General features: G+C 56.0%; 52 protein-coding genes, 1 tRNA gene and 1 pseudogene. 30 read left to right on the top strand and 24 right to left on the bottom strand.

The window, feature by feature from the left end; all coding sequences use genetic code 11:
- Positions 1 to 210 precede the first annotated feature (210 nt).
- The 3 genes from H6G62_RS00810 to H6G62_RS00800 form a co-directional block, all read right to left on the bottom strand.
- Positions 211 to 2,439, bottom strand: coding sequence for a PhoX family phosphatase (locus H6G62_RS00810; RefSeq protein ID WP_190492197.1), 2,229 nt, complete (start codon positions 2,437 to 2,439; stop codon positions 211 to 213).
- A 168-nt stretch (positions 2,440 to 2,607) separates the two neighbouring features.
- Complete coding sequence (locus tag H6G62_RS00805) at positions 2,608 to 3,756, bottom strand: GTP-binding protein (protein WP_190492196.1); 1,149 nt, start codon at positions 3,754 to 3,756, stop codon at positions 2,608 to 2,610.
- 39 nt (positions 3,757 to 3,795) lie between these two features.
- The gene (locus H6G62_RS00800) at positions 3,796 to 4,353 is read right to left on the bottom strand and encodes a GNAT family N-acetyltransferase (protein WP_190492195.1); all 558 of its coding nucleotides are present in this window, start codon (positions 4,351 to 4,353) and stop codon (positions 3,796 to 3,798) included.
- 99 nt (positions 4,354 to 4,452) lie between these two features.
- On the opposite strand from H6G62_RS00800, the gene H6G62_RS00795 reads away from it, so the two are divergent.
- The 12 genes and pseudogenes from H6G62_RS00795 (at position 4,453) to H6G62_RS00735 (ending at position 14,988) form a co-directional block, all read left to right on the top strand.
- Positions 4,453 to 5,040: a DUF4129 domain-containing protein gene (locus H6G62_RS00795; protein ID WP_190492194.1), complete on the top strand. Its 588-nt coding sequence runs from the start codon at positions 4,453 to 4,455 to the stop codon at positions 5,038 to 5,040.
- Positions 5,037 to 6,476: a DUF4350 domain-containing protein gene (locus tag H6G62_RS00790; protein ID WP_190492193.1), complete on the top strand. Its 1,440-nt coding sequence runs from the start codon at positions 5,037 to 5,039 to the stop codon at positions 6,474 to 6,476. The genes H6G62_RS00795 and H6G62_RS00790 overlap by 4 nt, the downstream gene beginning before the upstream one ends.
- Positions 6,473 to 7,423 (top strand): MoxR family ATPase, encoded by a 951-nt coding sequence (locus H6G62_RS00785; RefSeq protein WP_190492192.1) that lies wholly within the window; start codon positions 6,473 to 6,475, stop codon positions 7,421 to 7,423. The genes H6G62_RS00790 and H6G62_RS00785 overlap by 4 nt, the downstream gene beginning before the upstream one ends.
- On the top strand, positions 7,423 to 8,745 hold the full coding sequence (locus tag H6G62_RS00780) for a DUF58 domain-containing protein (RefSeq protein WP_190492191.1): 1,323 nt from the start codon (positions 7,423 to 7,425) through the stop codon (positions 8,743 to 8,745). Before H6G62_RS00785 ends, H6G62_RS00780 begins: the two co-directional genes overlap by 1 nt.
- A 287-nt stretch (positions 8,746 to 9,032) precedes the next feature.
- Positions 9,033 to 10,223, top strand: a complete 1,191-nt coding sequence (locus H6G62_RS00775; protein WP_190492190.1) for a glucosaminidase domain-containing protein — start codon at positions 9,033 to 9,035, stop codon at positions 10,221 to 10,223.
- A gap of 167 nt (positions 10,224 to 10,390) precedes the next feature.
- Positions 10,391 to 11,149 (top strand): N-acetylmuramoyl-L-alanine amidase, encoded by a 759-nt coding sequence (locus tag H6G62_RS00770; RefSeq protein WP_190492189.1) that lies wholly within the window; start codon positions 10,391 to 10,393, stop codon positions 11,147 to 11,149.
- Positions 11,150 to 11,393: 244 nt separating this feature from the next.
- The gene (locus tag H6G62_RS00765; protein WP_190492188.1) at positions 11,394 to 11,591 is read left to right on the top strand and encodes a hypothetical protein; all 198 of its coding nucleotides are present in this window, start codon (positions 11,394 to 11,396) and stop codon (positions 11,589 to 11,591) included.
- Between the two features lie 116 nt (positions 11,592 to 11,707).
- On the top strand, positions 11,708 to 11,941 hold the full coding sequence (locus H6G62_RS00760; protein WP_190492187.1) for a DUF433 domain-containing protein: 234 nt from the start codon (positions 11,708 to 11,710) through the stop codon (positions 11,939 to 11,941).
- Positions 11,938 to 12,321, top strand: a complete 384-nt coding sequence (locus tag H6G62_RS28210) for a DUF5615 family PIN-like protein (protein WP_190492186.1) — start codon at positions 11,938 to 11,940, stop codon at positions 12,319 to 12,321. The genes H6G62_RS00760 and H6G62_RS28210 overlap by 4 nt, the downstream gene beginning before the upstream one ends.
- Before the next feature lie 458 nt (positions 12,322 to 12,779).
- A pseudogene (locus H6G62_RS00750) lies at positions 12,780 to 12,920 on the top strand (addiction module protein); the annotation flags it as partial.
- A gap of 156 nt (positions 12,921 to 13,076) precedes the next feature.
- Positions 13,077 to 13,358: a hypothetical protein gene (locus H6G62_RS00740; RefSeq protein WP_190492184.1), complete on the top strand. Its 282-nt coding sequence runs from the start codon at positions 13,077 to 13,079 to the stop codon at positions 13,356 to 13,358.
- 304 nt (positions 13,359 to 13,662) lie between these two features.
- Positions 13,663 to 14,988 (top strand): four-carbon acid sugar kinase family protein, encoded by a 1,326-nt coding sequence (locus tag H6G62_RS00735; RefSeq protein ID WP_199324643.1) that lies wholly within the window; start codon positions 13,663 to 13,665, stop codon positions 14,986 to 14,988.
- Between the two features lie 6 nt (positions 14,989 to 14,994).
- On the opposite strand, the gene H6G62_RS00730 is transcribed toward H6G62_RS00735, so the two are convergent.
- The gene (locus H6G62_RS00730) at positions 14,995 to 16,170 is read right to left on the bottom strand and encodes a site-specific integrase (RefSeq protein ID WP_190492182.1); all 1,176 of its coding nucleotides are present in this window, start codon (positions 16,168 to 16,170) and stop codon (positions 14,995 to 14,997) included.
- A 323-nt stretch (positions 16,171 to 16,493) separates the two neighbouring features.
- On the opposite strand from H6G62_RS00730, the gene hemH reads away from it, so the two are divergent.
- Positions 16,494 to 17,657, top strand: a complete 1,164-nt coding sequence (hemH, locus tag H6G62_RS00725) for a ferrochelatase (RefSeq protein ID WP_190492181.1) — start codon at positions 16,494 to 16,496, stop codon at positions 17,655 to 17,657.
- A gap of 130 nt (positions 17,658 to 17,787) precedes the next feature.
- On the opposite strand, the gene H6G62_RS00720 is transcribed toward hemH, so the two are convergent.
- From H6G62_RS00720 to H6G62_RS00705, 4 genes are all read right to left on the bottom strand, one after another.
- Positions 17,788 to 18,351: a DUF4126 domain-containing protein gene (locus H6G62_RS00720; protein ID WP_199324642.1), complete on the bottom strand. Its 564-nt coding sequence runs from the start codon at positions 18,349 to 18,351 to the stop codon at positions 17,788 to 17,790.
- A 51-nt stretch (positions 18,352 to 18,402) separates the two neighbouring features.
- A complete protein-coding gene (gene hrcA, locus H6G62_RS00715; RefSeq protein ID WP_190492180.1) occupies positions 18,403 to 19,485 on the bottom strand; it encodes a heat-inducible transcriptional repressor HrcA in 1,083 nt (360 codons plus the stop codon).
- Between the two features lie 126 nt (positions 19,486 to 19,611).
- On the bottom strand, positions 19,612 to 20,097 hold the full coding sequence (locus H6G62_RS00710) for a 2Fe-2S iron-sulfur cluster-binding protein (RefSeq protein WP_190492179.1): 486 nt from the start codon (positions 20,095 to 20,097) through the stop codon (positions 19,612 to 19,614).
- A 109-nt stretch (positions 20,098 to 20,206) separates the two neighbouring features.
- Entirely contained in the window at positions 20,207 to 21,046 is an 840-nt protein-coding gene (locus H6G62_RS00705) for a hypothetical protein (protein ID WP_190492178.1), read from the bottom strand.
- Between the two features lie 201 nt (positions 21,047 to 21,247).
- On the opposite strand from H6G62_RS00705, the gene H6G62_RS00700 reads away from it, so the two are divergent.
- Positions 21,248 to 22,276, top strand: coding sequence for a LysR family transcriptional regulator (locus tag H6G62_RS00700; RefSeq protein ID WP_199324641.1), 1,029 nt, complete (start codon positions 21,248 to 21,250; stop codon positions 22,274 to 22,276).
- A 132-nt stretch (positions 22,277 to 22,408) separates the two neighbouring features.
- Here the strand turns inward: H6G62_RS00700 and H6G62_RS00695 are convergent, their stop codons facing one another.
- From H6G62_RS00695 to H6G62_RS00670, 6 genes are all read right to left on the bottom strand, one after another.
- Positions 22,409 to 23,134 (bottom strand): Crp/Fnr family transcriptional regulator, encoded by a 726-nt coding sequence (locus H6G62_RS00695; RefSeq protein WP_190492242.1) that lies wholly within the window; start codon positions 23,132 to 23,134, stop codon positions 22,409 to 22,411.
- A 387-nt stretch (positions 23,135 to 23,521) separates the two neighbouring features.
- Positions 23,522 to 25,027 carry a glycosyl hydrolase family 57 gene (locus tag H6G62_RS00690; RefSeq protein ID WP_190492177.1) on the bottom strand — a complete coding sequence of 502 codons (1,506 nt, stop codon included), beginning with the start codon at positions 25,025 to 25,027 and terminating at the stop codon, positions 23,522 to 23,524.
- Positions 25,028 to 25,204: 177 nt separating this feature from the next.
- Positions 25,205 to 25,756 (bottom strand): hypothetical protein, encoded by a 552-nt coding sequence (locus H6G62_RS00685; RefSeq protein ID WP_190492176.1) that lies wholly within the window; start codon positions 25,754 to 25,756, stop codon positions 25,205 to 25,207.
- A gap of 138 nt (positions 25,757 to 25,894) precedes the next feature.
- Positions 25,895 to 26,533, bottom strand: a complete 639-nt coding sequence (locus H6G62_RS00680; protein ID WP_190492175.1) for a Uma2 family endonuclease — start codon at positions 26,531 to 26,533, stop codon at positions 25,895 to 25,897.
- Positions 26,534 to 26,752: 219 nt separating this feature from the next.
- A complete protein-coding gene (gene glgB, locus H6G62_RS00675) occupies positions 26,753 to 29,053 on the bottom strand; it encodes a 1,4-alpha-glucan branching enzyme (RefSeq protein WP_190492174.1) in 2,301 nt (766 codons plus the stop codon).
- 276 nt (positions 29,054 to 29,329) lie between these two features.
- On the bottom strand, positions 29,330 to 29,623 hold the full coding sequence (locus H6G62_RS00670) for a hypothetical protein (RefSeq protein ID WP_347239261.1): 294 nt from the start codon (positions 29,621 to 29,623) through the stop codon (positions 29,330 to 29,332).
- Positions 29,624 to 29,774: 151 nt separating this feature from the next.
- Here H6G62_RS00670 and H6G62_RS00665 point away from each other — a divergent pair, with 151 nt between their 5' ends.
- Complete coding sequence (locus H6G62_RS00665) at positions 29,775 to 30,500, top strand: tetratricopeptide repeat protein (RefSeq protein ID WP_190492173.1); 726 nt, start codon at positions 29,775 to 29,777, stop codon at positions 30,498 to 30,500.
- Positions 30,501 to 30,768: 268 nt separating this feature from the next.
- Here the strand turns inward: H6G62_RS00665 and H6G62_RS00660 are convergent, their stop codons facing one another.
- A complete protein-coding gene (locus H6G62_RS00660) occupies positions 30,769 to 31,530 on the bottom strand; it encodes a phycobilisome rod-core linker polypeptide (RefSeq protein WP_190492172.1) in 762 nt (253 codons plus the stop codon).
- Between the two features lie 638 nt (positions 31,531 to 32,168).
- Here H6G62_RS00660 and H6G62_RS00655 point away from each other — a divergent pair.
- The 3 genes from H6G62_RS00655 (at position 32,169) to H6G62_RS00645 (ending at position 34,668) form a co-directional block, all read left to right on the top strand.
- Entirely contained in the window at positions 32,169 to 33,599 is a 1,431-nt protein-coding gene (locus tag H6G62_RS00655) for a form I ribulose bisphosphate carboxylase large subunit (RefSeq protein ID WP_190492171.1), read from the top strand.
- Between the two features lie 195 nt (positions 33,600 to 33,794).
- Positions 33,795 to 34,223, top strand: coding sequence for a chaperonin family protein RbcX (locus tag H6G62_RS00650; RefSeq protein ID WP_190492170.1), 429 nt, complete (start codon positions 33,795 to 33,797; stop codon positions 34,221 to 34,223).
- A gap of 103 nt (positions 34,224 to 34,326) precedes the next feature.
- Positions 34,327 to 34,668: a ribulose bisphosphate carboxylase small subunit gene (locus H6G62_RS00645; RefSeq protein ID WP_190492169.1), complete on the top strand. Its 342-nt coding sequence runs from the start codon at positions 34,327 to 34,329 to the stop codon at positions 34,666 to 34,668.
- A 345-nt stretch (positions 34,669 to 35,013) separates the two neighbouring features.
- Here the strand turns inward: H6G62_RS00645 and H6G62_RS00640 are convergent, their stop codons facing one another.
- A complete protein-coding gene (locus tag H6G62_RS00640) occupies positions 35,014 to 35,952 on the bottom strand; it encodes a hypothetical protein (protein ID WP_190492168.1) in 939 nt (312 codons plus the stop codon).
- 307 nt (positions 35,953 to 36,259) lie between these two features.
- On the bottom strand, positions 36,260 to 38,866 hold the full coding sequence (locus H6G62_RS00635) for a chloride channel protein (RefSeq protein ID WP_190492167.1): 2,607 nt from the start codon (positions 38,864 to 38,866) through the stop codon (positions 36,260 to 36,262).
- 228 nt (positions 38,867 to 39,094) lie between these two features.
- Between H6G62_RS00635 and H6G62_RS00630 the strand changes: the two genes are divergently transcribed.
- The 9 genes from H6G62_RS00630 (at position 39,095) to H6G62_RS00590 (ending at position 48,283) form a co-directional block, all read left to right on the top strand.
- Positions 39,095 to 39,490, top strand: coding sequence for a resolvase (locus H6G62_RS00630; RefSeq protein ID WP_242051767.1), 396 nt, complete (start codon positions 39,095 to 39,097; stop codon positions 39,488 to 39,490).
- A gap of 153 nt (positions 39,491 to 39,643) precedes the next feature.
- A complete protein-coding gene (locus H6G62_RS00625) occupies positions 39,644 to 41,347 on the top strand; it encodes a SulP family inorganic anion transporter (RefSeq protein ID WP_190492166.1) in 1,704 nt (567 codons plus the stop codon).
- A 211-nt stretch (positions 41,348 to 41,558) separates the two neighbouring features.
- Positions 41,559 to 42,974, top strand: a complete 1,416-nt coding sequence (locus H6G62_RS00620) for a cation:proton antiporter (RefSeq protein ID WP_190492165.1) — start codon at positions 41,559 to 41,561, stop codon at positions 42,972 to 42,974.
- A 219-nt stretch (positions 42,975 to 43,193) separates the two neighbouring features.
- On the top strand, positions 43,194 to 44,267 hold the full coding sequence (locus tag H6G62_RS00615) for a hypothetical protein (protein ID WP_190492164.1): 1,074 nt from the start codon (positions 43,194 to 43,196) through the stop codon (positions 44,265 to 44,267).
- A gap of 79 nt (positions 44,268 to 44,346) precedes the next feature.
- On the top strand, positions 44,347 to 44,682 hold the full coding sequence (locus H6G62_RS00610; protein ID WP_190492239.1) for an NADH-quinone oxidoreductase subunit K: 336 nt from the start codon (positions 44,347 to 44,349) through the stop codon (positions 44,680 to 44,682).
- On the top strand, positions 44,679 to 46,130 hold the full coding sequence (locus H6G62_RS00605; protein ID WP_190492163.1) for a cation:proton antiporter: 1,452 nt from the start codon (positions 44,679 to 44,681) through the stop codon (positions 46,128 to 46,130). The genes H6G62_RS00610 and H6G62_RS00605 overlap by 4 nt, the downstream gene beginning before the upstream one ends.
- A 58-nt stretch (positions 46,131 to 46,188) precedes the next feature.
- The gene (locus H6G62_RS00600; protein ID WP_190492162.1) at positions 46,189 to 47,622 is read left to right on the top strand and encodes a cation:proton antiporter; all 1,434 of its coding nucleotides are present in this window, start codon (positions 46,189 to 46,191) and stop codon (positions 47,620 to 47,622) included.
- A complete protein-coding gene (locus tag H6G62_RS00595; RefSeq protein ID WP_190492161.1) occupies positions 47,619 to 48,008 on the top strand; it encodes a Na+/H+ antiporter subunit E in 390 nt (129 codons plus the stop codon). Before H6G62_RS00600 ends, H6G62_RS00595 begins: the two co-directional genes overlap by 4 nt.
- Positions 48,009 to 48,019: 11 nt before the next feature.
- Positions 48,020 to 48,283, top strand: a complete 264-nt coding sequence (locus H6G62_RS00590) for a hypothetical protein (RefSeq protein WP_190492238.1) — start codon at positions 48,020 to 48,022, stop codon at positions 48,281 to 48,283.
- 28 nt (positions 48,284 to 48,311) lie between these two features.
- On the opposite strand, the gene H6G62_RS00585 is transcribed toward H6G62_RS00590, so the two are convergent.
- Both H6G62_RS00585 and H6G62_RS00580 read right to left on the bottom strand, forming a co-directional pair.
- Positions 48,312 to 48,899: a DUF3611 family protein gene (locus H6G62_RS00585; RefSeq protein WP_190492160.1), complete on the bottom strand. Its 588-nt coding sequence runs from the start codon at positions 48,897 to 48,899 to the stop codon at positions 48,312 to 48,314.
- A 149-nt stretch (positions 48,900 to 49,048) separates the two neighbouring features.
- A tRNA-Ser gene (locus H6G62_RS00580) sits at positions 49,049 to 49,133 on the bottom strand.
- A gap of 361 nt (positions 49,134 to 49,494) precedes the next feature.
- On the opposite strand from H6G62_RS00580, the gene H6G62_RS27600 reads away from it, so the two are divergent.
- From H6G62_RS27600 to H6G62_RS00565, 3 genes are read left to right on the top strand one after another with little or no spacing between them, the layout of a single operon-like run.
- Complete coding sequence (locus tag H6G62_RS27600; protein ID WP_190492159.1) at positions 49,495 to 50,289, top strand: transporter substrate-binding domain-containing protein; 795 nt, start codon at positions 49,495 to 49,497, stop codon at positions 50,287 to 50,289.
- A 9-nt stretch (positions 50,290 to 50,298) separates the two neighbouring features.
- Positions 50,299 to 50,958, top strand: coding sequence for an amino acid ABC transporter permease (locus H6G62_RS27595; RefSeq protein ID WP_190492158.1), 660 nt, complete (start codon positions 50,299 to 50,301; stop codon positions 50,956 to 50,958).
- A complete protein-coding gene (locus H6G62_RS00565; protein ID WP_190492157.1) occupies positions 50,951 to 51,673 on the top strand; it encodes an ATP-binding cassette domain-containing protein in 723 nt (240 codons plus the stop codon). The genes H6G62_RS27595 and H6G62_RS00565 overlap by 8 nt, the downstream gene beginning before the upstream one ends.
- A 56-nt stretch (positions 51,674 to 51,729) precedes the next feature.
- Here the strand turns inward: H6G62_RS00565 and H6G62_RS00560 are convergent, their stop codons facing one another.
- The 5 genes from H6G62_RS00560 to H6G62_RS00540 form a co-directional block, all read right to left on the bottom strand.
- Complete coding sequence (locus tag H6G62_RS00560; RefSeq protein WP_190492156.1) at positions 51,730 to 52,440, bottom strand: class I SAM-dependent methyltransferase; 711 nt, start codon at positions 52,438 to 52,440, stop codon at positions 51,730 to 51,732.
- An 89-nt stretch (positions 52,441 to 52,529) separates the two neighbouring features.
- Positions 52,530 to 53,303, bottom strand: coding sequence for a hydroxyacylglutathione hydrolase (gene gloB, locus H6G62_RS00555; RefSeq protein WP_190492155.1), 774 nt, complete (start codon positions 53,301 to 53,303; stop codon positions 52,530 to 52,532).
- A gap of 83 nt (positions 53,304 to 53,386) precedes the next feature.
- Complete coding sequence (locus H6G62_RS00550) at positions 53,387 to 53,764, bottom strand: MGMT family protein (protein ID WP_190492154.1); 378 nt, start codon at positions 53,762 to 53,764, stop codon at positions 53,387 to 53,389.
- Between the two features lie 153 nt (positions 53,765 to 53,917).
- Positions 53,918 to 56,059 (bottom strand): glycogen debranching protein GlgX, encoded by a 2,142-nt coding sequence (gene glgX / locus H6G62_RS00545; protein WP_347239259.1) that lies wholly within the window; start codon positions 56,057 to 56,059, stop codon positions 53,918 to 53,920.
- 85 nt (positions 56,060 to 56,144) lie between these two features.
- On the bottom strand, positions 56,145 to 56,963 hold the full coding sequence (locus H6G62_RS00540) for a YdcF family protein (protein WP_190492152.1): 819 nt from the start codon (positions 56,961 to 56,963) through the stop codon (positions 56,145 to 56,147).
- Positions 56,964 to 57,086: the final 123 nt, after the last annotated feature.

Below are 57,086 nucleotides of genomic sequence, written 5' to 3'. Positions count from 1 at the left end.
CTTCGACGCTTTGATTCTTACAGATCAAGCGCTTGAAGCCTTTTTTGCCCTCTTATGTCAGTGCCATTCTACTAAAGTTAGGCTTTCAGTTTATAGCTTGTCTCATTCTGATGAGGAACCAATATCACAAGAACCCAGGGTTCTCAAAGAACCCTGGGTTCTGATCTATCTAGATTCTGATAACCCAGAAATTGCGTTGATCGGATGACCCTACACCGCAATGGTGCCGCCGTCGTTGCGGGTGATGATCACCGTGGCCGAACGGGGGCGGGCATTGCCACCATCGGGCCAGTGGCTCGTGAACTGGGTGGGGTCGTAGGCGGAGGTGCTATTTTCGCCGGGATGCTGGATGTTGACGAAAATAGCCTTGCCGTCGGGGCTTTCGGTGATTCCGGTGATTTCGCAATCCCGTGGCCCCACGAGGAAGCGCCGCAGCACCGTGGGACTAGCCTCTTGGCCCACGTAGGTTTGCACCGCTTGGTCGGCGTTGTTGTTGATGGGCACCGACTTGTTCAGCACCGTCTTGGGGCCACCATCGCCCACCCGACCGGGCAGCGCTGCTAGCATCATGCAGTTGCTGGTGTTGGTCATGTAGCCGTCATCGGTTTGCAGCCACAGCAGACCGGGCACCGCTTCGCTAAACCACAGGCCATCGGGGCTGGAGAAGGCGTTTTCTTCGGTGAGGCCAGACAGGTTGACGTTGGCATCCGCCGTGGAACGGGCACCGAATAGGTACACATCCCAGGTGAAACGGGTGGCGGTGTGGTTGTCGCCCGCTTCCCGCCAGCGGATGATGTGGCCGTTGACGTTGCCGGAACTCACCTTGCCGTCTTTGTCGTCGGCGAAGTAGCGGGGGTTGGCGGCATCCAGGGCGGTACGTACACCGCGCCCGCTGCTGCTGGAGACGTTGTTGGTGAGGGTGAAGTAGACTTCCCCATTCACCGGACTGACACCACCCCACTCAGGCCGATCCATCTTGGTGGCCCCAGCGGCATCGGCGGCGATACGGGCATTGATTAGCACGTCGGCTTCGTCGGCAAAATCGTAGTCGGCGTAGTTGGCGATGGCCGGATTGCTGAGGGTGAGGGGCAACCACTCGCCGCTGCCGTCGTCGTTGAATTTGGCGGCGTAGAGGGTGCCTTCGTTCAGGTACTTATCCCCAGCGGCCATACCCCGGTTGGCATCGCGGGGATCCCACTTGGCGGCGGAGACAAACTTGAAGATGTACTCGTTGCGGGCATCGTCGCCGGAGTAGAAGGTCAGGGATTGCCCTGCCACCGCCGGAGCCGCCCAGCAGCCCTCGTGGGCAAACCGCCCGATGGCGGTACGCTTTTGGGGCATGGCATTGGGGTTGAAGGGGTCGATTTCCACCACCCAGCCAAAGGTATTGGCCACGTTGCGGAAGTCCTGCTGAGGGCGGGCTCCGGTCTTGCTGGTATCCCAGCGACGGTACATATCCGTGCGGTCGTTGGCCCCAGGGCGCGACCAGTTGTAGCGACCAGAGGTGGCGTTGCCAATGCCATAGCGCTTAAAGGAAGCCACTTCATTGGCGGTACGGGCACTGTCCTCCTCGCGGCGGTGGAAGTATCCGGCCCAGTTTTCCTCACAGGTGAGGTAGGTGCCCCAGGGGGTGTAGCCGTTGGCGCAGTTGTTGAGGGTGCCGCGAGTTTGTTCGCCACTGGGGGAAAAGGCCGTCACCATCATGGCGCTGCGGCGGGCGGGGCCAGTGATTTGGCAGCGGGTGGCAGCGGTGACGCGGGTGTTAAAGCGGGAGTTGCGATTGATTTCGTAGGTGTTGCCCTGCTTCACAATTTCCACGATGGTGACGCCGTGGGCCGCTACTTCCTTGTCAATTTCCACCGTGGGGCGGGCATTGGTGTTCTCCGGGCCGTAGTCCGTGGGGCCATTGGGGTGGACAAAACCCACGTCTTCGCAAACTTCGTGGTTAATGGCCAGCAGCGCCCGGTCGGTGCCGTTGGGGTCCCAGCCGTTGCCTGCCCGATTCAGGCCAAAGTAGTGCATGGCGTCGTGGTGGTCGCCCGCCCGCACGTCAAAGTCGTTATCCGTACCGTCGTTTTTATAGGGAGTGACGTTGGCCTTGAGGGGATCGCCCGTGGCCAGCAGCACCTGTGCCGTATAGCCGGGAGGTACGGTCAGGGTGTCAGCGATATTTTTAGCTACCGGGGAAAAGCTCAGACTCCGCGTCGAGGCAACCGCCTGGGATCCCCCTTTTTTTAGGCTATCGGTGCCCAGGGCCAAGCCCATACCGAGCACCGAAGCCGCCGCCAGGGAAGAACCGCCCTTCAGGAACCCGCGACGGCTGACCCTAGCCCGCTCCAGGACTTGATCAAAGGAGTCGTTATTCGAGGTGTTGTAGACCGCGTCTTCGGAGTGGATCGCGTTCTTGATGCTGGAAAAGAAAGAATTGTTTTTCGCCATGGCTCAGCCAGATGGAAACCCGCGTAGTGTGACGGAGCTTATCCTACAGAGCCTAGGTAAGGATGCCTTTAACCCTCGATTAGCGAGAACTTAAGCCTTGGTAAAGATGGCATAGAGATCACCCAAACCAGGAAGTGTGTGAAGAACCCTGGTTTGGGTTGGTAGTACCTACCGCCCGAAACCCTTGCCTCGGTTGGCAGTGGGCATACAGAGGCAGTGGTTGAGTTGTTCTCGCAGGGTGTCGTGGTCGAGGTTTTGGCCAATCAGCACCAGTTGGTTTTTGGGTGCGCCTTTCCAATCGTCATCATCTAGGGAAAAGCGCTTACCACTGAGGTGGAAAATGTGGCGTTTGGGACTTTCATCGAACCAGAGAATGCCCTTGGCCCGAAAGACGGCTTCGGGCAGTTGGTTGTCTAAAAAGTGCTGAAACTTGCGAATGGCAAAGGGGCGATCACTGGCAAAGGAAAGGGAGGTAAAGCCATCAATGGCCAGGTGGTCGGAAGCGTAGTGCCCGTGGTCGTGCCCGTGGTCGTGGTCATGCTCACAGTGGCCATGGTCGTGGTCGCAATGGCTGTGATCGTCGTGGTCATGCCCGTGGTGATCATGGTGATCGTGATCGTGGTCGTGGTCGTGATCATCGCTGGGGGCGAAGTATTTGTCGGTTTCAAACAGACCCACACTCAGGATCAGCGGCAGGGGCACCTGGGATTTCACAGTGCGTAGAATTCGCGCCCCTTCTTTCACGTCGCGAATTTTCACCTCCAGCAGATCGAGGTCGGCATCGTCCACTAGGTCAGCTTTATTCAGCAGAATGATATCGCCGTAGGCAATTTGGTTGTGGGCCGCTTGGCTGTTGAACAAATCCAGGCTGTAGTTCTCAGCATCCACCACCGTCACGATGGAATCTAAGCGGGTGAGATCCCGTAATTCTGTGCCTAAAAATGTCAGGGCAATAGGCAGTGGATCGGCCAAGCCCGTGGTTTCTACGACTAGATAATCGATTTTGTCCTGACGTTCTAATACCTTGTAGACGGCTTCCATTAGGTCGTTGTTGATGGTGCAGCAAATACAGCCGTTGCTAAGTTCTACCATGGTATCATCGCCCGTGTCGGCGGTGATAAGCAGGTCGTTATCAATACCAATTTCCCCAAATTCGTTCACCAAAACGGCGGTTTTTAGACCCTCTTGGTTGGTCAGAATATGGTTTAGCAGGGTGGTTTTTCCACTGCCGAGGAAACCCGTGATGATGGTGACGGGCAATCCATGTTTGGTGTCATCCAGCGTGGCGGATGACAGGGGCGGAGCAACGGTAGACATGGCGAGTCGCACAAGGGAGAACATTCTCCATACTAGCGATCAATCCCGACGACTGCTTAGCGACTCTGGTGTCGCCGCCGAGGGCTGAGTCAGTTTCTCCACTAGATAGCGTTCAAACTCGACCCCACCCCGTTCTACTCGGTCGGTAGCGTAGTGGCGAAAGCCAAACTTTTGGAATAGGCCCAGACTAAAGGCACTGGCTTCGGCGTAGAGGCGGGGCATATTTTCCTGATGGGCTTTTTTCAGCAGGGTGGTCAGCAGGTGCGACCCAATGCCTTGACCGAGACAATTGTGGCGCACGTAAAGCGCGGTGATGTGCCCATCTGTCGCCAGTCCGCCAAAGCCGAGGATTAGCGGTGAATCTGGATTAATGCCCATCTCGGCAGTGGTGTCGGCTCCCTTGATTTCTGCAACGTAGGTGGTCGCTTCTAGGATAAAACGACGAAACGCAGGGGTATTTGCCCCAAAAGCCGCCCAGGCTTGGGTTTGGACAGGGCTGTAGTGTTGGGGCGCGTGGGTAAGGACGGTTTCGCGGTAAAGGCTGGCGAGGGCCGGAACATCTGCGGCGGTGGCAAGGCGAAGGGCAAGGTCTGTCATGGATCTGCGTGGGGAAGGGATTTGCCCTAGGGGCTGGCCTGGGTATTCGCTAGGGAGTGGGGCATAATGGGGCCAGTTTGCGCTGGGTGTTTTGTTGCCATGCCCCCGGATTTCTCCCACCGTACCAATTCCTTGTCCTGGCAAATTCGCCAAACCGTTCAGCGCACGGGGGAATGGTTTGATTACCAATTTTCGCGCATTAATATCGATGGCCCAGAAATCCAAAGCTGGGCTTGGCTAGAACCCTTGGCCCGTGGGCTGTTTTGGCTGATGGTGGCGGGGCTGGCCCTGTGGCTGGCGTGGTTGCTGTATCAGGGGGTGATGGCGTATCTGAACCGTCCTAAAGCACCGGGGATTCGGCAAAGTCAGGCCATTCGCGAAGAAGCCCTGAGGCAAGCGGCCTACTGGTGGAAGGAAGCCCAGCGGTTGGCTCAGCAGGGCGATTATGCGGCGGCTTGTAAGGCGCTTTATATGGCGGGTTTGGCGCGGCTCAACGATACCGAAACCGTCATTTACCGCCCCAGCCGCACCGATGGCGAATACCTAGCCCAACTGGTGGATGCGTCGAACCGCCCCTACGAACTGCTGATTCGCACCCACGAACGCCTCACCTTTGGCGACGGCCAAGCCACGGAGGAAACCTACCAGCGCTGCCGCCGCGCCTACCAGGAGATTGCCCAATCGTGAAAACGGCCTTGACCTGGAATCGACGGACGATAATTTTGGGGTCTGTGGCCCTAGTGTTCCTGCTGGGGTTGCTGCTGCTCGGTGCTCCGGCCACCAGTCGGCTCGATAGCGGCTCCACCTGGCACCGGGGGCCAGCGGGCTATAGCGCTTGGTACAAGTCCCTAGAACAGCAGGGCATACCCGTGCAGCGGTGGCAGCGCCCAGTGGAGGATTTGCTGGAGCAGGTGGGCAGGGCAGAAAAGAAACCCCAGCCCAAGCCGATCCCCCCTAGCTCCGAAGGCACCACAACGACATTGAATCTGGATCGCCCCCCTTACCCTGATTCCTTTGCAAATTCATACCCATTCCGGCCCCCCTCTCCCTTGGGGAGAGGGGCTGGGGGTGAGGGCCAAAACGGAGCCAATGGTGAGCCAAACCTCCCCAATACCGAGATTTCCCCTCACCCTAAATCCCTCTCCCAGGGGGAGAGGGACTTTGAAGAGGTCGCTGTCCGGCCCCCCTCTCCCTTGGGGAGAGGGGCTGGGGGTGAGGGCCTTGGCCCAGAAACCCTAGTGGCTATACTGCCCGGATTTATCGACCAGCAGAATGTGTACGGCCTCATTCCATGGATGCCGGACTGGCTGGATGCGGGGCATCGGTTGGTGGTGCTGGGCTGGAAAGCTCCGGCAACGGCAGCGCCTTTTTCGCAAGTGCTGACCAGTGACCAGGGCGCTGTGCAGATCGATACCCGCCGCCGCTACGATGTGGCCTATTCGGAGCGGGTGCTTTTGCAAGATGAGTACGGTGCCGTGGCCTGGGAGCAGGAGTATTTAGAGGGTCAATCCTTTATGGCCATCACGACCCCGCACCTAGGGGCCAATGCCTACCTGAATCAGCCGGGAAATCTGGCGTTTTTGACGGAGTTGGTGACTGGCGAGGGCGGGCGGGTGTGGGTTGACGAGTACCTGCACGGCTATCGTGATGCCGACGCTGTGACCTCTGAGGCGGGGGGCGACAACTGGCTGGCCTACCTGGGTCAAACGCCCTTGCTGATTTTGGCCTTGCAAGCCCTGGCGGTGACGCTGCTGGCGTTGCTGGCCTTTAACCGTCGGCTGGGGCAGCGGCGCAGGCTGCAAACGCCCCAAATCGACAACAGTAAAGCCTACATCCAAGCACTGGCGGGGGTGTTGCACAAGGCGAATAGCCACGATTTTGTGGTGCAAACCCTCAGTCAGGCGGAGCGCATTACCCTACAAAAGGCGCTGGGATTGGGGGAAATCCCCGTCCCCACCGAGCAACTGCAAGCGGCCTGGGTGCAGCAGTACCGCCGTAGCTCTGGGGAACTGGCCGACCTACTCAATCCGCCCACCCCACACACCGAAACCCAACTGCGAGACTGGCTCCAGCGGGTACAATCCCTACAGCCCCTTTCCTCCGGAGACTCCCAACGACCATGAGCGACCTTCAGGCGGCGATCACACGCATCGGCAAAACCCTCGGTAGCGTGGTGGTGGGGCAAGAAGCCCTGGTGCAGCAGCTTTTGGTGGCGTTGCTGGCGGGGGGGCACGTCATTTTAGAGGGGGTGCCGGGGACAGGGAAAACCCTGCTGGTACGGGTGCTGTCGCGGCTAATTCAGTCGGATTTCGCCCGTATTCAGCTCACGCCGGATATCCTGCCCTCCGACATTTCCGGCACCAACGTCTTTGACCTCACGAACCGCACCTTCACCCTCAAGCGCGGCCCGGTGTTTACCCAGGTTTTGCTAGCGGACGAAATCAACCGCACCCCGCCCAAAACCCAATCGGCCCTGCTGGAGGCGATGGAGGAACAGCAAGTCACCCTGGACGGCACTAGCCATCCCCTGCCCGACCTGTTTTGGGTGGTGGCGACTCAGAACCCCCTGGAGTTTGAGGGCACCTATCCCCTGCCAGAGGCCCAGCTCGACCGATTTCTCTTTAAGCTGGTGGTCGATTATCCCGCCCCCGCCGCCGAAAAGCAGATGCTCCTCAACGCCCAGGCCGGATTTGAGGCCAAGCGGCTCGACATCGGCCAACTGAAGCCCATCGTTAGCGCCAATCACGTTTTGGCGGCGCGGAAGGAGGCCAAGGCGGTTCCCGTGCAGGAGTCGATTTTGGATTACCTGCTGGCCCTGGCCCACAAAACCCGCCAGCACCCCGACTTAGAACTGGGCACCTCCCCCCGATCCACGGTGCAGTGGCTGGCCGCCAGCAAGGCCCACGCCTGGATCAACGGCCAGGAGTACGTCACGCCGGATAACGTCAAAGCCGTCGCCCCGGCCCTGCTGCGCCATCGCCTGGTGCTGGGGGCCGAAGCCCAACTGGATGGCCTCACCACAGATCGGGTAATCCAGGGCGTGCTGGATGCCGTGGCGGTGCCCCGCTGATGGCCATCGTTCCCACGGGCAAAACCTACGGCCTGCTGCTGGGGGGCGGGTTGGTGGCAACGCTGTTGGCCAACTTTTTTGAGGGGCCAAATCGTCTAGGGCTGGCCCTGCTCGCGCTAGGACTCTTCGATGGCCTTGTCCTGTTCGCGATGCTGTGGGACGGCTGGCGGGTGAAGTCGCGGCGGGCCACCATCACGCGGGATCGCCTCCATCGCCTCTCCATTGGCCGAGACAACCCCATCACCCTTCAGGCCGAAGCGCCCCACCGCACCCGCCTACGCCTGTTCGACAACTACCCCACCGACTTCGACGGCACCCCCATGCCGCTCACCGTCACCCTCCAGGCCCGCGAGCCAGAAACCCTCACCTTCACCGTCCACCCCAAACGGCGCGGCGAATACCCCTGGGGCGATGTACAAGTCCAGCAGCTTGGCCCCCTGGGTTTGGCCTGGGCCGATTGGACGATCCCCGCCGCCGACACCGTGGCCGTCTACCCCGATCTGATCGGCCTGCACCAGCTTTCGGTGAAGCTCGCCCTCCAGGCCACGGGCACCCTGAAGCAAAAGCGACGGCTGGGGGTGGGCACCGAATTTGCCGAACTGCGGGAATACGGCATCGGCGACGACCTACGCTTCATCGACTGGAAGGCCACCGCCCGCCTTAGCCAGCCCCTGGTGCGGGTGCTAGAGCCAGAGCGGGAACAAACCCTGCTGATTCTGCTCGATCGCGGTCGGCTGATGACCGCCCAGGTGCAGGGCCTCACCCGGTTTGATTGGGGCATGAATGCGGCTCTCTCCCTGGCGCTGGCGGGGGTGAGCCGGGGGGATCGGGTGGGCCTGGGCGTGTTTGACCGCACCCTCCACACCTGGCTTCCCCCCAAGGGCGGACGGGCCAATTTTCAGCAGATGATCGAACGGCTCACCCCCATCGAACCCGTGCTGGAGGAATCCGACTACCTGGCCGCCGCCACCCACGCCGCCCAACAGCAGCACCGCCGCTCGCTGGTGGTCATCATTACCGACCTGGTGGACGAAACCGCCAGCGCAGAATTGCTCTCGGCCCTGGCCCGCCTACGCCCCCGCCACCTGCCCTTCTGCATCACCCTGCGCGACCCCGCCATCGACCGCCAAGCCCACCAACCCACGACAGAAGTGGATGCCGCCTACCAACGCGCCGTGGCCCTAGATTTGCTGAGCCAACGCGAAACGGCCTTTGCCCGCCTAAAAAAACGAGGGGTTTTGGTGCTAGATGCCCCCGCCCACCAAATTGTGGAACCGTTGGTGGAAAGTTATTTGAGGATTAAGAGTCAGAGTAGGTTGTGAGGGGGCCTGGGGCTATGGGCGGAGATAGCAATTCATTCATGAATAATTCCGTACTAAACATGAAGTATTTTTACATTGCAAGGCACCTTACCCACCGAGTATCTATACTTGGCATGGTCACCTACAATCTCACCTTCATCTGACCAAGTCTTTTTAGTTCAAGGCATTTCTATAAAAGCTTTATTTAGCTTAAAGCTTAGGGTTCTTCTCACGCTCTGAGAATGAGGCTGAAGATGAAGAAATAAGTTATTTTTCAACATTGGCTTCGTTTTATTAGGAGGAAAGCTATGATCTTCTCATGGGAAAATTATGTCCAGGCTGTTGCAACAATTGATAAGATACCCGATCCTTCTCGTAGCTTACGGGTTGTTCAACTAGCACAGGGAATTGTTGAGTCAGCAAGAGGTACAAGTCATCTGTTTCAAGAGGCTGGAAATCCTGGTGGACTCAAATGGAGAGATAATATTGACGATAAATATACAGATAAAATTACCCATAAAATTTGGTTAAAAACTCCAACTGAACCTAACGGAGAACATTGGTGCAAATGGAAAACAGCAGAACATGCTGCAATTGGATATTGGCGATTTGTTGATCGACCTAATTCTCCCTATAAAGGATGGGAAGGATATAGTGATAACCCTGAAGGGTATTTGCAGCATATTTGGGATAAAGGTTATGCTGCCGATCCAAGTTATGTCAGCAAGATTAAAAGCGTATTTCCTGAAGCGAAGGATTTACTAGCTCAATATAGCAAAGAGGCAGTACTCTCAAGCCCTAAAAAAATTATAGCTCTGAATGATACTTGGCTAAAAAAAGAGTGGAATAAGCAGTCTAGCGAACTAGATGAGACTGAAAAGGCTTTTGTTTCCAAAGGGAAATACTATTTCATTGAAGATTTCAGTGAATATAGCTTGGAGACAGAATTAGGAGGGCATGCCTTAGTTAACTTGAGTCATGATGCAGGAAGTTGGTATATCTTTCTTGAACATTGGCAGCTACCCTGGACAGAAGCACCAGAACCGACTTCACAACCGCAAGCTCTATTAGAAACGCTGCCTCAATGGGATCAAGTTCAATGGGACAAATGGTCATCTCCTGTTAGTCGTTACTTTACTGTAGGCGAAGTCAGTGCACACAGTAGAGAACGTATCGTTACAGATCCTACGCACAAAAAAAATGTGATCAAGCTGGCCCGTAGGCTAGATGAAGTGCGCGAATGGTGGGGATCTGCGCTACTAGTTAATTCTTGGTATCGCCCAAAAGATGTAGAAAGACGAGTGGGAGGAAGTGGAGCTAATCACCCGTTTGGTTATGCAGTAGATTTACGTCCAGCCCAAGGTTCTATCTCGGATTTGGAATCTCGGTTTGAACAAGAATGGTACAACGCAGGGAAATGGGAAGGTGGATTTGGTCGTGGTGCTCGTAAGGGTTTTATCCATCTTGACTTAAGAACACAACGAATTTGGGATTATTAATCATTTTTCCCTTGAATGTGTACCAAAGTTCCAATACTTTCTGGGCACCTCGAAAAATACAAATCTTATTGAGAATGGGCACGAGACTCCAATGGTTCCAGGCTCTTCAGATTCGCAATAAGGCAATTGATCGAGGTGCCCTTCTGTAATACATAAGGATTCTGGCCATGAAATTTGGAATTGATATTGGGCATAATTGTCCTCCTGATACTGGCGCAGTCGGCATAAAGAAGGAAGATGACCTAACCAAAGCAGTGGGATCTCGACTATCACAAAAGCTTTCTTCAGCAGGTCATAGCATAATAAACTGTACGCCCAGTCAAGCTTCCAGCGTTAGTGATTCTCTTCGTCAAAGAGTTAAAAAAGCCAACAACAATCAGGTTGATGTCTTTGTCTCTATTCACTTTAACGCTTTTTCTCCGACACCTAACCCCAGAGGCGCAGAAGTCTACGTAGCTAGTAATACTGGAAGAGCAATTGCTCAATCAGTTCTTTCCGAGATAGTCAAATTAGGATTTAAAGATAAAGGAGTCAAAAATGGAAATTTTTTCGTTCTCAAAAATACCTCAATGCCTGCTATTTTGATAGAGTGCTGTTTTGTAGACTCCCAAGCTGATATGAATCTCTTTGATGCCGAAAAAATGGCAGAGGCAATCAAGGTTGGTTTGATTGGAGAACCTGAAGATACCTCTACGCCACAACCTGGCATCCTTAAGATTACACAGACAACCATCCTAAAACCGTCAACCCTGCAATCGTCAGAGCTACCCAAGGAAGAACTGGCAAGTATAGAGATTGGTGACTATCCTGTTTTAGACATTCGTCGTGAAGAAAGGCACTATTGGGTAAAATGGCCAGATAGTAGTAAGGCAAACCGAAATGAACATTTCATATTTGAGGAACACGCTAAAGTGACAGAAAGCTAGTGTTGATTTTGTTGTGAAGTGCATATCCTATGAGTCTCTTGTATAGGAGTTCATAGGATATTTTATTAATTGCTAAAATAAAAAGGCATCCTATCATTCAATAGGATTTTGTGGGTTGTTGTGCGTTTAAATTGTGCCACGCTTTATGGCTTTCCCTCAGCTACTCTAGAAAAAGATAGGTGGCCCTTTGAAAACCCTGTGAATTGGCTAACGTCCATCCTTTAAAGCGAAGGAGAGCCCAACCATGACATCCCTTGAAATCCGAGAAAAAGGCTACCAAGTATTATTCGACCACCTAGGCGAAGTAACAACCATCCGCTTCCTGCAAGACATGGGCTGGGGAATCGGCAACTACACCCAAGAACGAGAATCTAGACTTCAGAATGTTACCCGCCAAGACCTCTGGCGCGACGTAGAAAAAATCCGCCAAGAACAACACTAAACTTGATCCCATCTGAGTTAGCAGGATGCGTTAGACTATGCTATGGCGCATCGAAGGCTTAAGGGTCATTTTCTACCTAAAAAAGATAACTTTAATCCTAATTCAGGAGTTCTAAAATGAGTGGAGAGCTAGACCGTATCACCATTAATCCACAAGTCTGTCTTGGGCAACCCACCATTCGAGGAATGCGAATCACCGTGGGGTTTGTCCTCAAACTATTGGCCAGTCAGCTATCCATTCAGGAAATTCTAGACGCTTATCCAGAGCTGGAAGAAGAAGATATTCGTCAGGCCCTAAATTACGCCGCCTGGGCTGTCTCAGATCGCATCGTTAGCTCCAGCCCAGCATGACTAAACTACACCTGCTAGCCGATGTTCACATCTCGCCGTTAACCATCGCAGCCTTGAAGTCAAAGGGCTACAGTATAACCCGCACCACAGACCTATTACCCGCAACAGCTGCTGACGCAGAGATTCTAGAACTCGCCAGAATAGAAGGCAAAGTCGTCTTAACACAAGACTTAGATTTTTCCATGCTGGTAGCCCTCGGCAATTACGGACAGCCCAGCCTGATTACACTACGCCTATCTTCCGCCAAACCTGACGTAGTTGCCCAAAGACTTCTAGACGTTTTGCCTACAATCGAAATAGATCTGACAGAAGGCTCAGCCGTTAGCATTAACGACGACTCTGTGCGTGTCCGCAAACTCCCCATTCGACGAGGCCAGTAGAATAAGTTAAAACCTTCAGCACTACAGCAGTCCAGGAAAGCAAGGTAATGTCTAGACGAGACGATTTACATTTTCCCTACGCCGCACCCTAGCTAGTGGGCACGTTAGTGCTGTAGGACAGCAGACGAGACTTCGGCGGCTGAAACAACGCGATTAGCTCTGCCTAATAGCTGGACAATCAGTCCCCTATTGCTAGAAATCCCTGATTCCCCGCTGTTACCGCTAGGGTAAAGAGGCATGGTCATTTTATTTGGCAAATACACCACTCCAGGCAACCTCTGCGGCAACAACACCCCCACCCAAGGCAAACTGTTTTAAGCTAGACCTATCTCTGCCGAGATCCCCACCATGCTCAGCACCGCCCACCTCGAACAAGCCCTCCTCGATCACCTACGCCAACTCCCCACCGAAAAGCAGCAAGAAGTCCTCGTTTGATATGAATAACTTAGGAGGGACTGATGCGTTCAATTGAGCAACTGACCGAAGAAATATTGTCCCTCCCCAGCGAGTCGAGAGCACTGCTCGCAGACAAACTCGTAGAAAGCTTAGAGTTCGACACTGACTCAGCTATTCAGTCCATTTGGGTAACTGAAGCCAAACTTGGAGCAGGAGTGTGGTCTGAGCCTGCACTACGAGACGGTGCGGCAGTTGGTGCGAAATAAGCTTCAAGCCAAACTCAAGGTGCCCCGTCCCCGGAGCGTAAGGCCGTCTCCAGAGGCGATAGCGACGTTTAAAAAAACCTCAGTCTCGCCCTGATGGCCCTGCCATCGCTGCTGAACCTGCCCACGATTCGGTATCTGGTACAGGACGAAAGCCGGATTGGGCGCAAAACCGAGACGGGTCGAGGGATCACCGCCAAGGGTGTCAAACCCATCGCCAAAGTGGATTGGCCTCGGGAAGCCTTCTGGCTCTATGGGGTGGTTGACCCGGTGAGTGGATGGCATTGGAGCCAAACCCACCCCCATCTGAATCAGACCCATTTCCAGCAATTCCTCGATGACCTCTCCCGTGCCCTAGGCGACTTGTATTGGTATTAGGTGGAAAGCTTCAGTATAAACACCCGAAACCCTGGGAGCACTGTAACTTAAGATTTCCCTGGAAATAGTACAGGCTTACCCATGAATGCATCGACTCCCCGCCCAAACGACTGTTTTACCAAGTGCGTGATGCCATTCGGCTGAAGCACTACTCTTACCGCACGGAGCAGACCTACGTGTAGCAGTGAGCGACTTCCCCATAATTTCCTAAATTGATCCAGGTGTGTCGGGCTTGGCGGTGGATACCCCAATGCGAGATAGTGGTGTTTGATGCACTTTTGCCCATCTGTCGAGGCCAGCGGTGATGGCTCAGCCCAAAATTATTGTTCTAGACGACGACCCCACCGGATCCCAGACGGTGCATAGCTGCCTGTTGCTGATGCGGTGGGATGTGGACACCCTACGCCAGGGATTGCGGGACGAGTCCCCCATTTTCTTTGTGCTGACCAACACCCGTGCCCTCAGCCCCGCCGCCGCCGAGGCCGTCACCCGTGAGGTGTGCCAAAACCTGAAGCAGGCCATCGCCCTAGAGGGAGTGCAGGAATTTTTGGTGGTCAGCCGATCCGATTCCACCCTGCGCGGCCACTACCCCATCGAAACCGATGTGATGGCGGCAGAGCTTGGCCCCTTCGATGCTCACTTTTTGGTGCCCGCCTTTTTTGAAGGGGGCCGCATCACCCGCGACAGCCGCCACTATTTAATGGTGGATGGCGACCCCGTGCCCGTCCACGAAACCGAGTTTGCCAAGGATTCCGTCTTTGGCTACAGCACCAGCTACCTGCCCGACTATGTGGCCGAAAAGACCGATGGCGGCATTGTGGCCCAGGATGTGGAGCGCTTCACCCTCAGCGATATTCGCGGCGGTTGTCTGGATCGGCTGATGGCTCTGAAAGGCAACGTCTGCGGCGTGGTGGATGGCGAAGGGCAGGCCGACCTGGATTGCTTTGCCCAGGATGTGCTTGCCGCCGCCGCCCAAGGAAAACGGTTTTTGTTCCGCAGTGCCGCCAGCATCCTCACCGCCCTCGCCGCCCTGCCCCCCCAGCCCATCGACGCCGACCACATGCGATCCTACGTGCGGGACGGTAAGCCAGGGGCGATCATCGTTGGCTCCCACGTCAAAAAAACCACCGAGCAACTGGAACACCTGCTACAAGCCCCCGGTGTAATGGGCCTAGAGGTTAACGTGGCCGAACTGCGCGATGGCGACGAGGATGGCCGTGAGATCCTGCTGTTCAATCTGATTAAGCAGGTGAATGCTGCCCACCGCGATGGCCTAGTGCCCGTGGTCTACACCAGTCGCCAAGAACTCAGCTTCGACACTGTCCAGGCCCGCCTAGACTTTGGCCTAGAGGTGTCCCGACTGCTGATGGATGTCATCCAAAAACTGCCCCTGGATATCGGTTTTTTAATCAGCAAGGGCGGCATCACCTCCAACGACACCCTCAGCACGGGCCTCGCCCTCACCACGGCGCGACTATTGGGGCAAATTCTGCCGGGGGTTTCCGTGGTGCGCACCCCGGCGGATCATCCCCAATTCCCTGGCCTACCCGTGGTGCTATTCCCCGGCAACGTGGGCGATGCCACGGCCCTGACCACCGCCTACCGCCGCCTATCTGGGAAAACCATCTAGCCTCGATTACTCAGGGGCCGACCAGGTGCGACCACCTAGGGCCGTTTGGACGGCTTGGCGTTGGTCGCGCAGGGTAATCCAGCGGTGGTAGGTGCGGGTGTGAATGGCGACGGAATGACCCATCATCCGGGCGGCCACAGTGTCGGGCAGGCCAAAGTGGATGGTGCGGACGGCCCAGGCATGGCGCAGATCGTAGGGCGAGAAGGGTACCCCGTAGCGTTTGAACTGGAGGGCCACCTGTTGCCCCACCCGTTGCAGGGTGGTCGTCGCCAGATCGGTGTTGATCGGCGGCAAGTCACCCTGGCGCAGTTCAAAGCGTTCCACCCATTCGGGGTAGAAGGGCCACACGTCATGGAGTCCGGTTTTGGTGGTTTCGAGGACAGTGAGGCGGGCTTCGGGGTCGCCTGTGGCGAGGAGACTGCGATCACAGAAAAACACCTCATGGTTCCGCAACCCGTAGGCCGCCATCAGCCCGTAGACCGTGCGCCAAGCCGGATTGGGGATCAGGTCGTGCCAAGTGAGAATGTCCTCATCGGTGGGCAGATGGCGGCGTTGGGCCTTGCTGCTGCCGTAGGTGCCCCACAGGGTCTCTAGGTCAACGGGTAGGGGGATTTTGTGAAAATCCGCAAAGGCTTTTAATGCCGTGCATCCCACCTGGCGACTGCGGGCCTGTCGGGGTAGGGCTTCCAGCGTCGCCACAATGGCCTGACCGAGGGACTGACGAGGATGGTCGTTCACCTGGGCCAGTAGCTTATTTAGGTAGGGAGCGTAGGCTTTCGTCCAGGTACTTTTCAATGCCGCCTGGGCCGCGATATCTTCCCCCGGACGATGGAACCAGTGGGCCTGAAACTGATCCATTAAGTCGGCGATGGGTTGATGGTCGGGATCGGCGGAGGTTTCGGTGGGCAGATAATCAGCCCAGGCAAAGGTGCGCTCAATTAACCGAGCGGCGATCACCTTAGCGTCCTGCTCAATCTGCTTTAACCCCGCTTTGGTGGCGGGCAACCCCAGGGGAATGCGCTGCTGGTGGGATTTGGTACGGCCACTGTCAGGACGAGGGGGGAGTGTCCCTCGCAGGGCAAGGCGATCTCCCCGTCGCTCCACCACTAGGCCCAGCCGAGCGGCCTTGAGGCGCTCGTTCAGCTTCGCAATGGCCGTATCTAGACTATCTGTGGATCCCATATCCGGTGCGCTTTAAGGTAAGTATCGCGTTGCCCCTTCAATCCATAACAGCCTGGGAGAGAGGCTGGGGGTGTAGCGGGCTTCCCATCAGGGTGGGCTAGCAGGGACGCGGCCATTTCCTGAGACTCAGCGGATTCGTGATTGGATGATCAACTGACCCTGTAAAATGGGTAGTATTAGGAACAGTTAGCATTAAGGCTGGGCCAAGGCTAACGATTCCACCAAAACCCTCCCCGCCAGCCTGGGGAATCCGCCGCAGCTATCGGCGGCAAATTGTTACGATAATAAAAGATTATTCGCCGTTTAGAAAACAGCACAGTGCCATGGGTCGCGTAGGGGTCTTACTGCTAAATTTGGGCGGGCCAGAACAGCTAGAGGATGTTCGTCCCTTTTTATTCAACCTCTTTGCCGATCCAGAAATCATTCGGCTGCCCTTCCCCTGGTTGCAGCGTCCCCTGGCCTGGTTGATTTCCAGCTCCCGCGCCCAAAAATCCCAGGAAAACTACCAGCAGATTGGCGGTGGCTCGCCCCTGCGCCGCATCACCGAACAGCAGGCCGAGGCCCTCAAATCCGCCCTAGCCGCCAAGGGTGAAGAGGCCAACATCTACATCGGGATGCGCTACTGGTATCCCTTCACCGAGGAAGCGGTGGCCCAAATCAAGCGTGACGGCATCGAGCGGTTGGTCGTCCTGCCCCTGTATCCGCAGTTTTCCATCAGCACCAGCGGCTCCAGCTTCCGGCTGCTAGAGAAAATTTGGCTGGAAGACCCCTCCCTCAATCGGATTAATTACACGGTGATTCCCTCCTGGTATGCTCGTCCGGGCTATACCGGAGCCATGGCCGACCTGATCGCTCAGGAACTCGACAAGCTGGAAAACCCCGATCAAGCCCACATTTTCTTTAGCGCCCACGGTGTCCCGGTCAGCTATGTAGAAGAAGCGGGCGACCCCTACCAACGGGAAATTGAGCACTGCACCGAGCTAATCATGCGCTCCCTCAATCGCCCCAACCCCCACACCCTGGCCTACCAAAGCCGCGTTGGCCCGGTGGAATGGCTGCAACCCTACACCGAAGACGCCATCGAAAACCTGGCCCAGCAGGGCGTCAAAGACCTGGTGGTGGTGCCGATTAGCTTTGTCTCCGAGCACATCGAAACCCTGCAAGAGATCGACATCGAGTACCGCGAAATTGCCGAAGAAGCAGGCATCCACGGCTTCCATCGGGTGCCTGCCCTCAACACCCATCCCCAGTTCGTCAACGACATGGCGGAGATGGTGGTGGAGGCGCTGGATTCCCCTCGCAAACTGTTCTCGGATGTGGTGCAGCCCGAAAAGCGGGTGAAGATCTATCCCCCCGAACGCTCTGCCTGGGGGCTGACGCCCTTCGCCGAAGTGTGGAATGGGCGTCTGGCGATGGTGGGCTTTTTGGCCCTACTGCTGGAACTGGTGAGCGGCCATGGCCCCCTGCATTTTGTCGGCATTTTGTAGTTCCTGTCAGGTCGGCCTGATCACGGCAACCCTCTGATTTGTACCCCTCTGATACTCCTCTGATCATGGGATGTAGACCACGTCCGTCTCTCTAAGGTTAGTTCTGGCGGCTGGTGGTGAAGGCGCTTATCTACCGTCCCTTTGACCAGTTTTTCCAGACGTAGGAGGTGCGAATCACCAGCCACAGCAGCAGCAGGGCAATGATGCCGCCCTGGCGGGGGGCATCGAAGGTGAGGAAGGCCAGCATCACACATAGCCCGTCAATCACAAAAAACAACCATCCTGGAGGCCGCTTGGGGCGATAGAACCAGCCCACCTGCAACAGTTGAATCGCTAGGGCGAGTAGGGCACTCACCACCGTCCCAATCACGCTAATCCAGGGGGCCAGGTTAAGGGTGCGTGCTACGGCGATGGCGGCTAGGGCGGCGACCCCAGGGCTGAGGATAAGTTCAGCAATTTGGAAGACACGCTGCTTGTAGGTGTCCTTCGACAGCATCAGCTCCGCCGTTGACCAACTCATCAGCAACCCAATGCAGAGGGCCGGGGGCAGTTTTGATAGCAAGGGCACATTGGCCCACAGTTGCTCCCCAGACATCAGCCCAATCACCAGTAGCGGCAGGGCCACCCGTAGCCCCGTGGCCGCCGCAATGGATAAAATTGCCAAAATCTCAGTGATGATCACAGTAATTTCCATCCTTAGCACCCACGTTTACTATGACCCGAAAACGCGGAGAATGGCCAGAGCCTATTGCCCCAAAGCATTGGAGAGATAGTCAGCGGTAGCCTGCACGACAGCCACGGCATTTTCGTAGACCATGCGGGTTGGCCCCAACACGCCCACGGTGCCGAGGGAGGTTTCCTGTTTGGCGTAGTTCGAGACCACTAGGGCACAACCCTGCATCGGCTCGATGGGGTTTTCCGATCCAATCCAAACGCGCACGTTGGAGGCGAGGGGAGCGGCAGTGGCAGGTGGTTGGGCGAAGAACAGGGGCCACAGTTGAGCTTGTTCTTCTTCGAGCAGGCGCACAATGGCTTGGATGCGCTGGGCATCGGCAAATTCGGGCTGGCGCAGTACTTCTGCCAAGCCACTGACGACCAGTTGGGTAGTACCCGTTCCCTGGGAACGGCGAGCCAGATTGCGTAAGGCTTGTTCTAAGGTAGCTCCGTAGCGCTGAAAGTCGTGGTCGAGGTGGCTCCAATCTAGGCCCGCCACCTCCGCCAGGGGACGCCCCCGCAGGTGTTGGGTGAGAAAGTTAGAGAGAATATCCAGTTCGCGACGACTGGCATCTTCCCCCAGGGCCGAGGTAATGGCCTCCGGCAGTTGCAGCACCACGGACTGGGTGGTGAGGGAATCGAGCAAGACCAACAGTAGCACCTTGCCCACATCCACCTGCACCAGTTGGATGTGGCGAATCAGGGCCGTACTGGCCTGGGGGACGGTAATCAAGGCCAGGTAGCCGCTGACCTGGGCCAGAATTTGGGTGGCCTCCTTGAGCAGTGCCTCTAGGCTCCAACCTATCCCCAGTTCCTCAGACAGCAGGGCATCCACCCGCTGTCCCAGAGAGCCCGAAGGCTGCATGAGGCGATCCACATAGAGCCGATAGCCAAAGTCGGAGGGCACCCGCCCCGCCGAGGTGTGGGGTTGGTAGAGCAGGCCGTATTTTTCGAGCCGACCCATGGTGTTGCGCACCGTGGCTGCACTCACCTTAAGGTTATATTCCTGCACAATGGCGCGGGATCCCACGGGCTCCGCCGTGGCGATGTAGTGGCGCACCGTGGCCTGAAGCACCTGCTCATGGCGACTGGTTAACGGAAGAGCGGCGTCCATAGGGGGCGGTCGTTAGAACTACTCAACGGGGCGGCTCAACGGGGCGGCTCAACAGAGCCTTTGCCTTACCATAGCAGATGCGTCTAGGAAGCTGGTATCTAATGCAACCTGATGCCAGGGCAATGCCTAGGAGTCTGAGCTTTGGGTGAAGAACTCGCCTACCTTGAAGCTGGCGGTTTCCTCTAGTTGCTTGAGGACAGATCGGGTAATCAGCTTGCCCGTTTCCACCAGCACTTCCCCGGTAATGGGGTGCAGCAGGTCTTGCTCGGCCCGACGGCCAATTAGCGCTTCAATGTCCTGGAGGGAGTTGACGTACATACCAGGAGGAAGTTCCACCACCACCCCATTGCCAACCACGCGGGATTGACAGGCCAGCCGCGAGTTGGGCTTGCAGGAGGTAATCACCTCCAGGGTGCGTTGCTCACGGCGGTTGATGGGGGTCAGCGCCTCCATGCCTGACTGCACGTAGATGTGACAGGTGGCGCACATGCCTCGGCCACCGCATTCCTTTAAGACATCCAAATCCTTATTGAGTAGCACCGAGAGTAGGTTGCTGTTGGTTTCAATGGAAGTCTCTTGGGCGATGGGCTCTAGGCGAACGGTTTTAACCATGGGAACTGCTTCACTCCAGCAACGGGGAACGATAGAACCTACAGAGGCGGCTCCTTTACAATACTGCAAGGATTCAGAATCGTTCTAGTTTGAGGTGAGAAGTGGCGCATTATTGGGAGGCCTTGTCTCCCACCAGCAGGGCCACCTCATGGGGGGAGAGTAGACCATCGGCCAGTAAATCCTGAAAATTGCGAAAGGTACGGCTCCCTCGCACCATGAAGGCTCTCACCCAGTCGCGCACCCACTGATGTTGTTCAGGCGTCACGGGCGTGGCGGGGTTCGTCTGGCTAGGCAGGGCGAAATGTCCATCCTTTTGGAGTTCAAACTGTTCCAGCCAGGGATGATCAGGGCGAGCCTGTTTCCAGGTGTTGGTCACAATAATTTTGCCGAGGTACTGCGTCGCCCCCTCGCTGAGGTGGTTCATGGCCGCCACTAAATCCGCCATGCTAACCGTGGCTGGGGCTGGGGCTGGGGCTGGGGCTGGGGCTGGGGCTGGGGTTTCCCAAGCCAGCGTGGGGATGGCCTGCCCTGGGACGCCACTGGGGGCAGCGGGCATCATGGAACTGCTGCTGAGGGTGACGCAGCCCGCTAACATGCGAAAGGTGGGCACCACATTGTGGGGATCCTCCATTAGGGTGGCGGTGAGTTGGTGGATGGCGGAACGGTAGGTTTTGAGGGGCATTTGGTCGGCCATTAGCACCAGCAAAATTAGCCCTTGGTCGAGCTTATAGATATGAACGACCTGGTGGGTAAAGCGAAAGGAGAAGGTGTCAAACCCAGCGGGGATCGTCTCAATCACCTGTTGAATGCCCTGGGCGAGGGCATCCTGTTGACCCGTATTGAGCTGGATATCGGGGCCAAAGAAAAAGGGACGATTGCGCCCGTCGATCAGGCCAATGCCCGATAGACCGGGTAAGTTCAGGAAGTTCTGAATAACCTGCCGTTTCATAAATCCTGGGGGTATCCTGCCAATTTTTTTCTGGGAGTGTCCCGAAACAAGTAATCTAAGGATGGCAACCTGATCGCCCCAGCCATCCCCTGGGGACACCCTGGGGTATCGATAAAGTCATCGATACATCTCTGTCTCCCGTCTGCTCGACCATTTCTGTTCCTTGGCTTTCCAGCACTACTGACGTTAGGGTTAATGCCCATGTCTGACCTTCCTTTTACCCTCGACCAACTGCGCATCCTCAAAGCCATTGCGGCGGAGGGCAGTTTTAAGCGAGCGGCAGATAGTCTCTACGTGTCCCAGCCTGCGGTCAGCCTTCAGGTGCAAAACCTAGAGCGCCAGTTGGATGTTCCCCTGTTTGATCGCGGCGGACGACGGGCTCAGCTCACTGAGGCGGGACATTTGCTGCTCAGCTACGGTGATCGTATTCTTAGCCTATGCCAAGAAACCTGTCGGGCGATTGAAGATTTACAAAACCTACAGGGGGGCACTCTGATTATCGGGGCTAGCCAAACCACAGGCACCTACCTGCTGCCCCGGATGATCGGGCTGTTTCGCCAAAAGTATGCCGATGTGGCGGTGCAACTCCATGTCCACTCCACCCGCCGTACCTCCTGGAGTGTGGCCAATGGGCAGATTGATCTGGCGATTATTGGTGGCGAAGTTCCTCCCGAATTACAAGACTCGTTAGAACGAGTGCCCTACGCCGAGGACGAGCTTTCGCTCATTATGCCGATGCATCATCCCCTGGCCAGCCAAGAGGTGATCCAGCGGGAGGATCTTTACAAACTTCACTTTATTGCCCTCGATTCCCAATCCACCATCCGCAAGGTGATCGATCAGGTGCTAACCCGCTGCGGCATCGAAACCCGCCGACTCAAGGTGGAGATGGAGCTCAATTCCATTGAGGCAATTAAAACCGCCGTACAGTCGGGGCTGGGGGTGGCCTTTGTGTCCAATTCCGCCATCGAAAAAGAGTTGCAAATGGGCGTTCTGCATCGGGCTAAGATCGACTCGGTGGTGGTCAATCGTACCCTGTCGGTGATTTTCAACCCCAACCGTTACCGCTCTAAGGCCGCCGCCGCGTTCACCGAGGAAATTTTGCCCCAGTTCACCAACCTGCCCCTCAACTTTAAAGCCATCAACAGCGACAAGAACGGCAGCAAATCCCCGGCCCTAGGGGAACTTTACAGCAATGGCGTTGCCGCTAGCTCCCCGCCCTCGCCCTAAACGGCCCGATGCCTTTGTTCGATGTCCTCGCCGCCCACCAATATGCCAGCCCTCATCACCTGGAGTTGTAGGCTAGCGAATCCTGTGGCTGCTTTTACTGCCTACAGAGGCCGGGGCTTTCTAGCCGTTGCCCTAGGCTTCTTGGCGGAAGGTCATTTGGTTAGCCGGGATGGCGATTAAACCGTCTTTGTAGATATGGATGAGTTTGCGCTGGCGCAGTTTGCCCATCAGTCGGGTGACGGTGACGCGGGTGGAGCCGATGGCGCTGCCGATCTGAGCGTGGGTGAGCGCCCAGGGCAGGTAATAGCCCGATTCGCAGGGTTCGCCAAATTCTTCAATCAGCAGGGTGACAAACCCCAGCAGTCGATCAATGGTGCGGCGTTGGCCCAGGGTGCTGAGCCAGAGCAGTTTGCGCTGGTGCTGATAGCGAAAGGCATCGAGCACTTCGCGGCGGAAGTGGGGCCAGTTGTCGAGGTCGCTCCAGTAGAGCCAGATGACGGTGGTGTTGTCCACATGGGCAAAGCTCTGGAGGCTAAAGGGCGACTGGGCCACAATTTCAAAGGGCTGACCAGCCCCCACAAAGCCGAGGAAGGCTTCTTCATTACCTGCCAGAGCCATGTTCCCTAGGCTTTCATCGTCACCATCGTTTTTTAGGTCGGTCTCCGCTTCGCTCAGCAGTTGACTGGTGCCCACGAGGCGCACGGATCCCCGTTCCACCAAATACAGCAATCCGGCGCGGGTCGGAATCCGCTCATCCTTGTTGAAGGATCTGGATCGATAGTGCTCCTGAGCCCAGTCAGTAATCCGCTGCCAGGTGAGAAAGGGACGGGCGTTATCAGTATGGGTGGATAGCAGCATAGGGGGACAGTACAGGTGGGGACTGAAGACATCGGTAAAGGGACGTAGCCAGAACCCCCGCAACTGAGCTGCTAGGGGAACCACGACCACCAACTATCGCTTGGATCGGACTATCACTTAGAACTGACTGCGGCCTCCATGGGATTATCTGCCCAGGAGCAGTAGCCCATCGGAAAACAATCGTCGATCAACCTGAAGCCCAATCTGACATTCTAGGATGCGGAGGGATGGCCGCTGTCTAGGACAAGATCTAAAGAAAAATCTTGGGTAACTGCATTGTAAACTATCCCTTGGCGATACCGGGGTATTCTGACCGTAATTTTACGGAAGACTGAAGCGTTGATGAATGATGTCAACCTAGATCCTCTTAGTCCTACGACGAGTAATCTACAAGGAAAAGTTGTGGGTTAGGATGGCCTGTCCACGCTGATAAATTTCCTCGGCGTATTGGGTCCAGGCCCCTTGGCCCCAGTAGCGGAAGCAGCTCGTTTGCAGCAATAGGTGGTGTAGTAAGGCGTTGCGGTAGCGATACTGACGTTCCAGGGGGTCGTTGCCGTCGGGGGCCGAGGCTTGACGGGCCATGGTGCGGTGAAACTGGGCGCTGAGGCGTTCCATTGGCCCCATGACGTTTTCGTAGCCCTGTACCCAACTACGGTCGTTCGTCCAGGAACCGCCCTCCATGGAAAAACGGTTATCTTCAGCATGAAGCGCCTGAATCGCCGCTGCCATGGCTTCGGTTCCAGTTTGATCGCCCATTTTCTGCCAGAGGCGATGCTGCCCCACCGCCTGACAAACCGGGAATTGTTCGGGGCCAAGGCCCGATGCCGCCAAGAGTTCCAGATATTCCGTGCCGTTGAAGGCCACCACGCCGCGTCGTCCGCCGCCCTGGTCTCGCATTTCGTGCCAGGAGCGCATGAAGGCGCTGGGGAATTCGTTCATCATCACGCCGCCGTTTTCGCCGTCGCTAATTTGCGTTACCAAGGGGGGCACGGTGGCGGCACCAAGGGGCTGGGGCCGCAGGGTTTTGGCTTCCCAATAGGGCTGCATTTGGGCGACGAGTTTGGTGTCGGATCCCTGGGTTTTGATCAGAACCGTGATTTCCGCCGTTTCTCCCTGGGCATTGCGGGCCACCAGGCGGTGAGGCAAGTGGGGCTGGGCGATGCCGTGGCCCTCTGGGGTTTCGATGGTGTGTTCCTGCACCAACAGCCAGCGATAGCCGCAGTCTTTCAGGGTTTTAACAAAGGCGTAGAGTACGTCGGGATGGTTGGGCAGGTGCATCTCCGGCGGCGAAAAGCCCCGCACTCGGCTGAGGGCTTCTAGGCCAAAAATCGCCGCGAAATGGTGTTGCCATGCCCGAATGTGCAGCTTTAGATCGGGAATGGGCGTGGAAGGTACCACCGCATGGCCCCAGCAGGTGCCCAGCCATTCCACGTAGGGCTGGTAGGCGGGATCGCAGGCGAGGCGGCGCAGTTTTTCCAAAATATCCTGACGGCCCATGTGCTGCAAGCCCCACAGCAGCGTACCGGAATAGTCGAGCATCACCCTGGGGTTGCAGCCCTGGTTCACCAACTCAGGAATAAAATCCCCCAGGCGGGCATAGCAATAGGCAAAGGGGCCAGCGTTGTGGTTGTCGCCCTCGTAGGGGTGCTCAAACATGTATTGCAGGTGGTTGATCAACTCCCCCTTAGCCCCGGCAGGGATGGTGGGCTGGTGCATATGCAGGGCAATGGCAAACCCAGCAGACACCTGATCCAACGCCAGGTTGGTGCGGGGCAGAAAAATGGGCGCATCCGAGGCGAGGGCGGCGTCAAGGTCGGCATCCCAGCCGGAAAGAATGGGCAGTCCATCCTGAAGGGGCGGGATGGGCGTTGAGGGTAGCGTGGCGCTGGTCATAGGCAAATCGTGAGGACAGTGGTGGGTATGCGCCTGCCTGAAGGCTGCTTTTAGTGTTGCACCCGTTGGGCCTTCTTTACTAGGGCGAACCGATCTACCCCCACGAATTGTAATGGTGGCTACTGGTCAGGGTGGTGACGGGTAATGTGGTGACTGGCTCAGGGATTCGCTAGGGTGCTAGGGGCCATTGAGGGGAACGTGGCTGTATTCCCAGGGTTGGGGGGTTACTATGGCCCACAAGCCGGGACAGGAGGAGGCTAGGTGAGGAAACACCAAATCTTCCCCTTGCCGATAGACCTCCCCGCAACTGGGGTAGATCCTATCCGGGGCGGGGCCGGGTTCACTGAGGTTAACCACCCGGTGCTCGTAGGTGCCAGGGTTCCCCGCCGCCGGAGAGCGCGTCACCACGTAGGTGTCTTCTCCCTCTTGCAGCAAGGCCACGCATTGATCGCAGATAAACTCGCCAGGGCTTTCCCGAAAAACAAAGTTGCCAGGGAGTTGATAGGCTTGGCCCTGATCGTTGGTGAGAAAGACCGCCGAACTTTTTTCGAGGGTGCCGTCGGGGTACATCACCTCTTTGAGTTGGAAGGTATACCGATAAGCGGTTCCAGGGAGGGGTTCCCCCGGTTTGATGCTGCGAAAGGCCAGGGAGCGGTCGCCTACGCGATATCCTCCGACGACCAGCGCCACCACCGTTAGGACTGCCGCACCCAATGCTGTTCCATTCACCGCTGAGACCCCATGATTGCTATCCCTAGCATTCCCAGGTTAGAGAATTTCTAGCTCTTGCCACCAGAATTGCAGACAGTCTCTCCATTGGTCTTCCCATTGCAAGACTCCAACCTACTGACGGACTCCATCAACTCACTAACCCTGGGCCACGAGCCACTGTTTGAGATCGCGGATGGCGGCACTGGAGTTGCGGTCGTAGGCGATTTGCACACAGCGGGTGAGGATCCCAGGCAGATCAAAGTCTGGGAAAAACTGGCTGTGGCTAACCCGTTGATAGCCCTCTGGCTGAAACTGATACATCAAAAGCTGCTGCTGCTTGTAGAGCCAGATTTCCGGCACCCGAAAGGGCAGGTAATCCTGCACATCCGAAAAGCTGGTCACGTCAACTTCAATCACTAAATCCGGGGGTGGATCTTGCTGCCAATCAATGCGGGTTTTGCCCGATATGGCCTGCCAATTCTGAATGTAAAAGCAGTAGTCTGGCTCTAGGCCGCTGATTTCGGGTAGCGTCATCGTGACCGGGGTGAAGGCGTCGTAGTCTTGTTCCTGATGGTCGAGCAGGGCTTTCACAATATCGGCGATCAGGTTGGCATCGCGCCCGTGCACAGGCAAGGGAGCCATCAGCAGCACTTCTCCAGGACGGTATTTTAATCGCGGCAGGGTGCCATCGCCTCTCTGTTCACACAGGCGCTGATACTCTGACCAGGTGGCTGGCAACCGCACCACCGCCCCCGCTGGCAACTGGATGCTTTCGGGCGAAACCAACGCAAACATAGTGGGCGCATCCCCAACGAATCTACCGCCATCATAACTAGCGCCATCCGATGCTGGCCCACCCTTACGGGAAGCAAGCTACACCCTAAATCCCTCTCCCTTGGGGAGAGGGACTTTGAAAGTCTAGCTCCCCCTCTCCCCGTGGGAGAGGGGGCTGGGGGGTGAGGGCTTCCGGGGCATCGGGCCACTGAGCTTACCCCGAATTGAGGTTGGCCTAGGCTACTCTTGAGTGCCAGCCAGGGCCTTTTGGGTTTCTTCCTGGTCGAGCTTCAGCACAATCACACCTAGGGGGGGTAGGGTGAGATCTAGCGAGAAGGGGCGGTTGTGGAAGGCCCAGTCATCCGACCATTTGCCGCCGAGGTTGCCCATGTTGCTGCCGCCAAAGTCGCGGGCATCGCTGTTGAAGAGTTCCTTGTAGTAGCCCTTTTCGGGAACGCCGATGCGGTAGTGGCTGTGGGGCTGGGGGGTAAAGTTACACACCACCACCACAAAGTCCCCGGTGCCCTTGTCGCGGCGCAGGAAGGACACCACGCTGTGGCGGTTGTCGCTGCAATCGATCCACTCAAATCCGGCCTGGTCGAAGTCTTGGGTGAATAGGGCGGGTTCGCTGCGGTAGAACTCGTTGAGCTTGGTCATAAACTGCTTCAGGCTTTGGTGCGGCTCGTATTGCAGCAGGTGCCATTCCAGGTCGCCCCACACGTTCCACTCGCTCCACTGGCCAAATTCCATGCTCATAAAGAGCGTCTTTTTGCCGGGGTGGGTGAACATGTAGGTGTAGAGGCAGCGCAGGTTGGCGAACTTCTGCCATTCATCACCGGGCATTTTGCCCAGCATGTTGCTCTTGCCGTGGACAACCTCATCGTGGGAGAGGGCCAGCATGAAGTTCTCGGTGAAGGCGTACCAAATGCTGAAGGTGACGTTGTTTTGGTGGAACTGGCGGAACCAGGGATCCATGTTGAAGTAGTCCAACATGTCGTGCATCCAGCCCATGTTCCACTTCAGATTAAAGCCCAGACCACCGACGTAGGTGGGCCAAGACACCATCGGCCAAGCGGTGGATTCCTCGGCAATGGAAAGCACACCGGGGAAGTAGGTGAACAGCAGATGGTTCACCTGGCGCAGGAAGTCTGCGGCTTCGATGTGCTCGCAGCCGCCATACTCGTTGGCGACCCATTCTCCATCCTTGCGGAAGTAGTTGAGGTAGAGCATGGAGGCCACCGCATCCACCCGAATTCCGTCGATGTGGTACTTCTCGAACCAGAAAATGGCGTTGGCCACCAGGAAGTTACGCACCTCGTTGCGGCCATAGTTGAAGACCAGGGTGCCCCATTCCTTGTGTTCGCCCTTGCGGGGGTCGGCGTGCTCATAGAGGTGGGTGCCGTCGAAGAAAGCCAGCCCGTGGCCATCCTTGGGGAAGTGGCCAGGAACCCAGTCCACAATCACCCCAATGCCGTTAGCGTGGCACTGATCGACAAAGTACATGAAGTCTTCGGGGGTGCCGTAGCGGGAGGTAACGGCGTAGTAACCCGTGACCTGGTAGCCCCAGGAGCCATCGAAGGGGTGCTCGGCCACCGGGAGTAATTCAATGTGGGTGAAGCCCAGTTCCTTCACGTAGGGGATCAGCCGCGCCGCCAGTTCTCGGTAGGTCAAAAACCGCGCACCGGGCTTGAGTTCGGCCACGGTGACCACGGGTTCCGGGGTGCCATCGGGCAGCAGGGCCGGGGTCGCAGAAGACTCGTGCAGCCAAGAGCCGAGGTGAACCTCATAAATTGAAACGGGCTGGGTTAGCGGATCGGTTTGACGCCGCTTCTCCATCCAGTCGTCATCCTGCCAAGCATAGCTGTCGAGGTCGGTGACGATGGAGGCCGTTTTGGGCCGAGTCTCCTGCTGGAAGCCGTAGGGGTCAGACTTCTCGTAGATGTGGCCATCGTAGTTTTTGATTTCGTATTTATAGTGGGCACCCACCTCCAGTTCGGGGATGAACAAATCCCAAATACCGTTGGAGAGGCGGCGCATCTGGTGTTTGCGGCCATCCCAATAGTTAAAGTCGCCTAGGACAGAAACGTTGCGGGCGTTGGGTGCCCATACGGCAAAGTACACCCCGGTCACGCCTTCAACTTCCGTGTAGTGGGCACCGAGTTTTTCGTAAATGCGGTGGTGGTTGCCCTCGCCAAAGAGGTGAATGTCGAAGTCGGTAATGGCGCGGGTTTTGAAGGCGTAGGGATCGTAGGTGACTTGGACATGGCCACCGCTGACGTATTTGAGCTGGTAGTTGGCCAAATCCTTCACTTCCAAAATGCATTCAAAGAAGTGGGGATTGTGGAAGCTCTCCATGGGCACTTCCTTGTGCTCCTCCGGCAGCACCACCCAAGCTTGCTCGGCCTGGGGCAGATAGGCACGGACAGCCCAGACGGTTTTGCCGTCCTGCTGCACCATGTGCGGGCCTAACACCTCAAAGGGATCGTGGTGCTGGTTCCAGACGATGCGGTCAATTTGCCCAGGATCAACGGTTACAGCCATGTTTTAAAGTCCACAGGTGATGATGACGCAGCCTGAGGTGCCCGATGCCCTAACCTTGTGCCCGTGCTGTCAGTACCGTGCGCTGTTAGGAGTTTACCCCGCAACCCGACGTTCTGGGATCAGCCTTGAACCCCGACGACCGTTTTCAGGGGGCGTTTCAACCCTCAGATTGGCGTAAGTTTACTATCTGCGGAATAGATTAACAAAACTTAGCGATTTCCTGCGGGAAATTTTTGATACCGCTGTCGAGTTTTCGTTCTTGTATTTTTTCTGCCCTCAGCGAATAAATGGGAGGATGGGCTTAACCACCCGTCGAAACTGCAAGAGTCCGATTAGTTGGGCGACCTCCGGGCTGACCTGGGGATTGCGGTTGGGATCCTGGAGTTGCTCCATTAAGATGGCATATTCGGTGGCGGACAGGGGTTCCCCGGTGAGAGGAGAGCGTGCCTCGGTAATGATTTCGGTACGCAGAATTTCCTCTGGGGTGTCCTCCGGCTGCGGCAACGCTAGGGCTGGAGCCACCATCGCAAGGCTAAAAATCAGCGTAAGGCTAGGGGATAGCATGGGCATCCATGGAAAGTCACGGCAAAGGAAACTTGACTAGCTGACGGTGCGTTATTTTTAGCATAGCTGAGGCCACCTTACGCTTTGTCCCAATGGGGCGATGCCCCCTAATCGCCTGTGTTAAGGTGCAGGGACACGACTTACCCCCGGAGGCACCATGGCTTCGCTGCGACCCATTGGCTCATTCATGACCCTCATGGCCTTAACCACAGGTCTGGGGATAGGGGTGGCCTCGTTGCCAGCACGGGCACAACAAGCCATCATCGAAACCGGGGGCACCATTGTTCCAGCGGAATCTGTCCATACCTTTGCAGGCCAAGCTGGGCAGGCGGTGACGATCATCCTGGAAAGTGAAGACTTTGATACGGTGCTGTCCCTGCAAACCGCCACCGGGGAAGAAATCGCCTTCAACGATGACTTTGGCGGTAGCCTCAACTCCCGCATTGTGGCCGAACTCCCTGCCAACGGCACCTACCGGGTTGTGGCCCGTTCCTATTCCGGCAACGGCGGCGATTTTAACCTGGTGGTACGGCCCGCCACCGAGTATGAAATGGCCCTAGCCAAGGCCGACGCCCTCACCAGTGAAGGACGCTACAGCGACGCCATCGCCGCCTACACCGCTGCCATTGCTATTGATCCAAACCAGGCCCTAGCCTACCTAGGTCGTGCCCAAGCCACCCTCAGCCAGGTCTATACCGAGCAAGGCGAGACGATGGAAGGCCCAGAGGACATTCCTGAATCCGCTCGACAGTCTGTGGTGGCCGACTTCGAGAGAGCCGCCGATTTGGTTGAAGCGGAAGGCGATACGAATTGGGCCGACTCCCTGCGAGAACAAGCCGCCTTCCTCCAAGGACTGAATGGCGGCGAACCCCTGCCTAACTAACGTCCACGCAATTCTTAGGCTTAGGAAACGTGCCCCACCAAGGCAACCTTTTTGATTGCAAGCCGTCTAGGCCATCAGGTGAATGGTAGATACACCAAAGCTTATCCCTCGGAAAACCGGGGGATTTTTTTAGCCTTAGATCGCCCGACTCCCAAGGGTGAGAATACAGGGCGAGAATACCTCGCCCCTACCGGACTCCCCTCTTACCCAAACAAAAAGAGAGCCGCCCATCGACGACTCTCTCCATGAAACCGATGGCCGTTAGCGCCTAGCTAGACAGCTTGCGGTAGGGCACCGCAGTAGCAATGTTGATATCGCCGATGGAGACACGGGCCGGAGCCGCACCGGTTGCGCCGATGTTGCGGGCCATAGACAGGAAGAGGCTGGGGTTGCCAGCGGTGGCCTGCTTGTCTTGGGGTACAAACCGCTTGACCTGGGACTGCCAAATGATTTGGGGGAAGCCCAGTTGGTTGCGGTGGTAAGCATCGTAGCGGGGGTTGCTGATGTGGATAGGCAGATCGCCTTCACCCTTACCGGGCAGCACCCGACGACGCTGATAGGGCACGGTGTTGTAACCGAAATTGGTCAGGTACTCTTCGCTGTCGAGCAGCGCATCGACGATGCCCTGAATGCCCTTGTTGGCGACCACAATAGACCAAGCGATCTTTTCGCGCTCGTTGTACACTTCGCGGCCCAGGATTTTCTGGACGCAGTGCTCAACAAACTTGTAGTTGCTGTTTTTGGCAAAGAAGCTGTTGTAGAAGGTGGGGGAGAGGGCCAGACCCCGGATGAAGTCGCGCACGGTGATTTGTCCGTTCCGCAGTTGAGACTCCAGGAAGATCTGACGATCACACTTGAAGGCATGGAAGAACATCTGCCGATAGGCCGCCTCGATCAGGGCATCCATTCCGGTGCCGCTGTAGACATCGTCGGTGGAGAAAATCCGGGGCTGACGGTCGCCGCCCACGTCGATGTCAGCAACCCGCTGGTTTTGGCTGGACGGAGAATAGTTTAGTAACGGAAGAGACACGTTTGAATCTCCAGAATCTTAGGAAAATTTACAAACTTTGGAAACGATCATACGGGAACGTCTGTCGCCTACTGGGCCAACCTGAGAAAATCAACACAGTCCTTAACATTCGCCAGAGTGGTTATTCCCTAAGGGCTTGAGTCCTATGAGCCTGGGGGAACCCAGGGGCGACAGTGCCAGACCCTAGACCCTAGATCGCCGCCTCACCCTCCAAATCCCCAACCCTGATCAACGACACCCCGTCGAGATCAGCGTTTAGCGCCGCGAAGATGCCTTAGCGTCTATATCACACTTTGGAGACGCCATTCACCCCGCATCGAAAACCGTAAAACAGACGTTCAGGAATGTCTAAACCGACCATAACCTAAAGTTATGAATATATACAGATCTTCCAAAATTAAACTTATCCAATCGCTGGTAATATGCTAGAGCATGAGGTAATGAAAAATACCTAAAGCGCTTGGCAGGCAACTGTTTTGGTAGTTGCCTTCTGTTTGCTGCCATCTCATTGTTTTGGACGTCGGGCTGGTTCTTGGGCTGGGCATAGGTTCCCTCCGTATCTTGCGGGGATTACCGTGTCTGCGACTGGGCCGCCGGGGTTCGCGTGAGAGATTTCTTAGATTCACAGGAAGGGAGATATGTCTTACTCTCAGACAACGACTCAGTCAAAAGCGGGCTATAGCGCCGGGGTCAAGGACTATAAGCTGACCTATTACACCCCCGACTACACCCCCAAAGATACCGATATTTTGGCGGCATTCCGGATGACCCCTCAGCCCGGTGTACCTCCCGAAGAGTGCGCTGCTGCGGTCGCCGCTGAATCCTCTACGGGTACCTGGACCACGGTGTGGACCGACCTCCTGACCGACATGGATCGGTACAAGGGTCGTTGCTACGACATCGAGCCAGTACCGGGCGAAGATAACCAATACATTTGCTATGTGGCCTACCCCCTCGACCTGTTCGAGGAAGGTTCCGTCACCAACCTGCTGACCTCCCTGGTGGGGAACGTGTTCGGCTTCAAGGCCCTACGCGCCCTGCGTCTGGAAGACCTGCGGATTCCCGTCGCCTACCTGAAGACCTTCCAAGGCCCTCCCCACGGTATCCAAGTGGAGCGCGACCGCCTGAACAAGTACGGTCGTCCTCTGCTGGGTTGTACCATCAAGCCCAAGCTGGGTCTGTCCGCCAAGAACTATGGCCGTGCTGTCTATGAAGCCCTACGCGGTGGTCTAGACTTCACCAAAGATGACGAAAACATCAACTCCCAGCCCTTCCAGCGCTGGCGCGACCGCTTCCTGTTTGTGGCCGATGCCATCCACAAGTCCCAGGCTGAAACCGGGGAAATCAAAGGTCACTACCTGAACGTGACCGCCTCCACCTGCGAAGAAATGCTGAAGCGGGCTGAGTACGCCAAAGAACTCAACATGCCCATCGTCATGCATGACTTCCTCACCGCTGGCTTCACCGCCAACACCACCCTGTCCCACTGGTGCCGCGACAACGGCGTTCTGCTGCACATTCACCGCGCCATGCACGCTGTGATCGACCGTCAGAAGAACCACGGGATCCACTTCCGCGTTCTGGCCAAGTGTCTGCGGATGTCCGGTGGTGACCACATCCATACCGGAACCGTGGTGGGCAAGCTGGAAGGTGACCGCGCTGGCACCCTCGGTTTCGTAGACCTGCTGCGCGAAAACTACGTCGAGCGCGACCCCTCTCGCGGTGTGTACTTCACCCAAGATTGGGCCTCCATGGGCGGCGTCATGGCTGTGGCCTCCGGCGGTATCCACGTGTGGCACATGCCCGCGCTGGTGGAAATCTTCGGCGACGACTCCGTGCTTCAGTTCGGTGGTGGTACCCTCGGTCACCCCTGGGGTAACGCGCCCGGTGCCACCGCCAACCGCGTCGCTCTGGAAGCTTGTGTTCAGGCCCGTAACGAAGGCCGTGACCTGGCTCGTGAAGGTGGCGACATCATCCGCGAAGCTTGCAAGTGGTCTCCCGAACTGGCTGCCGCCTGCGAACTGTGGAAGGAAATCAAGTTCGAGTTCGACACCGTTGACACCCTCTAATCGTGCTTTGGCGGCGGTGGGGATAGGTTTCGGCTTATCTCTACCGACGGCGGGGCGTGGGAAGTTCCAAGGGTCAGCATCTTAAAAAAACTTAAGATTGCGGCTTAAGTTACCGAATCTATCTGGATTTCGGGCTTCAATCAGGGCTACCCACCCACCGGGCGGGGTCTAGGTCAACCCTTCGAGGAGACGCCGATGGACCTTAAGCAAGCGGCCAAGGACACCGCCAAGGTGCTGACCAGCTATCTGACCTTCCAGGCCGTGAAAACGGTGCTGAGTCAGCTTAAGGAAACCAACCCCGCCCAAGCCTATTGGCTGAATACGTTTTCGACCAAGGAAGCCCTCCAGGATGGGGAAACCTACCTGACGGCCCTAATGGCGGAAAAGCCCGACCTGGCCATGCGCATCATGACGGTTCGGCAGCACATTGCAGAGGAAATCTGCGAGTTTTTGCCGGAAATGGTGATCGCCAACCTTCAGCAAGCCAATATGGAACACCGCCGCCAGCATTTAGAGCGCCTGACTCAATTGGGTGATGCCGACCATCTCGATCAGTCCGAAACCCTCAGCACCCTTGAGGTGTCCCAGGAATCGGCCAGCGATGGAGAGCGTTCCCTAGAGTAGGTTCCAGGTTTTACAACGGATGGATCGAACCATCGCCGTTCACTCTTTTGTTCACTCGCGGTCAGCCTTGTCTGATCGCAGATTAGTAACCCAGCGAGGAACTATGAAAACTCTGCCTAAAGAGCGTCGTTACGAAACGATGTCCTACCTGCCCCCTCTGACCGATGCTCAGATCGAGCGGCAAATCGCCTACATTCTGAAAATGGGCTACTTCCCGGCTGTGGAGTTCAACGAAGACTCCAACCCCGAAGCCTACTACTGGACGATGTGGAAGCTGCCCATGTTCAACGCCACCTCTACCCAGGAAGTGCTGAGCGAAGTACAGGCTTGCCGCTCCGAGTACTCCAACTGCTTTATCCGCGTGGTTGGTTTCGACAACGTCAAGCAGTGTCAGATCGCTAGCTTCATCGTGCACAAGCCCGGTGCTAGCACCTACCGCTACTAGGATCTGTTTCTGAATTAGGAGGACAATTCCTGATTCAAAATAGAGACAACAAAAGGTCGGGGGAGAACTCCTCCGGCCTTTTGTTGGTTTCAGGAGATCCCAACCCCAATGGAAAATAGCCATCCGGGCTGTTTCTGCGACAGGCCGGAGACCACCTACCCGGTCATGTCTTCACAGAGGAAAGGGGGACATTACTGGAGGTCTAGGGCGTGAATATCTGGGGCATAGAGGCTCTGGAGTCGTAGAAGCTGCGCCCCTTTGAGGTAGAGCAAATCGCCTTTGCCCAGCAGGTTGGCGGCGTCCCCCTATTCATCTTTTAATTATGTAACGCCCGTGAAGGAAAGATTAAGGTTCGGGATAGGCTGTCAACACTGCCATGTAGTAGCGATAGGGACTGCCGGGTACGCAGGCAAAGCCAACGCCAATATCGGTATGACGTTGGAAGAAATCGCTCATTGCTAACAGGTGAATGCGGTGCCCCGGTGGGTTGATCCCGGCATCAATGATCAGCGCATCCATGGCGGCTTGGCCCGTAGCCCGCCCCGCGACTAAGGATTCAATAAAGTTACTGCTAGGTCTTTGAAGCCAATGTCTGGGCAGAGGATAACCCGCTTCAACAACCTTGATATTAGGGCCACGGCCATCGGGATCAACATGGCCAAAGTAGCGACGTTCGCCCAGATCTACGGCCCGCTCACGGGCCACTTGGGTGAGGATAGGATGCACCCTCAGCGGTGGCTGTGGTCTGACATGACTGAGGTTTAGGCCCAGTTGTCGCCCTGCGGCGGCTGGGTTTTGGCGCATCCAGTTGAGATGTGCCACAGCGGCCTGTTCCTGCTCCTGGGCGTTGCAGGTGGTTGGGGGTGTCGCTTGCCCAGGGGAATTCGAGGTAGATCCCGGTGTCGTGGTGATTGCGGTAGGAGTTTGGCCGCGAGAGGATATGGTTGTCGTTGCGGTGGTTGTGCTGCTATTTGGGGTGGTTCCCCCACCGGATTGGTAGGGACAACCCGTTAGGTTGGCAATCTGTTCCCAAAAGGTGAGGGCGTCGCTCCTGGATGCAAAGCTATAGGTGCAGTTGGGAGAGGCAGGGGCGCGGCGGTTGCCACGCCATACCCGCAGTTGAAAATGTTGATTGGAACGATCCATGCGCCACACTTCGTAGGCCGACCCATTGCTAAGGGCACCACTGGCGGTGCGACTAGGGTTAGCCTCCGCGACTTGGGGGGGCACAGTCAGCACCGATATCAGAGCTATGCCCAAGGCTAACCAGCCAGTCTTTTTCATGATCCTACCCCTATAGCGCCTAGCATTTAGCCATGGCTAAGCTGATGTTCTGGGGTTATGGTTCCCGCCCGATCAGTCTGATTAACTAAGCAAAATTACGTAAAAACGGCACTGGAACAGAACTTTCGGGTGATCACATCGTCAAGTCCCCGCTGACGATTGGACGGCAGTACATTAATTTACGGTTCAGAGAAAAATCAGCTAGAAGCAGCGGTCTACTGCCGTAAGGTCTTTAGGGATACCTGATTATTCTCTATCCTGTAGGAAAGAGGACTACCGATTAGCATAGAAGCCAGATCTGCGGCGTTCACTCGCTCTCATCCTCCACCTGGCGCAGCAGGATGATGGTGATGTCAGTTTGTTGGGCAATTTCTAGGGGCACGTTGCCCTTCAGCACTTGGCTGAGCAGGTTTTCGCGGGAAGCCCCTAGCAGAATGGCGTCGCTTTGGCACTGGTGGGAGAGGTCGAGGATGGCCTCGGAGACGGAGGTGTGCGTCACCACATGGGTGCGGACGGGGCGATGCAGGGCAACCTCTAGGTCATCGGCGAGGGTTGAGAGGTACTGGGGGGTGAGACATTTCCCTTGTTCTGGATGGCAGATGGTGCAGAGGTGAATGTCGGGGGTTTTGCCGAGGGTGATCAATCCTGGCAGCAGGCGGTGGGCGCTTTGGGCATTGGGGCCGCCTGCGGTAGGCAGCAGCCAGTGGTTGAAGGTGAGGTTGCGGCCTGGACGGACGACGAGCACTTGGCAAGGGGCTTGGCGGATCAGGGTATCCACCACGCTGTTGATGACGCGACCGGGGGTGAGGGTGGGGTTGTACCAGCCCATCAGGACGAGGTCGATGTGGCGGTCGCGGATGATTTCCAGCAGGGTGCGGCCAATTTCGTGGGCGGCGCGGACTTGGAAATGCACCGATAGGCCACTGTGTTCGGCGTAGGAGAGAGCCAGTTGGCGCAGGGGTTCCGCCGTTTGCAAGTCTACCTTGGCTTCGGCGGGGGCGACACTGCGCGGCACCCGCACCACGTGGACGCACTCCAATTCGTAGTGCAGACCGTGGGCAATGGCGGCGGCGATTTTAATCAGGTCGGGGGCGGTTTGGGGATCGGCGAGGGGCACCAATAAGCGACCCTGTCCCGTGGCTGGAGCCCGCTGTTGGAAGACCACGTAGGAGGGTTCGGCCTGGGGGCCAAGCTCTGGCAGGTCGCCACTGACTTGATCCGATTCGGCCCGGATGATGTCGGCGCGGGTGATGATTCCCACCAGTTTGTTGCCCTCGGTGACGGGCAGGCGGCTGAGCTTGAGGCGGTTCAGCAGGTGTAGCACCCTGGGCAGGGGGGCATCGGGGGACACGGTGACGGGGTGGGGCGTCATCAAGTCCTTTAGGGTGAGGTAGGGTTCAAGTCCCTGGCTGGTGGCCTCGCCCAGGTCGCTTTGGGTGACGATGCCCACCAGTCGCCCCTCCTCTAGCACCGGAAAGCCGCGATGGTGAGATCGGGAAAAGGCTTGGACGACTTCCGGCAGGGTGATCTGGCTGGAGAGGGTTTCTACCCGCCGCTGCATCAAGTCAGCCGCTGTGAGGTGTGCCCAGGGATTGTTGGCCTGGGCTATGGGTTCCAGGTGGATGCCCTTCATTTCCAGCAGGCGGTTATAGATAGATCCCTTATTGGCCCGGTCGGCAATCAGGTAGGCGATGCCAGATCCAATCATCAGGGGCAACACCAGGTTAAAGTTGGCGGTCATCTCAAACACAATGACGATGGCGGTGATCGGCACCCCCGTCACCGCACTAAAAAATGCGCCCATTCCGGTGAGGGCGTAGGTGGTGGTACTGCCCAGGGCTTCTGGCATGGGCCAAGCCCCAAAGCCCGTGTAGGCGGCTTGGGCTAAGAAGCTCACCAAACACCCCAGTGCTGCCCCTAGCACCAGGGAAGGGGCAAAAATTCCCCCCGCCGCCCCCGACCCGTAGGCCAACAACGTCAACAAAAACTTGACCACAAAGGCCACGGCAATCAACTGCCAGCCCGCCGATCCCGTCACCAAAAATTCTTGCAGACCCGTGTTATCTACCGCCGCCACGGGCACAAACACCCCCACCAGGCCCGTAATCAACCCCGCGAGGCCAATGCGTCCCGGCAATCCGAGGGTTTTGAACTGCCGAAAAAAGGCCAAACTGCCGAAGATTCCCCGCCGAAACAGCGACCCCAGCAGTCCGGCCAGCAGTCCTAACACCACTAAAAACGGCAGGTCATAGACCGATAGGCTAACAGGCTTGGCTTCCATCGCTAGGTTTAGCCCCTGCCCCCCCAGCAGCCGCGATACCACTGCCCCAATAAACGAGGCCAAAATGGCGCTGCCCAGCGTCAGGTCAGAGAAGTCCTGGAGTAGTTCCTCTACCACAAACAGCACCCCGGCAATGGGCGCATTAAACCCCGCCGCCAGCCCCGCCGCCGCCCCCGCCGAAATGAGCTGCCGCCGATACTCCGGTGAGGTGGGCACCCACCGACTAAGCTGCGCCGCCAAGGCCGCCCCAATCTGTACCGTTGGCCCCTGCCGCCCCAAGGATAACCCCGACCCCAGGGCCAGCAGCGTACTGCCCAATTTAACGAGGGCCACCCGCAAATTTAGGGGCATTTTGGCAAACCCCAGCGCCGCCTTCACCTGGGGGATACCGCTGCCCGACGCCTCCGGGGCCAGCCGCTCCACCAGCCAGCCCGATAGGTAGCCGCCGCCCAAGCCAATCAGTGGCAGCGCCAGCCAGAGCGGTAAGGTGCTATGGGTGCGCCACAGGGTCAGCCATTCCACCCCCTGCTTCAGCAGCACCGCCGCCAGCCCCGACACCAGCCCAATCACGCAGGCTTCTACCACGGCTACGCGCTTTCGACTCAGAAACGGCTCTAGGCGCTTTTGCAACATGACAGATCGGTGTACGTGACCAACTTTCCCTGACCCATACTAAATCCTGGTGAATGACCTGCGTGTTTAGCTAAAGGAGGAAACCGCGCTCCTACGGTTTGCCGGGGGACGAATCGGGGCGTTGGGATGCGGGCTGAGGTTGATCTGCACTCGATGCCGAACCTGATAGAGTAACCAACGGATATCGCGTCACCAGAATAGCTCCCTAGGGTTTCCTTAGCCGCCGCCATGAGTGTTTCCGACTTTTCCCACAGCCCACTGTCCGAGTTCCCCGGCCCCATGGGTAGTGCCTTTCCTTCGCCAGAACCGGGTCTTTCCATTGACGATGTGCAGCGTGCACTCAACCGTTCGCGGGCCTCGGTCTACCGCTACACCAACACCGACCCCGAACTGCTCAACCCGCCCTACGACGCCACCAAACTCAACCCCGAACTGCGCCAACATAAGGACGACCCCCTGGTGTTTCGGCCCCAGGAGGTGCGCCGCTTTGCGGAGGAGATCTTGGGGCTTCAGCCCGTGATTCAAGTGCAGCCCGCCCCCGAAACTGTAACCACCGATCTGCTGCGCCAAATTCTGGAGGAACTCAAGGCCATCCGCCACCACCTCGAACAGCAGCAACGCTAGGGTTATCTAAGCTTTTCACCCACATCAGAAAAATCAATCATAAATGTGGTGTGCTTTACCGAACGGAAATGCTATCGTTTTGTTCATAGACTTTTGTCGATGCAAAAGCTCTTAGGATTTATTAACTTCAATAAAAGGATTTAGGTGATGGCGATGGACATCACGAATCGGATCAGCTTCCGCCACTGGCGGGGCGACTTATTTGGGGGCGTCACCGCTGCGGTGATTGCGTTGCCGATGGCCCTGGCCTTTGGGGTGGCCTCGGGGGCTGGGCCTGCGTCGGGTCTCTATGGTGCCGTGATTGTGGGCTTTTTTGCGGCGTTGTTTGGGGGCACGCCGACGCTAATTTCCGAACCTACGGGGCCGATGACGGTGGTGTTTACTGCCGTCATCGCTCAACTGGTGGCGGCTAACCCCGAAAACGGCTTGGCCATGGCCTTTACGGTCGCCATGCTGGCGGGTTTCTTCCAAATTATCTTTGGATTTCTCAAGCTGGGGCGCTATGTCACCCTCATGCCCTACCCGGTGATTTCTGGGTTTATGTCGGGGATTGGGGTGATTCTAATTATCCTGCAACTGGGGCCATTTTTGGGCCATGCCACGCCGAAAAACGGGGTTGTAGGCACCCTCACCAGCCTGCCGGAACTCATCACCACCCTCGATCCGGCGGAGGTGGCGTTGGGGGTGTTCTCCCTGGCGGTGCTGTTTTTGATGCCGAAGCAGTTGAAGCGCTGGGTGCCGCCCCAGTTGTTGGTGCTGGTGGCGGGTACGGTGCTGGCCCTGACGGTGTTTGCCAATGCTGACCTGCGCTTGATTGGCGAAATCCCCACCGGATTGCCCACCCTGCAACGGCCCATCTTTAGTGCCGACCAACTGCGGGTGATGCTGGTGGATGGTCTGGTGCTGGGGATGCTGGGCTGTATTGATGCCCTGCTGACGGCGATGATTGCCGACAGCATTACCCGTACCCAAAGCGACCCCAACAAGGAACTGATTGGCCAAGGGATCGGCAACCTGATGTCCGGTCTGTTTGGCGGGATGCCCGGTGCCGGGGCCACCATGGGCACGGTGGTGAACATTCAGGCGGGCGGTACTACGGCGTTGTCTGGTCTGATTCGAGCCGCGATTCTGCTGGTGGTCGTCCTTTGGGCAGCTCCGTTAACGAAGGTGATTCCCCTGGCGGTGCTGGCGGGGATTGCCGTCAAGGTCGGTTTCGACATTTTAGACTGGAGCTTCCTGAAGCGGGCGCACCATGTGTCCTGGAAGGGCACCGCCATCATGTATGGGGTGATGTTCCTGACTGTATTTGTGGACTTGATTGTGGCCGTGGGTGTGGGCGTGTTCATCGCCAATATGCTTACCATTGACCGCCTCAGCAGCCTGCAATCGGAGGGCGTGAAAACCATCACCGACTTCGACGGCGAGTTTCCCCTCAATGACGAAGAAAACGCCCTCATGGATCGGGCCAAGGGCCGGATTCTGCTCTTCCACCTGGATGGCCCCATGATCTTCGGCGTGGCACGGGCCATTTCCCAAGAACATACCGCCATGGAAGACCACGATGTGCTGATTGTGGACTTGCAGGACGTACCCCACCTCGGCGTCACCGCTGCCCTGGCCCTGGAAAATGCCATCCAAGATGCAGCGGACGCCGGACGGCAGGTGTTCCTAGTCGGTGCCAAGGGCAAAACCCTGAAACGCCTGGAGAAACTGGGTGTGCTGCGGTTTGTCCCGGCTGAACACCTCGTCCAAACCCGCGCCGAAGCCCTGAAGGCTTCCCTCAAGGTGCTTGCAGCCATCGACGGCATCGACTACACCAGCGACACCGCCGGATCAGAAGTGCCCCGCCTAGTCTAGGCCAGCTATCCGAGGGTAGATCCCCCCTAGCCCCCCTTGGGAAGGGGGGAACCGGAAGCAAATTCCCCCTTATTAAGGGGGGAACCGGAATCAAAGTCCCCCTTATTAAGGGGGATTTAGGGGGATCTCACCTCTCTCCCACGGAGAGAGAAGCCTAAGGGTGGGCCAGCGCTAAAGTTTTCAACCACTGTGTTAAGAGGTATCCACACCGATGACTGAGATTCTATCCAGCCTGTCTGGGCTACCCTGGGCCGATACGCTCCTCCTGCCCACCCTGTCGCCCCTGCTGGCGGCGGCGACCGAGGCCGAAGCCGAAACCGGGCCGATTGTGCTGGCCGGAGTGCTGCTCAGCCTGGTGGTGATCTACATCGCCAGTAAGCTCGGTGGCGAACTGTCTCGTCTGGTAGACCTGCCCCCGGTGTTGGGGGAGTTGGTGGCCGGGGTAGTTGTGGGCACCTCCGCCCTGAACCTGATTGTTTTCCCCGAAAGCGGGGCCATGGCGGCGGATTCTCAACTGATGAGCCTGTTGCAGTGGATCGGCGGGCTGTCTCCTGAGGCTGTCACCGAGGTCTTCAAAAGCCAGAGCGAGGTGGTCTCGGTCTTGGCAGAACTGGGCGTGATTATTCTGCTGTTTGAAATCGGCCTAGAATCTGACCTGCGGGAACTGCAAAAGGTGGGCTACCAGGCGGCGATTGTGGCCTGTGTGGGTGTGGCCGCTCCCTTTGCCCTCGGTACAGCGGGGCTGATGGTGCTGTTCCATGTGCCCACCATTCCCGCCATTTTTGCCGGGGCCGCGTTGACCGCCACCAGCATCGGCATTACCTCCAAGGTGCTGTCGGAAATTGGCCAACTCAAATCCGCCGAGGGCCAAATCATTGTCGGCGCAGCGGTAATTGACGACGTGCTGGGCATTATCGTCCTCGCCGTAGTCGCCAGCTTGGCCAAAACGGGCGAAGTGGATGTGATGAACGTCATCTACCTGATCGTTAGCGCCACCGGGTTCCTGTTAGGGGCCATCTTCCTGGGTAAATTCTTCAACAGTTCCTTCATCGCCATTGCCGACAAACTGCAAACTCGCGGCAACCTGGTGATCCCCGCCCTTACCTTCGCCTTTTTGATGGCCTTCTTCGCCAACGTTATCCACCTAGAGGCCATCCTGGGAGCCTTCGCCGCTGGCCTGGTGCTGGATGAAACCGACAAGCGCAAGGAACTCGACCTCCAGATCATGCCCATCGCCGACATCCTGGTACCGATCTTCTTCGTTACCGTGGGGGCCAAGGCCGACCTGGGCGTACTCAACCCCGCCATTCCCGCCAACCGCGAAGGTCTGGTCATTGCCCTCTTCCTCCTGGCCGTGGCCATCCTCGGCAAGGTGATCACGGGCTGGACGACTTTTGGTCAAGCTCAGCTTAACAAACTGGCCATCGGCATCGGCATGGTACCCCGTGGAGAGGTGGGCCTGGTGTTTGCGGGCATCGGTTCTGCCAGCGGCGTGCTGTCCAAACCCCTAGAAGCCGCCATCATCATCATGGTGATCGCCACCACCTTCCTGGCCCCACCCTTCCTGCGCATCGCCTTCAAGGGTTCTGAGGGAGAAACCGCCGCCAAGGCCGATCCCGCCGCTTAAACCAGGATGGATCCCCCCTAGCCCCCCTTGTGAAGGGGGGAATCGAATGCAACATTCCCCTCCCTAAAAGGAAGGAGAATTGGATTCAAAGTCCCCCTTTGTAAGGGGGATTTAGGGGGATCCCCCAAGCGGTTACGGATAGCGCAAAAAGCTTGAAAGGCACTGGAATTAAGGGTGGAAGGGGCGCTAAACTGACCCCATCTTTTCTAGACATTGGCGATGCATCTGCTTCAGTTCCGGCGTTGGTCTGAGTCGGCGGGAACCTTTCCCAAACGGCTGGTCACAGTCTTGATTCTGGGTTTAGGGATTGTCCTAGGTATTGCCGGAATTGGGTTAAGCCAAGGGTCATTTCTGCCCCAGAACTCCCTGAGTGAACCAACCGCCCCTTCTGCCGAGGTTGAACGGGTAGAAACCGGAATTTTCGCTATCAGTGTTTACGATATCGACCTGGCGACTAATTCGTTTTATGCCGATTTCTATGTGTGGTTTAAGTGGAAAGGAGCCATCGACCCCATTACCTATTTAGAAGTCACCAACAGCATTAGTGATTGGTCGATGATGTCTGTCCCTGCCCACCCTGAACCGGAACGGTTGCCCAATGGTAGTTTTTACCAAATCTCACGGGTAGAAGGGCGATTCCTCCAATCCTTTGACCTCAAACACTATCCCCTCGATCAGTACAACCTCAGCATCTTTATGGAGAACTCGGCCTACACCACGGATCAACTGGTCTATGTTGCGGATGACCAAGCATCGGGCTATTCCCAGTTCCTAACGATTCCCGGTTGGTCGATTGTGGGGTCAGCCATCGAGAGCCTGGTGAGAACCTACGACACTAACTTTGGTGATCCCCGTCTGCCGAGCCAGTCGGAACATTCGGTGCTGTGCTATTCCCTCAACATTGCCCGCCCCTGGAGCTTCTTTGTTTGGAAATTGCTGCTACCTTTACTGATTGTCCTGGCCTCAAGCTGTGCGGCTCTACTGCTGGCCCCTCAGCACATCGATTCACGGGTAGCGCTTCCGGTAACGGCCCTTTTAACCACCGTTTTTCTCCAGGAAACCTACGCCGACAGCTTGCCTGATCTCGGCTATCTGGTACTGATGGATCAAGTCTATGTAATCGCCTATATCTTAATTTTTATATCTATCCTAGAGGTGATTATCACGGCCTACTGGGTCGATAAAAACGAGGAGATTTGGACAAAACGGGTGATGTGGGCTGATTCGATTTTGCTAAGTCTGCAAATTATTGTCATGGCTACGGGGTTAATCTGGCTTGTTACCCAAGCTTAAAAAGACAAGCCGTAATCTAGACGTTGTCAAAGCCGTAATTGAAGGAAGCTAAACCAACATGCAACTAGGGGGAGATACTATACTTTATGCCTGTGTCTATGCCACCATTTTAATGGGTTTCTTAGGCATCATCTTCAAAGAAAATCTGGTGATGAAAATTATCGCCATGGATGTGATGAGCACTGGGGTCATCGCTCTATTTGTCCTAGTGGCAGCTAGAACCGGAGTGTATACCCCCATCCTTACCGAAATGCCCAAGTCCTCCTACGCTGACCCGGTACCTCAGGCGGTTATCTTAACGGCCATTGTGATCGGCTTTTCGATTCAGGCTTTGATGCTCGTGGGGGTAATGAAATTAGCGCGGGATAACCCCACCCTAGAAACTCGTGTCATCGAAAAGGGGTACGAGCCATGACGATATTTACCGTTATCTGGATTACCCTGCCCCTGTTAGCTGGGTTTAGCATTTATCTGCTGCCCAAGGCCGACCGTGTCCTAGCCTTGGGGGTAACGCTGGTTTCTTTGGCCTACACCCTAGGGGTGTTTCTGTATCCGGTTTCCCTGAGTTTAAGCTTGCTGGATAGCTTTGGCGTACTCCTTCTCGTTGATAACCTAAGTGCCTTTTTTATTCTCACAAATACTCTGGTTACAGCGGCGGTTATTCTCTATTGTTGGCGCACCCCAAAAACGTCATTTTTCTACACCCAAGCTATTGTCCTCCACGGCAGTCTAAACTCGGCCTTTATCTGTGCTGATTTTATGAGCCTATACGTGGCTCTGGAGGTGATTGGAATTGCCGCCTTTCTTCTGGTAGCTTACCCCCGTCAAGACCGCACGCTATGGGTGGCTCTACGCTACCTATTTATTAGCAATACGGCTATGCTGTTTTACTTGGTAGGAGCCATTTTGGTCTACCAAACCAATCAGTCCTTTGCCTTTTCTGGGCTGCTCAATGCCCCCCTTGAAGCGCTGGTTTTGATTGTGGTGGGACTGCTAGCCAAAGGGGGGATTTTTGTGTCGGGGTTGTGGCTCCCCCTCACCCATGCGGAGTCGGAAAGCCCGGTATCAGCTCTGCTGTCTGGGGTGGTCGTCAAGGCCGGGGTGTTTCCCCTGGTGCGCTGTGCCCTCATGATGGAGGAGTTGCTTCCCCTCGTGAGGTTGTTTGGCATGGCGGCGGCGTTTCTGGGGGTGCTCTATGCCCTCTTTGACCGCGATACCAAGCGCGTGCTGGCTTGTAGCACCCTGTCGCAGTTGGGCTGGATTTTAGTCGCTCCCAGCGTGGCTGGCCCCTATGCCTTGGCCCATGGCCTTGGTAAAGCGGCCCTCTTCCTTGGGGTGGGTAACTTGCCTAGTCGCGACCTCCCCATCCTGCGCCAAAATCCCATCGACACTCGGCTTTGGCTCCCCATTACCCTAGCTAGTCTCTCGATTTCAGGGTTTCCGTTGTTCCTTGGATTTAGCACCAAAATGTTAACACTCAAGGCGGTTTTGCCCTGGCAAAGCTGGGTGCTCAATCTCGCTGCCGTGGGAACCGCAATTCTCTATGCCAAATTCATCTTTTTACCTCACCGTAGCCATGACTCCCAAGCCTTCATCAAAAATCCTGGATTAGGAGTGGCACTGTTGCTACTGCTGACGGCTTTAGTGGGTCTGAATTTTGCCTACCTGCCGCAAACACTCACCTGGTTCAATGCTCTCAAAGCCTTGGGAGTAATTGGTGCAGGCTGGTTAATCTGGGGGCAATGGATACGAACGATGCCGTTAAGAATACCCAGGGTGATGGAAAACTTTGAACATCTCATTGGCGCTATGAGCGTGATGTTAGTTCTCGTATTTTGGATGGCTTGGTCATGGTCGTGGTAAGGGCTGCTGCGGATATGTTTTCATTACTCGATTTATCCATGGCCGAAAGGATTTGGCGATGGTGCTAATTTCTTTACTTTGGGTCACACTGCCGTTTTTTATCGGCTTTAGCATTTATCTACTTCCCCAGGCCGCTCGCCTTTTAGCCTTTGGGGTTACCCTGGTTTCCTTGGCCTACGCCATGGTGGTCTTTTCCCAGCCTGCTCCCCTAAGTTTAACCTTGCTCGATAGCTTTGGCGTCACGCTGTTAGTAGATGATCTCAGTGCCTTTTTTATTCTGACCAATGCTCTTGTAACGGCGGCGGTAATTCTCTACTGTTGGCCCAGCGGAAAAACCTCGTTTTTCTATACCCAGGCTATCATTTTGCACGGCAGCGTTAATGCTGCTTTTATTTGTGCCGATTTAATCAGTCTCTACGTGGCCCTAGAGGTGATTGGCATTGCTGCTTTTTTGCTGATTGCCTATCCTCGCAGCGACAAAACCCTATGGGTCGCTTTGCGCTATCTATTTGTTAGCAATACGGCCATGCTGTTCTATTTGGTGGGGGCTATTTTGCTCTATCAAACCCACCAGTCCTTTGCCTTTACTGGGCTGGCGGGTGCTCCTATCGAAGCCCAGGCTTTAATTCTATTAGGACTGCTCACCAAGGGCGGCATTTTTGTATCGGGGCTATGGCTACCCCTCACCCATTCCGAGTCGGAAAGTCCCGTTTCGGCCCTGCTGTCTGGGGTGGTGGTAAAAGCTGGGGTTTTCCCTCTGGCCCGCATGGCGTTGCTAGTCGGAGAACTTGACCCGCTGGTGCGCCTATTTGGAGTCGCTACGGCCCTTTTTGGGGTGGCCTATGCCATGTTTGAAAAAGACACCAAGCGCATGTTAGCCTTTCACACCATTTCCCAGATGGGGTTTGTATTAGCGGCCCCAGAGGTGGGTGGATTCTATGCCCTTACCCACGGATTTGTGAAAGCTGCTTTGTTTCTCTGTGCTGGAAACTTACCAAGTCGCAGTTTTAAGGTTTTGCATGATCAGCCCATTCATCGACCCATTTGGATCGCCCTAGTCATTGCCAGCTTCTCCATTTCTGGATTCCCTTTATTGTCGGGGTTTGGGGCCAAGGTGCTGACCATGAAAAACCTAGCGGATTGGCAAGTGATAGCTATGAACCTAGCAGCTCTAGGGACAGCGATTTCCTTTGCCAAGTTTATCTTTCTGCCCCAAAAATCTGATTCTAGCCAAGCGGTTAAATCTGGCTTTTGGCCAGCAGTGGTTCTGTTATTGGGGGGGCTAGTGGTGGCCAATGTAGTCTATTACGAAGCCTACACTTGGGATAACGTGATTAAACCCCTGGCCACAATTTTCTTGGGCTGGTTGATATATCTAGTTGTCATTCGTCGGCTAGCCATTAAGCTACCCCGTGTGCTGGAAGATTTTGAGCATCTGATTGGCATTATGGCGCTAGCCATTTTAGGACTTTTAGGAATGGTGCTGGTATGACTGGATATTTAAACATTTTGTTGCGCTTAGCCATCTGGTTTCTGCTGACAGCGGATCTTAGTTGGCCCAACATTTTAATTGGGGTTAGTGTTGCCCTACTGTTGCCTAGGGGAACCACCAATCCTGGTCGCCTCAAAGACTGGCTGCGGACGCTGTGGGAAGTGGTGGTGGCGATTCCCCAAGCCTACATAGAAGCCTTTGAAATCATGTTTAGCCCCCACAACCATGAAGTGGTCACCGTGGAGCGGGCTAAACCTCGGCGATCCCCTAGCCTTATTTTTCTTGATATTTTTCTGATTACCTTTACCCCCAAAACTATCGTCCAGCACTACCGAGAACAGGGCTGGTACGAAGTTCATCGTATTACCCGGAGACCCTCCCCATGATCATTCAACCCATGGCTTTGCTGTTGATTGCTATGATTGGTGCTCTGCTGATCCCGATGATCGAAGCGTTCCGCGATGACGATATTTGGCAGCGGATGTTGGCCTTCGCCAGCATTGCCACCAAAACTTCGGTGATGATCCTCGTGATTTCTGTGCTGCGCGACGACTGGATGATCGGCGTGGTGGGAATTTTAATTCTCAGCGTCGGCAATGCAGCTCTAATGCTATTGGCCCACATTCTTAAGCGCCTGAGCACCGTCATGGCCGGGGACTAACCCGGACTCCACAGATGCCCAAAACGCCCTAAAAAGTGTCCTGGGCAAGGCGATGGCGACCCACCACATAGATCAATAGCAGCGCCACGATAAGACCTACTAGACCCGCCGCGATGGTACTGATCATGGCGTAGATCGTAATCATATTGGAAGGCGTAATCAGGGCTGCGGAGGTGACCACCCCATTGGGAGCCAGCACCGTAGCTCCCTGGGGCACCGACAACAACCGTAGGGTCATGGCGCTGACTTGCCAGAGCGCAATGGAGGTGGCGAGACTCAGAATGGCCAAATTGGTCAGCAAACCTAGCTTCAGGGCTCGCTTCACGGCAGACTTAGGGGGCCGTCGGTCGGGCTGCATGAGGCGAGCGGCTAAACGGGTATAGCGGAAGCACCAATAGATGCTGAACAGCAGCACCAGCAAACATCCCATGGCCAGCCAAAGCCCCAAGCCAAATCCTCCTGTCTGCTGGCTGGTAAAGATGCGCGTGGTGATGACCAACAACGGAATGAATCCTAGCAAGGCTTGCAGTACCAAACCCGTCCATCCCAGCCACCGACACCAGTGGGCCAGGTCTTCGGGGGTGGGTTTCTTGGATGACAAATTAAAGATGCTCATGGATCACTGCCACGGAGAACCGGAATCTCATCAAGGGCTAATTTTTCCCATCAAGGACGTAACAGTGAGGCCGTTGAACCCGCCAATAATTGGGATGAATTAGCGATAAAACGGTTCGAGGTTGCGACCGTCTGATCTCGGAGGAGCTACGGAGAGGGTGGGATTCGAACCCACGGAACCTTGCGGCTCATCCGATTTCAAGTCGGACGCATTCGACCACTCTGCCACCTCTCCAGGGATAGGGGTGTACTTCCTTTATATCACCCTTGGGGTAGTCCAGGGTGTTGTGGTGAGCATTTAGGCGCTTGGGACAGCCGAGGCGGTGGACAGCACAGGTACCAAACTAAAAAAATGTAATCTACGTGCCAGCACTCGATAGCGTGGATGCTTAGCCTAGGGATGGCAAAAGCCCGGTTGATGAACTATATTCGGGGGTTAATCTTCCTAGCGGCTAGAACGGTGACCCAGAAACCCGGTTGATCGCCTCAAGGGCTGATGATGTCGTCAGAATGGCGATGTTAGTAACCCGTGTGTTCGCTATACGGCACCGATGCCCTAGGAATTCCCGTTGTGAAACTGTTGTGAAGGAGTTTGCATGAAACGCCGCTGGTTTTTGGCTTCCACTGCTGCCGTGGCTTGTCTCACAGTTGGTCTCACTGCGGCCTGCGGGGGCGGCGAATCCTCAACGGGGGACAGTGGGCCGCAGGTTTTAGTGATGGCCACCTCCGCCGACTATCCCCCCTACGAATTTGTGGAAACCGCTGGCGGCACTGAGGAAATTGTCGGCTTTGATGTGGATATTGCCCGCCATATTGCCACTGAACTAGGCTACGAGCTGGAAATCACCAATATGGACTTTAACGGCCTGATTCCGGCGTTGCAAGCGGGTCGGGCTGATTTTGTGATGGCAGGGATGACTCCCACCGAAGAACGCAAGCAGAACGTGGATTTCTCAGAAATCTACTACGAAGCCAAAAATATGCTAGTGTTTCCGGCCAGCGAAAACATCACCGGGCCAGCGGATTTGGCGGGCAAAACCCTAGGCGTTCAGCTAGGCTCCATTCAGGAAGAGCTAGGTAACAAATTGGTCGCAGACGACCCCAACATCAAGCTTTCCCCCCTCAACCGCATTAACGAGATTGTGCAGGAGCTTAAGTCGGGACGGGTGAATGCCGCCATCATCGAAGACACCGTGGCGGCTGGCTTTTTGGCTAACAACCCCGATTTGCGAGCGGTGGAAATCCCCGATGAAGAAGCCTCTGGGTCGGCCATTGCCTTCCCGAAGGGGTCTGATAGGGTCGAGGACTTTAACCGGGTGCTGGCGGAAATGAAGGACAGCGGCCTGATGGAAGACTTGATTCTGAAGTGGTTTGGCGATGGGGAAGGTTAGGCCATTACCATGAACTTAGATTTTGGCCAAATTGTTCCGTCCCTACCCTTCATTCTCAAGGGCATTCTGGTGACGCTTCAGTTTACGTTGCTGTCGGCGTTGTTCGGGTTCACCCTGGGCACACTGCTGTCGTTGCTGAAGATTTCTTCTGTTAAGCCCCTGCGGTGGTTCGCGGAGTTTTACACCTCCATTTTTCGGGGCACGCCGTTGATTTTGCAGTTGGCCCTGGTCTACTTTGCCACGCCCCAACTGATCGGCTACAAGATTAGCCCCATCGAGGCCGGGGTGTTCACCTTTGCCCTCAACTCCGCCGCCTACAGTTCAGAGACCATTCGGGCAGGCATCATGGCGGTGGATAAAGGCCAGCGGGAGGCGGCCCTATCCTTGGGGGTGCCCTATAAACTAATGATGCTCGACATCATTTTGCCCCAGGCGTTCAAAAACATCCTGCCTGCCATGGTGAATGAAAGCATTGCCCTGCTGAAGGATTCGGCCCTGGTGTCTACCATCGGTGTGCTGGATTTGATGCGACGGGCACAGGTAGTGGCGGGGCAAACTTTCCTTTATTTCGAGCCGCTGATTGTGGTCGGCATTATCTACTACATCATGGTTATGGGCCTCACCCAGGCCGCCCAAGTGTTGGAACGGAGGATGCGCCGCAGTGATTAGAATCGAACATTTGGTCAAATCCTTTGGGCCGTTGGAAGTCCTCAAAGACATTTCCACGGAGGTCGAAACGGGGCAAGTGGTGGCGATTATTGGCCCCTCTGGGTCAGGGAAATCCACCCTTTTGCGCTGCATTAACCTACTAGAAACCCCCACCGCTGGCCACATTTTTGTGGATGGAATCGATATCACCTCTCCAAAATGCGACATCCTCAAGGTGCGCCAAAATGTGGGCATGGTGTTCCAACATTTCAACCTCTTTCCCCACAAAACGGTGATGGACAACCTCACCTATGCGCCCATGAAAGTAAAGGGACTGTCTAAGGCCGATGCCAGCAAAATTGCCCTGGATTTGCTCACCAAAGTGGGCCTTGCCGAAAAGGCGGATCAGTACCCCTCCCGCCTGTCTGGGGGCCAAAAACAACGGGTGGCCATTGCCCGCGCCCTGGCCATGCAGCCCAACACCATGCTGTTTGATGAACCCACCAGCGCCCTCGACCCGGAAATGGTGAAAGAGGTGCTGGATGTGATGAAGGGGCTGGCCGATACGGGCATCACCATGTGCATCGTCACCCACGAAATGGGCTTTGCCCGCGAAGTGGCCGACCGGGTGTTGTTTTTGGATGGCGGCTATCTCGTAGAAGATGCCCCGCCCGATGTCTTTTTCAGCAGTCCCAAGAGCGACCGTGCCCAACAGTTCCTAGAAAAAGTTCTGTAGGCTAGGCCATGATCACGTTAGATCCCCTAGGCTCTAAGCATAGTTGGAGATTAAGGCTAGATAATGTTGTAGTGCCCTGAACTATTTCTGAGAATAGCAACATTAGCCTCAGGATCGCTCAGAGACAACGTCCAGCTTGGGTTGGCTAGAAAGCGACTCACCAGCTTTGATTCACCTTTCCTTTGATAATCGTCAATAAAGAGCGTTGTATCTTCGCTGAGGATCGGTAAAAGCAGATCGTAGGCTGGAACCCTGGCCTCTGAAATATCTTCTCGCCAAGCTGGGGGGCCATCAATAATCACCAAATCGGGTTTAAAAGTTTGGCCTATGCTGAGCGCATCCCTATCGTAGTATGCGATCTTGTTATGTTCAGAAAGCTCCGAAATAGGTTGCGCTATTTCTTTTAAGGAGGCATGAACAATTTGATGTCTATCCGTATTTAAGCCTTTAGATTGGAGTTGAGAGCTACAAATATCAATCCACCCTTGATCGTGATCAACCGAGATTAACTGAAGATCTGGAATTTCCTGCATCAGCTTAGCGCTGAAAAGGGTCGAAATTCCCATTCCAAGCTCTAGAATTCGGCGACGTTGGTTAATGATAATTTCATTGAGAATATAGACGATAGACTGCGGTGTCATCGCCGATGCCGTCCAGGGAATATATCCCAGATTTAGCTGCCCTAGCTTTACTAATGCCTCTACGGAAGAATATTTGCCATTATCGACTGTTTGATGTTCCATTTTTGGATGAACCGTTGACAACAATTACCTGATCCTAAACCCAAATTCAACTATTTCGCCACTGTAATCAGCCGCCGAAAAAAAACTGAGCAATCTCTAGGAGAATTAATCCGCTAGAATAGATCCTTTCTGCCACGTAGTCGAGCAAAAGTCTTGGTCGAATCCTGACTCTGCATTTCAGCTTGAATTGCTGAATTATCCCACCGTAGGAAAGGATTGGTTTGTTTTTCTAATCCTAGTTCTGATGGTACCGTTTCTTGATTTCGCTGACGGGCAATTTCTACCTGTTGTAAACGTTGACTTAGGACAGGATTTTGGGTATCGACAGTAATGGCAAATCGTAGATTATTGAGGGTATATTCGTGGGCGCACCAAACTCTGGTAGTGTCCGGTAATTGGCGCAGTTTGGTTAGGGAATTCACCATTTGGGCAGGGGTGCCTTCAAACAAACGACCACAGCCCCCGGCGAATAGCGTATCGCCACAGAATAGTTCCCCCCAATCCTCAGTTTGATCGGGCGGAAAATAGTAGGCAATGTGAGCGCGAGTGTGCCCAGGGACAAACAGAACTTCTCCACTGCGGCCTCCGAAAGATACCCAATCTCCCTCCTGTAAAAAGACTGTTTGGCCTGGAATTCTGCCCCGATCCTCAGATCCACCGTAAACCGCTGCTTCTGGAAAACGGCTCAACAACCGCTGATTGCCGCCTACATGATCGCTGTGGTGGTGGGTGTTAAAAATCGCCACAAGGGTTGCGCTCTGCTGATCTAACCAATGCAACACTGGGGTCGCATCCCCTGGATCGACCACGGCAGCTTGGTTGGTCGCCGGATCATGGAGCACAAAAATATAGTTATCCTGAAACGCCCGCAGTTGATGAATGTCCATCCCAAGCCCCTCCCTGTCACGCCCCTTCTATTGTCCCAAAATCATGACCACGGTGACTGTCGTTGCTAAGTGACTCCATATTCCTATGCTCGGAAATCGGCGGATTCGGCAGAGGCTATGGGGGCCAGGGCGGCGTCGATGACCTCCATGGAGGGTTGCCAGCGATAGCGCTTCAGGTCAATGCGGCCTTTGGCATCAAACTCAATGCCCTCGTCCTCTAGGATGTGCCGCTGAAGGTAGTCCGTGCCATTGCGAAAGGGCGACTCGGAGACCTCCCCCTTGGCGTTGATCACCCGTTGCCAGGGCACATCGTCCTTGTCCATATCCACCCGATAGAGGGCATAGCCCACCAGACGCGGCTTGCCGAAGAGTCCCGCCAGTTCCGCCACTTGGCCATAGGTCGCGACCTGTCCAGGGGGAATTTGCCGCACGATGGCATAAATGCGCTCGTAGGTTAGCACCTTTGGAAATCCTTCTTACCGAAAAAACTACACTCACTAGGGCATCGATGCAGCATGGCTAAAACCCCGGTTTCTTCATCAGGTAGCCGACGAGATTGGGGCGTTACTCAGATAAAAACCGGGCTTCTGAACCGACGTTCTTTGCCCAATAGGCTACTGGAAGCACTGCTGGCAGCGCAGCACAACGATAGAAAAATCTGCCAGGGTGATCACTTCATCGGGGATGTAGCTGTGGGGATCCGCCACAAAGCCTGTGTCCTTTTGGGTGTCGAGTACCAGCGTCCAGGCCCGCTGTTTGAGGGTGGGGGGAATGTGGAATTCCTGAGGAATGGGCTGGGCGTTGAACATCAGCAAAAAGCTGTCGTCCAGTACCCGTTCCCCCTGGGGGTTGGGGGCCATCAGTTCGGCTCCGTTGAAGAAGACGCCGATGGCCTTGGCGGATTCGTCATGCCATTGGTCTTCGGTAATTTCCTGGCCGCTGGGGTTATACCAGCCGATGTCGTGGATGCCGGAACCGTGAATTTCTCGGCCCTGGAACCAGTGGCGGCGGGAGAGGTTGGGGTGCTGGCGGCGAAGCTGAATCAGGCGGCGGGTGAAGTCTAGAAGCTGCTGATTTTCGGGCGTCAGGTGCCAGTTGTACCAGGAAATGTCGCTGTCTTGGCAGTAGGAATTGTTGTTGCCGCCTTGGCTGCGGCCCAGTTCGTCGCCGCCCAACAGCATGGGTACGCCTTGGGAAAGGAGGAGCGTCACCAAAAAGTTGCGCTGTTGCCGCTGCCGCAAGGTGAGAATTTCCGGATCGTCGGTGTCACCCTCTTCGCCACAGTTCCAGGATCGGTTGTAGCTTTCGCCGTCGCGACTGTCCTCTTGGTTGGCTTCGTTATGCTTTTCGTTGTAGCTCACCAAGTCTCGCAGGGTAAAGCCGTCGTGGCAGGTGATGAAGTTGATACTGGCGTGGGGGCGCTTGCCGTTGGCCTGGTAGAGGTCGGAACTGCCCGTGATCCGAAAGGCAAATTCCCCTAAACGGCAGTCGTGATCGCGCCAAAAGTCTCGCAAAGAGTCGCGATATTTACCGTTCCATTCCGACCACAGGAGCGGAAAGTTGCCCACTTGGTAGCCGCCCTCGCCAATGTCCCAAGGTTCGGCAATGAGTTTGGTGGTGGAGAGGACGGGATCTTGGTGAATGATGTCGAAAAAGGCGGCGAGGCTGTCCACTTCGTAGAGTTCCCGCGCCAAGGCAGAGGCCAGGTCAAACCGGAAGCCATCGACGTGCATCTCCTGCACCCAGTAGCGCAGGCTGTCCATAATCAGCTTCAGCACCTGGGGATGGCGCACGTTTAGAGAATTGCCGCAGCCCGTGAAGTCCATGTAGTAGCGGGGATCGTCCTCGACCAGGCGGTAGTAGGCGGCGTTGTCGATGCCGCGCAGGGTCAGGGTTGGCCCCAGGTGGCTGCCCTCCCCTGTGTGGTTGTAGACCACGTCGAGAATGACCTCAATTCCGGCCCGGTGCAGCGCTTTCACCATGCGCTTAAACTCGTTCACCTGCTGGCCCGCCGTCCCGGTGGCGCTATAGCCCGTGTAGGGGGAAAAGTAATTGAGGGAATCGTAGCCCCAGTAGTTTCGTAGCCCCGTTCCGGCCAGGTGCCCCGGAAAGGCATGGAAATGGTGCACCGGAAGTAGCTCAATGGCGGTGATGCCCAGGGACTTCAGGTAGTCGATCATCACCGGATGGGCCAGCCCCGCATAGGTGCCGCGCAGTTCCTCCGGCAGATCGGGATGCCGCTGGGTAATGCCCTTCACATGGGTTTCGTAGATGACGGTGCGGTGCCAGGGGGTGTCAGGATGGCAGTCATCACCCCAGTCGAAACTAGGGTCAATCACAATCCCTTTGGGCATGTAGGCGGCGCTATCTGTTTCGGAAAAGGAGAGATCCGTGTCTTCCTCGGCAATTTCCGCCATGTTGTAGCCAAAGGTGGCCGGATGCATTTGCACATCGCCATCCAGGGCACGGGCGTAGGGGTCGATCAGCAGCTTGTGGGCGTTGAAGCGATGGCCCGTCTCAGGATCGTAGGGGCCATGCACCCGATAGCCGTAGCGTTGACCGGGCTGGATTCCTGGCACATAGCCATGCCACACGTAGTTTTCGACTTCCGTTAAAGCAACGCGGGTTTCATGCCCCCCGACATCAAACAAACACAGTTCAACGGCGGTGGCATTCTCAGAAAATAGCGCAAAATTGGTTCCTTGCCCGTCCCAGGTTGCGCCGAGGGGATGGGGACGCCCAGGCCAGACTGTCATGGTCATGGTGCCACAGCGGGATAAACAGCTACGTTCAGCTTAACAGGCTTCCCCAATCTGGCCAGTCAAGATGGTCGAAGGCCGATCAAGACTGATGCGATTGAATTTGCTCAGCGCTCCAAAAGCATCGATCTAAAGGAAATCGTTCAACAGTTTCCGCCACCAGTTCCGGGAACTGTTCCGGTGAGGGTTGCCGAAATCGCCCCAGCAGGGCATAGCTCACTAACCCCAGATATTCCCGAATGGCCAGAAAAGATCGCTCGTGGTGGGGCACCCAGTCTGCCCAAGACGCCATGTGGGGAATCACCTCAAATCCATAGCCTTGGAAGAGCAGGAAGGATCGCAACATGTGGGGCTTGTCGGTAATTAAAATAATGCGCTGAATACCCTGGCTGGCCAAGAAAGCGGTGGCCGCCTCAGCCTCATGTTTCGTGGTTCGCACACAGAGCACTCCTGTCAGCGAATCGACAGGGTGCTGCCCTTGCTGAAGGTGTCTCCACACCTGCGTTGCTTTCTGGCCTCCCATCACTAATAGCTGAGGGGCACGCCCTGCCGACAGCATGGTAGTGGCGATGCCGTAGCGATCCCCCTCAGCTTCACGGGGACGCGCCAAAACCACAATGGCATCGGCAGACTGGCCTGTATCCGCTGGCACAAATTGGGTTAGCAGGGCGGTGGCGGGCACAGAGAACAAGGGCGAAATCATCAGCCAGTAGGCTCCGAGCAGACCCAACCCCGTGGTCACGAGCCGTCGTCGATAGCGTCGCCCTCCCGTAAACAGGGCAACAAGGATCAAAACACCGAGCGTTAGGGTCACCAGTCTGGCGCTGACGAAGTAGGTATAGATCCCCCAGGAAAAATTTGGCCAATAGGAGCCAACCAAGGATCGCAGCGTTTCAACCATAGTGGATGCCCTATACCTTGATCAGGCGATAACTGTTCACGATTTGTAACTGTTTTCCCTTCTCAGGGTATCGACGGAGTTTACCCGACAGGCCAGAAGCCTAGGGAATGGCGAAAAATTTAT

Origin of the sequence: Phormidium sp. FACHB-1136, from assembly GCF_014697375.1 — a bacterium.
Taxonomy (GTDB): Bacteria; Cyanobacteriota; Cyanobacteriia; order Phormidesmidales; family Phormidesmidaceae; genus Nodosilinea.
Note: the sequence above shows the minus strand (reverse complement) of the source record. Positions and strands in the feature narration are given on the sequence as shown.

Excerpts from the sequence above, each read along its gene's own strand:
- H6G62_RS28210 (WP_190492186.1), top strand. The coding sequence starts at position 11,938 with ATGACTAAACTACACCTGCTAGCCGATGTTCACATCTCGCCGTTAACC.
- H6G62_RS00645 (WP_190492169.1), top strand. The coding sequence starts at position 34,327 with ATGAAAACTCTGCCTAAAGAGCGTCGTTACGAAACGATGTCCTACCTG.
- H6G62_RS00695 (WP_190492242.1), bottom strand. The coding sequence starts at position 23,134 with ATGCTGCTATCCACCCATACTGATAACGCCCGTCCCTTTCTCACCTGG.
- glgX (WP_347239259.1), bottom strand. The coding sequence starts at position 56,059 with ATGACAGTCTGGCCTGGGCGTCCCCATCCCCTCGGCGCAACCTGGGAC.
- H6G62_RS00805 (WP_190492196.1), bottom strand. The coding sequence starts at position 3,756 with ATGTCTACCGTTGCTCCGCCCCTGTCATCCGCCACGCTGGATGACACC.
- H6G62_RS00635 (WP_190492167.1), bottom strand. The coding sequence starts at position 38,866 with ATGTTGCAAAAGCGCCTAGAGCCGTTTCTGAGTCGAAAGCGCGTAGCC.
- H6G62_RS00620 (WP_190492165.1), top strand. The coding sequence starts at position 41,559 with ATGACTGAGATTCTATCCAGCCTGTCTGGGCTACCCTGGGCCGATACG.
- H6G62_RS00705 (WP_190492178.1), bottom strand. The coding sequence starts at position 21,046 with ATGAAACGGCAGGTTATTCAGAACTTCCTGAACTTACCCGGTCTATCG.
- H6G62_RS27600 (WP_190492159.1), top strand. The coding sequence starts at position 49,495 with ATGAAACGCCGCTGGTTTTTGGCTTCCACTGCTGCCGTGGCTTGTCTC.
- H6G62_RS00540 (WP_190492152.1), bottom strand. The coding sequence starts at position 56,963 with ATGGTTGAAACGCTGCGATCCTTGGTTGGCTCCTATTGGCCAAATTTT.
- H6G62_RS00680 (WP_190492175.1), bottom strand. The coding sequence starts at position 26,533 with ATGTTTGCGTTGGTTTCGCCCGAAAGCATCCAGTTGCCAGCGGGGGCG.
- H6G62_RS00785 (WP_190492192.1), top strand. The coding sequence starts at position 6,473 with ATGAGCGACCTTCAGGCGGCGATCACACGCATCGGCAAAACCCTCGGT.
- H6G62_RS00720 (WP_199324642.1), bottom strand. The coding sequence starts at position 18,351 with ATGGAAATTACTGTGATCATCACTGAGATTTTGGCAATTTTATCCATT.
- H6G62_RS00605 (WP_190492163.1), top strand. The coding sequence starts at position 44,679 with ATGACGATATTTACCGTTATCTGGATTACCCTGCCCCTGTTAGCTGGG.
- H6G62_RS00690 (WP_190492177.1), bottom strand. The coding sequence starts at position 25,027 with ATGACCAGCGCCACGCTACCCTCAACGCCCATCCCGCCCCTTCAGGAT.
- glgB (WP_190492174.1), bottom strand. The coding sequence starts at position 29,053 with ATGGCTGTAACCGTTGATCCTGGGCAAATTGACCGCATCGTCTGGAAC.
- H6G62_RS00655 (WP_190492171.1), top strand. The coding sequence starts at position 32,169 with ATGTCTTACTCTCAGACAACGACTCAGTCAAAAGCGGGCTATAGCGCC.
- H6G62_RS00730 (WP_190492182.1), bottom strand. The coding sequence starts at position 16,170 with ATGGGATCCACAGATAGTCTAGATACGGCCATTGCGAAGCTGAACGAG.
- H6G62_RS00770 (WP_190492189.1), top strand. The coding sequence starts at position 10,391 with ATGAAATTTGGAATTGATATTGGGCATAATTGTCCTCCTGATACTGGC.
- H6G62_RS00665 (WP_190492173.1), top strand. The coding sequence starts at position 29,775 with ATGGCTTCGCTGCGACCCATTGGCTCATTCATGACCCTCATGGCCTTA.
- H6G62_RS00625 (WP_190492166.1), top strand. The coding sequence starts at position 39,644 with ATGGACATCACGAATCGGATCAGCTTCCGCCACTGGCGGGGCGACTTA.
- H6G62_RS00595 (WP_190492161.1), top strand. The coding sequence starts at position 47,619 with ATGACTGGATATTTAAACATTTTGTTGCGCTTAGCCATCTGGTTTCTG.
- H6G62_RS00615 (WP_190492164.1), top strand. The coding sequence starts at position 43,194 with ATGCATCTGCTTCAGTTCCGGCGTTGGTCTGAGTCGGCGGGAACCTTT.
- H6G62_RS00585 (WP_190492160.1), bottom strand. The coding sequence starts at position 48,899 with ATGAGCATCTTTAATTTGTCATCCAAGAAACCCACCCCCGAAGACCTG.
- H6G62_RS00700 (WP_199324641.1), top strand. The coding sequence starts at position 21,248 with ATGTCTGACCTTCCTTTTACCCTCGACCAACTGCGCATCCTCAAAGCC.
- H6G62_RS00650 (WP_190492170.1), top strand. The coding sequence starts at position 33,795 with ATGGACCTTAAGCAAGCGGCCAAGGACACCGCCAAGGTGCTGACCAGC.
- H6G62_RS00590 (WP_190492238.1), top strand. The coding sequence starts at position 48,020 with ATGGCTTTGCTGTTGATTGCTATGATTGGTGCTCTGCTGATCCCGATG.
- H6G62_RS27595 (WP_190492158.1), top strand. The coding sequence starts at position 50,299 with ATGAACTTAGATTTTGGCCAAATTGTTCCGTCCCTACCCTTCATTCTC.
- H6G62_RS00740 (WP_190492184.1), top strand. The coding sequence starts at position 13,077 with ATGGCCCTGCCATCGCTGCTGAACCTGCCCACGATTCGGTATCTGGTA.
- H6G62_RS00760 (WP_190492187.1), top strand. The coding sequence starts at position 11,708 with ATGAGTGGAGAGCTAGACCGTATCACCATTAATCCACAAGTCTGTCTT.
- H6G62_RS00780 (WP_190492191.1), top strand. The coding sequence starts at position 7,423 with ATGGCCATCGTTCCCACGGGCAAAACCTACGGCCTGCTGCTGGGGGGC.
- H6G62_RS00810 (WP_190492197.1), bottom strand. The coding sequence starts at position 2,439 with ATGGCGAAAAACAATTCTTTCTTTTCCAGCATCAAGAACGCGATCCAC.
- H6G62_RS00640 (WP_190492168.1), bottom strand. The coding sequence starts at position 35,952 with ATGAAAAAGACTGGCTGGTTAGCCTTGGGCATAGCTCTGATATCGGTG.
- H6G62_RS00735 (WP_199324643.1), top strand. The coding sequence starts at position 13,663 with ATGGCTCAGCCCAAAATTATTGTTCTAGACGACGACCCCACCGGATCC.
- H6G62_RS00600 (WP_190492162.1), top strand. The coding sequence starts at position 46,189 with ATGGTGCTAATTTCTTTACTTTGGGTCACACTGCCGTTTTTTATCGGC.
- gloB (WP_190492155.1), bottom strand. The coding sequence starts at position 53,303 with ATGGACATTCATCAACTGCGGGCGTTTCAGGATAACTATATTTTTGTG.
- H6G62_RS00800 (WP_190492195.1), bottom strand. The coding sequence starts at position 4,353 with ATGACAGACCTTGCCCTTCGCCTTGCCACCGCCGCAGATGTTCCGGCC.
- hrcA (WP_190492180.1), bottom strand. The coding sequence starts at position 19,485 with ATGGACGCCGCTCTTCCGTTAACCAGTCGCCATGAGCAGGTGCTTCAG.
- H6G62_RS00630 (WP_242051767.1), top strand. The coding sequence starts at position 39,095 with ATGAGTGTTTCCGACTTTTCCCACAGCCCACTGTCCGAGTTCCCCGGC.
- hemH (WP_190492181.1), top strand. The coding sequence starts at position 16,494 with ATGGGTCGCGTAGGGGTCTTACTGCTAAATTTGGGCGGGCCAGAACAG.
- H6G62_RS00795 (WP_190492194.1), top strand. The coding sequence starts at position 4,453 with ATGCCCCCGGATTTCTCCCACCGTACCAATTCCTTGTCCTGGCAAATT.
- H6G62_RS00765 (WP_190492188.1), top strand. The coding sequence starts at position 11,394 with ATGACATCCCTTGAAATCCGAGAAAAAGGCTACCAAGTATTATTCGAC.
- H6G62_RS00775 (WP_190492190.1), top strand. The coding sequence starts at position 9,033 with ATGATCTTCTCATGGGAAAATTATGTCCAGGCTGTTGCAACAATTGAT.
- H6G62_RS00670 (WP_347239261.1), bottom strand. The coding sequence starts at position 29,623 with ATGCCCATGCTATCCCCTAGCCTTACGCTGATTTTTAGCCTTGCGATG.
- H6G62_RS00710 (WP_190492179.1), bottom strand. The coding sequence starts at position 20,097 with ATGGTTAAAACCGTTCGCCTAGAGCCCATCGCCCAAGAGACTTCCATT.